Here is a 56757-nt window from a genome sequence, read left to right on the forward strand (position 1 = left end):
ACCCCCCCTCCCCCTCCCCCCACAAAATAAACTCCACCCCCCCCCCCCCCCCCCCCCCCCCCCCCCCCCCCCCCCCCCCCCCCCCCCCCCCCCCCGCTCCGGTGATCTGTCAGCTGATGGTGTCGCGCTTGTCGAGGCCGAGGGGTTCGCGGTTGTCCTGGTCGTCAGGATCGCCGCGCCTTGTCAGCGGCAGAAGCGGATGCCCCGGTAGGCGGTGCACGTGTGACAGTCAGTGGGTGCGGGCGAGCAGCGCTGTGATCAGCTTGCCGGGCTCGGTGGTGGCCGGACGGTCGCTGACCTGCCCGTCGCCGATCTCGATGACCCGCCAGACACCGTCGGCGCGTAGGGCAAGGTCCACCGTGATGAACGGCAGACCCAGTGCGGCGATCATCGGTGCGACCGCGTCGAGGTCCACGTCGCGGGACGGGACGTCGTTCGGGGTGTCCGGATGCGAACTGACCAAGACGCAGCCGCCGTTGACCCACCAGGTACGCGCCTCGGCGGAGGTGAATCGCTCATAGCGGCGGAGGACGAAGCCGCCGGCGAAGTCGTCATCCCGCAGGTGCCGCAGGCGGCTTGCCACCTTCCAGGCCGTCTCACCATCGGCAAGGTCGGGGATGAACGCCGCCTCGTGCCAGTGGTGCTTCATCGACTTGGTGTAGTCGCGCAGGACGGCGGGGCCCGTGCCCAGCTCGACGCGCGCTCGATCGAAGTCCGCTCGCGAGGCGCCTCTGGTCCACACTGACGCGGGGGTGAGCGCCGCCAGGGCGGCATACCAGCCGGGCAGCTCGTGGGCCCGCCGGTACTGCTCGGCGGAGGTCCGCAGCGTCACGCCGCGCCGGGCCAGCGCCTCAGTGAAGGCCGCATACTGCTCACTGCGCAGCATCCAGCCGCGGTAGACAGCCTCACCGTCGGCCGGCACCAACGCCACCGCGTGCTCCGCACGATCCGGTCTGGTCAGTGCGTCGTGGTCGACAACAGCCACATCGAGCCCGGCCTCACGAGCGGCGACCGCCTCCGCCCTGAAGTGCTCGTCGGGACGGCGCGGTCGCAGTGGATCCGCAGGCACCAGCAGCATCACCCCCGTATCGTCCCCGACCCGGGAAGGAACCTCCATGTCATTTCCCCGCCGTATCGCCGTGCACGGGAACCGGCAGAGCGCCATCGCACCGCACCTGCCTGGCGAGCGCACGCCGATCTACGACCCCCGAGGTGGACGTCACCCGGACGTCGATGCGGTAAGGCCCTTCCGGCTACCGGTACGCCACTCTCAGCAGCCGTGACCGAAGGGCGGTAGGGGAAATCCGCGTTTGGATCAGACGTTGCCGGTCCAGGGTTTCCCGACGCCCGCGCGTGACACGCTGCGCCCACCTCGCAGGTCAAGAGCATCGATGAGGCTGGGGTCCTCGTCGACGGCATGGTGCAGGTGCCCGACTTTGCCGTTGCTGCCGCTCGCGTCGGTGGCTCCGACCAACTGCCAGACCCCGTCGTCCGCGTCGTGACTGACGAACAAGACAGGCTCACGACGTTCGAACACCTCAGGGGTCTGGACACAGACCGTGCCAAGCAGCCAGTGCCGCATCCACCAGGCTCGCCGGTCGTGCTCCATGACATGGTCGGTCACCCACCAAACGAACGGCAGGTCCTCATGGGCACGCGACTGCTCCGCGGTCAGGTCCGGGCCGCCCTGTGGGACCCGCTCGAACGGCTCGTCGACCAGGGAGAACGCATGACCATCGTCGTTCGCGAAGACGACGGCGTGGAAGGTGCCACCACCCGGATTGCCGACACCAATCCCAACGGACAGCCGGGCGACGTGCGGGTCCGAGCCGGTGGTCCAGCCGAACGCGTACGAAGCCAACTCCCCATGCGGCCCCACGAACTCGCCGAATGCCCGCCGGTCCATGCCACTGGCATCGGCCGTCGGCACCTCAACGAACGCACCCTCGAGCACCTGGATATCCACGCCGGCAACCTATCCGACCGCGCAGATCAACCCGCAGTCGCACGCCTCGATGCCGCAGATCCGGATCTCCGCCGTACGCGACCGTCATCGCGCTGGCGACCGGCCGCCCCTCAAGATCAGGTTCTGTCGCGGTGACGGCGGGCTTCGATGTCGCGCAACACGTCCGGGTCCCACTGGCTGGCGTTCCAGTCGTCGCTGGTCGGAGTGGGCGACAACGGCCACGCCGGGTCCTGCCCGGCGACGGGTGAGTAGTGTCCGGCGACGATGCGGTCGACGTGGGCGATCAGCCGCAGAACCCGCCTTCGGCTGTGCAGCACGCCACCGATCAACGCGGCGGCTCCGAGGGTACGCAGGGTTGCCTGGCCGAACAGGACGGCCGGGGCGGTTCGGTCGGCGGCCAACCATGCCGTGGCGGCGCTCAAGACGACGCAGGAGGAGAAGACGCGTATGCCCCAGTGGCGGCTGTACGAGCGGCCCGAGGAGCCGTGCGCCTCGGCGATCTGACGAGTGCCACGGCCCCAGATCAGTCCGCTGATTCCCAGGCCGATGACGGCGACGATCAGAGTCAGGTTGGCCAGGACGTAACCGATCGCTGCCCCGGTGCCGGACGGGGACAGAGGGCGGGCACGGTCGCTCACGGCGCTGCCGAGGATCGCTGCGGCGATCGCGGCTAGGGCGAAGAGGATGGCGAAACCGGCTACGAACCAGGTCGCAATGTCCCAACCCGCTGTCCTGGGCGCGGGTGGAGGTGTCGAAGACCGGCACGTATGACCTTGGCCAGGGCTTTCGAGTTCGGTTCCGCATCTCGTGCAGTGCAAAGTGTTCTCCTCAGCGGCACGACCAAGCTCTGTCAGGCCAGATGAGCTGGTGTCGCGCATCTTCCCGCACAGGATGAAGGGCCCGTCGGGTTCGGTGCCTAGAGGATCATGCCCGGTCGGCGCCGGTCCGGCGACCCCGAATCCCGCTGCTCGTCCTCGCCCCGGTTCCGCGCGAGTTGCCCGAGGCAGAGCCCACGGCCAGACACGCATCGGGCATGCTTCGGCACTGTTAACGGGAGAACAGGCCTCGGGCACAATCCCCCGGTGACGTTCGACTTCGGTATCGCTGGTTACCACCCGAGTTGGCTCAGCGGGGTCGACGAGATCGCCAACCGCCACCGTCAACGGCTGCAGAGCCTCGTCGGCCGCCGGCTCACCGCTACCTGGCTGGTGTGGGATGACGACCGCGACGAGTGGTTCGCTGACTGCCCGGTGGTGCTCGACTTCGCAGGAGAGCGCCTGGAAGTCAACCACCAGAAGTTCGACGAACTGTCATAGCGACCGGGCGCCGAGGCGCAGCGCGCACGGTCAGCGGCAGTTCCGGACGCTCTCTCAGCCCGGCGGTCTGTCGAGATCGGTCCGCCCTCCACGCCACATCGACTACCGATGACGCTGTAGCGGCGACTTGTCTCCCACGAGCCAGAGATGACCCCAGGGGTCGAAGAAGCCGCCCTGGCGGTGCGTGCCCCATGGCGCCGAGTGGTCGCGTACCGGATCGTGGTAGTCGGCTCCTGCCTCAGCAGCACCACCGACGACAGCGTCTGGATCGTCGACGAACACCTCGATCCGCGCCGAGGTGCTGCCGAGCGCCGTCGGGCTCTCCCAGCCGTTGTTCGCGGGCTCCGCGACGAAGAACGGCGCCCCGTCGATCTGGAGTCCAATAACCGATCCCAGGTTCCACAGCTCAGTGGCACCAAGGGCTTGCTGGTACCAAGCAGAGGCTGCCGCGGCATCGGGCACCGCGAGCATGACGGAGATAAGGGTCATAGGGAAAAGGGTAGGCAATCCGGAGCGCAACGCGAAGCGAACAGCCGCTCATCGACAGAGCCGGACGTCCGAGAGTCTGGTCGAGTGCGCGCGTCGCGGCAGATGCGGACGCTCGTCGGCCAGATGCTATCGCCAGGCCGCAGCACATACCTCTATCCAGGCAGCGAGGTTGGGCACATGATCGATCGTAAGAAACGAATACGACGGGGAGCCGGCCAACGGCGTGACATTCACGAAGGCGTGGTCTGGTGCAAAGAGAAGGAGCCGGCCGTCGTCGCGATGCGCCAACGTCAGATTCCCGTTGGCCTCCACAGCCACGGCGTAGTACTCATCGGGGTTGACGGAGAGTTCGAGTCCATGGTCCTCCCATAGCCATGCGTAGTCGGCGAGCACCTCGGCGACACTTATGTGCGCCGCGTCAACCGTGAGCACCTCGCTCTGGTTGTTCCACCAGGTGTCGGGCTCGCGGAACCGTTCGACGATCCCGCCGCAGAGCCTCCAGACGCTCTTGTGGGGCCACGGGACGGGGCCGCTGTCCACGTCGTGCGGCGGGCGGCAGAGCCATCCCCGTCGACTTTTCGATGATCCCCATGCCAGCAACTCGTAGGCGTCGCCTCCGACGGAGACGGGTGTGAGGGTCGTCGAGGCAAGCAGCGCAGAGAGTTCAGGCAAACCGTCGATTGATCCGCGGGTCCACGCCTGCGCCTCTCCCACAACGGCACTCTCTCCGGGACGGAGGAACCACGGCACCTCTTGAAGGAAGTCCTCCCAGTCGCTCATTGCCCCGATGATGCCAGGGTCACCTTCGCCCACCAGTCACCGAGCCGACCGTCCTCACATCGGCAGATCTCGATGCCGACGGCACGCAGACCGCCGGCGCCGACGGTGACGTCGCCCTGCGCCGGTCGTTGCTCGTTGACTCCGGGCTGGCCGCGTCGCGCAATCGTTGTCGGACCGGCCCGCTAGCATCGCCGCGATCGCCAACGGGAGGGAGGGCGCCGTGGCCCAGGACGACGTCACAACGTTCGTCGATAGGGACCTGCGGGGCGCGCGGTTCAACAGGTCGACGCTGGCCGGTGCGGTGATGCGCGGCGTCGATGTGCGCGGGCTCGATATCGATGCGCCGTGGCTGGCGGACGGCGCACTGTTCATCAACGGTGTCGACGTCGTGCCGCTCGTCGAGGCCGAACTCAACCGGCGGTTTCCCGGGCGCGAACTGAAGCATGCCAAGGATCCCGATGGCTTGCGCACGGCGTGGGCGGCGCTCGAACGGGCCTGGGCGGCCGCGGTCGACCGGGTTGAGTCCATGCCCGAGGGCACCGCCGACGTCTCGATCGATGGCGAGTGGTCGTTCGCGCAGACCCTGCGCCACCTCGCGTTCGCCATCGACGCATGGCTCGGCAAGGCGATCCTGCGCCTGCCGCAGCCCTTCCATCCGCTCGGGCAGCCGCACGCCGAGTACGAGACGGATGGATATGACATGTCGATCTTTGCCACGGGGCAGCCGAGTCTCGCCGAGGTGCTCGAACTGCGTGCCGAGCGGCAGGCCATGGTGCGGGACTTTCTCGCGAGCGTCACGCCGGAGCTGCTCGACGAGCCTCGGCCGACCGCGTGGTCACCCGAACACGAGGAGCGGGTCCTGCACTGCCTCCACGTGATCTTCGACGAAGAGTGGGAGCACCTCCGCTTCGCACTGCGCGACCTCGACGCGCAGGAATAAGGTCCGGTGTCCAGCGGACACTTTGGAAAAGATATGGGCCAGCGCGCTCCCCGCAGTCTGGGTACGGATTCTCGGCTTCATAGCTCCTGTGGCCACCAGTGTGGGTCGAGGCTTTTGCCGTGGCCGCGAGGGCACTGCCCGTAGCCGGTGCGGGTGACGTTCCAGTGGTGGTAGCAGTACGGGGCGTCGCACGGGCCGCAGAATCCGGCGTCGTCGTAGAAGCCTGCGGAGGTCACGGCGGCGTACCGGTACGGCTGGGCGAAGGCGTCAGCTATCCGTTGCGCCTCTGCCACGTCCACCGGTTGACCGGACCCGTTGCCCGCCTCGACCCCGGAGTACAGCAGCCACCACTGCTGGCCGCTGTGACGCTGTCGGGCAGCGGTGTAGGCGTCGCGCTGCGGCGGTGACCAGCGCTGCCAATCCACCGGCTCGGAGGTGGGTGCGACGATTTCGACGTGGGCTGCCGGTCGCCCACACACCGCGCACGGTGGTTCCGCGACGAAGGCCTGGAGCATGACCCATCCTCCCCTGCCTATCAGGCAACGACGCGATGCCAGCACGGCCAGCTAAGCACGGCTGCCGCCTCCCCCAGGGACCACACCGAACCCGCTGCGAGCGACGCGGTTTTGCATCAGGTGGCAGCAGCCGACAACCTGGGACCACATCCTCCCAGGGGGGCGGGCCCGCGGAGGCCCGCGGAGCCGCCACCCACAGCGACGCCGGCAAGCACAGCATTGGATAGGGCGGGCGGTCGTCCATCAGAAGAGGGCGGGTGCCGGGAGATGCTCAATGGTCAATGACCAGACCGGCATCCTTTACGGGAGTGATCATCGATTGACATGATCATCAGGGACGGTTGCCGTCCATCCACTGATGAAAGGTCGTCGCCCATGTCGATCGTGCCCTCTGGCATTTCCCTCCCGCTTGTCATGCACCGCGCCGCCGTGCTCGCGGTCGCCGCCCTTGCAGGGACCTGCCTGGCCGCCGTGAGTGCGCAGCCGGCCTCGGCCACGCCTTCCGGAATTCCATCGAAGGCGACGGCCCAGTCGCAGCTCGACGCCTTGACGGTGGCGTCACAGGGCTCGACCAGCGGCTACTCCCGTGAACTGTTTCCCCACTGGATCACGATCAGCGGCAGCTGCAACACCCGCGAGCAGGTCCTCAAGCGCGACGGCACCTCCGTCGTCGTCGACAGCTCCTGCGCCGCCACCTCCGGCCGCTGGTACAGCCCGTACGACGGCGCGACCTGGACGGCGGCCTCCGACGTCGACATCGACCACGTCGTGCCCCTGGCCGAAGCGTGGCGCTCCGGCGCCAACTCGTGGACGACCAGCCGCCGGCAGAGCTTCGCCAACGACCTCACCCACCCGCAACTGATCGCGGTGACGGACAACGTCAACCAGGCCAAGGGCGACCAGGACCCCTCCACCTGGCAGCCGCCCCTGTCGTCGTACCGGTGCACCTACAGCAAAATGTGGATCACTGTGAAGTACAACTGGAGCCTCAGCCTGCAGTCCTCGGAGAAGTCCGCGCTCCAGAGCATGCTCAACACCTGCTCCTCCTGACGGGAGCGCCGCCCGGCCGGCCACGCCAACGATGCAGGCAGGCTGGCCGGGTCGCGCTCAGTAGGACCCGACGCGCCACACGGGTCGGGGCGCTGTCAAAGACGTTTGAAGACCTGAGGGCCCTGCCTCGAACCACACCGTCGCCGCGCCAGCGTGATCACCATCTGTGATCCAATACCACGAAATCCGTTACTTGCTCAACGACAATCGTCCTCAATGGAGGATGCTGCGCAAACGACACCGACGGGGCAGACCATCCAACGATCTCGATGGGAGCCTTCCCATGCTTTGCCATGACAACGGGGAGGTTCGGCAGTGCGTGTCCTCAGAATGCTCACGGTCGCGGCGGTTTCCGCCGCGACCGTTCTCATGCCGGTGACCGGGTCGGCGCTTGCCGCTCCGGAGAAGGCCCCCAAGGCCGCTCCGGGGCAGCCCGGCTCACCGGGCTCCGGCCGTCTCGCGCTCGCCCCCAGTGGCGCGCAGGGAAAGACCCCCAAGGCCGCCCCGCGGCAGCCCGGCTCGCCCGGCTCCGGCCGTCTCGCGCTCGGCCCCAGCCTGGGAACGCTCGCGATGGTCGCCGGTGCGGTGTCGGTGCCCAAGGGGACGGGTGCCGGGAACAACGCGACGTTCACCACCTTCGACCTGTCCGACCGGGTGGTGCTCCAGGTCCACGCCGGCTCGGGCAACCTGCTGCTGCGCACCACCGACCTGGTGCTGCCGGGCATCAGCACCAACGTGGTGCTGGGTGCGTCGTTCAACAGCCTGCTGGTCGGCAGCGAGATCGAGACCGGCGCGCACGGGCGCGGCTGGCGGGCCCGCACGGGCCCGGACGTCAAGCTCATCAAGAACGACGACAACTCGATGACGTACGTGGCGGCGGACGGGTTGGTCGGCACGTTCACGCCGATCAGCGGCGGCTACGACACGCCCAAGGAGTTCAAGGGCACGCTGAAGCAGGACGGCTCGGGCTGGAAGTTCACCGAGAGCAACAACGGGCGCGACCTGTACTTCACCTCGTCCGGGCAGCTCGACAAGGTCGAGGACCGCAACGACAACGTCATCGACTACCAGTACAACAGCGCGGGTGAGCTCACCAAGGTGGTCACCGACCGGGGTACCACCGGGGCGCGTACCGCCGTGGTGACGTACAAGAACGGCCGGATCCAGCGCCTCCAGCAGGCGATCGACGCGTCGAACGCACGCCAGGTCATCTACTCGTACAACAACGCGGGCAACCTGACGCAGATCATGCCCACCTCCGGGCACGCGGTGAAGTTCACCTACGACTCGTCGCAGCGGATCAAGCAGATCACCACCGGGTTGGCCTCCGAGCCGGGCACCGAGACCCGGGTCGAGTACGACAGCCTGCATCGCGTCGCCGCGGTGGTCCGGGTGCTGGAGAACGAGTCGGTGGACAACCCGGACGGCCGGCTCGCGATCACGCGGTGGGCGTACACGTCGTCCAGCGAGGTCCAGGTGGCCGACCCGAACACCGACATCACCAAGCGGGTGTCGGACGTCGCGCACACCACCTACACCACGGACGGCGACAAGCGGATCACCAAGGCGGTCGACCCGGACGGCAACGAGCGCAGCCGCTCCTACACCCCGTACCACGACGTGGCGACCTCGACCGACGCGATGGGGCAGAGCGTCGGCAACAAGTACGACGCCAACAACGGCCAGTCGCTGACCTCGACCACCACGCCGACCGGGGCGTCGAGTACGGCGGCGTACAACAACGCGCCCACCACGTCCAACCCGACCGCCGGATTCCAGCCCTCGGGTGGCGGGGACGCGCAGAAGAACCAGAGCAGTTACACGTACAACGGCGCCGGCAACAAGTTGTCGGCGAAGAACGCCGAGGCGGCCGAGGCCAAGGTCGACTACAACAGTGACGGCACGGTGAAGACCGCCACCGACCCGGCGAACACCGGCAACCCGACGAACTACACGTACAACAGCAACAAGCAGCTGATCACGATCACCCCGCCGACCGGCAACAGCCTGGCCAAGCGGGAGTTCACCTACGACGCGTTCGGCCGGGTGCGCACCGCCACCGACGGCGGCGGGCGGACCACCACCAACGAGTACGACACCGACGACCGGCTGGTGCGCACGTCCTACTCCGACGACACCGAGTCGGTGGAGTACGACTACGACGGCTCCGGCAACCTGATCGAGCGCACCCACGGCAAGGGCGAGAAGTTCGTCTTCGACCGGCTCAACCGGCTCATCCAGCGCGGGCCGGACTACTACCTCACCCAGTACACGTACGACGCGGCCGGCAACCTCACGAAGCTGCACGGCGACTACCGGGGCGACACGGTCTACTCGTACGACAAGCGCAACCTGCTCACGAAGATGGAGGTCGACGACGCGACCTACACCTTCGAGTACGACAAGGAGGGCCGGCGCACCGACACGAAACTCAGCGTCGAGGACGCCGGGCCGACCACCACGGCGCACACCAAGCTGACCTACGACAAGTCAGGCCGCATCACCCGGACCACGAGCAAGCGCTGGGAGCGGGTGAACAACGCCGACCAGGAGTTCATCACGTACGACGTCTCCTACTGCTACAGCGTGCGGGTCGGCACCGCCGCGTGCGACACCACCGACACGTCGAAGGACACGTCGCTGCGTCAGTGGCAGACCGAGCACCACCGCGGCGGCGTCGTGCAGGTCTACACGTACGACAAGGCGAACCGGCTCACCAGGGCCACCAACCTGGCGCCCGGCTCGTTCGACTACACCTACGACGCCAACGGCAACCGCACCACCGTCAAGGTCAACGGCACCGAGACGCAGCGGCTGACGTTCAACTCCGGCAACCAGATCACCACCAGCGGCTACACGTACGACGGCGCGGGCAACCAGCTCACCGGCTCGGCCACCCGCGGCGCCAACTACAACGCCGCCGGGCAGACGACCGGCAACAAGAGCAGCGGCAACATGGACGCCTACTTCGACTACCTGACCGGTGACCAGTCCGAGCTGGACTCCGCCTGGGTGGCCGAGGACGACCAGATGTACTTCGCCTGGGGCCGCGGTTCGCAGGGCGGCACCTCGCTGGAGGACTACCAGGCCGTCGACGGTGACACGCACTTCCTGGAGCGCGACGGCACCGGCGCGCTGGTCGGCGTCCGGGTCCACGAGAAGAAGACCGGCAAGTGGGTGCACTACTTCCCGACGCTGGACGGCAACGGCTCGGTGGTCGGCCTGACCAACCAGAACGGCACCTACGCCGGCCACTGGACCTACGACCCGTACGGCCGCACCACCAACACCACGGCGAACCAGCCGGTGGTCAACTCGTTCGCGATCGGCTACGCCGGCGGGCTCAGGCACGCCAGCACCGGCCTGATCAAGTTCGGCAAGCGGTGGTACGACCCGGAGATCGGCCGGTTCACCCAGCAGGACAGCGTCAACACGATCGGCGACCCGACCGTGGGCAACCGGTACGCGTACGCCGGCGCCGACCCGATCAACAACTCCGACCCGACGGGCCTGGTGGTGGCCAGCATCGGCTTCGAGGTCTGCTACGTCATCTGCGCCGGTCTCAACTACGAGATCGACGACCAGGGCAACCAGGGCATCACCGGCACCATCGGGGTCGGTGCCGGCGGCGGTTTCAACAGCGAGATCGGTGGCGGCACCGTCGAGGAGGGCGTCAGCGGGTACGGGCAGTGCAGCGCGGGGCCGTTCAACGCCAACGTCGAGGAGTCCGCGGAGACCGGCGAGGACGAGTACAGCGCCTCGGTCAGCCCGGGCAGCACAGGAGCGGGTTGTTCATTGGGACTTTCGGGAACACAGAAGTTCTGACCCGCACCCTCCTGATTGGACGGAGATGGACATGTTGGAAAACCTCGCCGTGGTCGGCGGACCGAAGTCACCAGTGGCCACACCTGTGCTGATCGGCTTCTTCGTCCTCGTCGCGGTCGCCATCGTCGTGATCCTGTTCCTGCGTTCGCGCAACAAGTAGCACCGCACCACCCGGGCCGGCCGGCCGCCACCGGCCGGCCCGGCACACCCATGGGGGGCCGGCACATGCAGAAGAGAACAGCCGCGACCGTCGTCGCCGCGGTGGTCGGGATGTGGGCACTGGGCTGGACGCTCGGCTCGTCGGCCGGCGCGGAGGATCCCGGGCCCGTCGTGCCGCGGATAACCGACCCGCCCGAGGCTCCGGTGCCGGCCACCGGCAGCGGGCGGGACCCACTCACCCCGACCGAGACCACCCGGGCCCGCGAGCTGGCACTGGCCGGGCTGACGGCCGCCGGTCCCGGCGGGCCCACCGACGTCACCGGAGCGGCCGGGCCCGAGCTGCTGACCGTCCGCCGCGCGGAGGGCGACGGAACCGCACGCCGCGCCGAGGTGCTCGGCTACGACTACCGCGGCGACAAGCTGATCAAGGTCGCCGTCGACCTCACCGCCGGCCGGGTCACCGGCACCTTCGCCGCCACCGGCATGCAGCCGCCGGCCACGCCCCGCGAGGTGGCGACGGCCGTGGACCTGCTCTGGCGGCACGACCTCGGCGACCTGATGCGCGAGCGGTTCCGGCAGGCCACCGGCGCCGCGCCGGCCACGGTGGCGGAGCTCCAGCCGGGCGCGCAGACCTACACCGGTGAGCCGTGCGCCGTTCATCGCTGCGTGCTGCTGCTTCTGCACCGGCCGGGCGAGCCCTACGTGGATCTCACCGATCTGATCGTCGACCTGTCCGCCGGCACCGTCGTCCGCCTGCCCTGAGGAGCCCGCGATGACCAAGCGCAGCCTGGCCCTCGCCCTGTCCGCCGCAGTGTCCCTGGTCCTGGCCTCCGGGTTGGCCGGTGCCAACGCCGGCCACGCCGAGGAACGCGCCGCGTCGGCCTGCGGCCCGGCGGCCACCGTCCGTGAAACGCTGCCCGGCGGCACCCGCTGGGAGATGTGCTGGCACGTGGACCCACAGTCCGGCCTGGTGCTGGAGGATGTCCGGCTGAGCTTCCGGGGCAGCCCGATCGCCACCGTGCTGGAGTCAGTGACGCTCGGCCAGCTCAACGTGCCGTACGACACCGGAACCACCGAGTGGAACGACATCACCTCGTTCGGCTTCGGCGGCGACGCGATGCAGCGGCTGCCCGAGCGCGAGTGCCCCGGCGGGTCGCGGCGCGCGCCATACGACGGCGGCAAGGTCCTCTGCGTCGTCGCCGAGCCCACCGGGCCGGCGCAGCGTATCGCCGACGACGGTTACCTCTACTCCCGCCAAGGCGTCGACCTGGTGCTGCGGACCGTGTCGAAGGTCGGCTGGTACGAGTACGTCACCGAGTACCGTTTCGGCGACGACGGCAGGTTCACCGCCCGGCTCGGCGCGACCGGCGACCTGTCCCCGGCCGACTACACCTCCGAGCGGTACGGCCAGCCGATCGGCCCGGGTGCCACCGACCACGCCGCCGCGCACCACCACAACGCGGTCTGGCGGGTCGATCCCGGCCTCGGCAGCGAACGGATCGAGCAGTTCGACACCGCCCCCACCGGGCAGCAGGGCCGCCGTTCGGCGATCCTCGCCACCACCCGTACCCCCATCCCCACCGAACGGGCGCTGACCGGCGCGAACCGCCGGTGGTGGCGGGTGGTCAGCGACGCCGCGCCGAACGCCGACGGGCACCCGCGCTCCTACCAACTCGTGACCGGCGCGAACGACGACTACGAGAGCCGGCCCGAGATGGCGCCCGACCTGACCGTCACCGAGGCCCGCGCATGCGAGAAGTTCGCCTCGTTCAACCTGGACCCGGAGTGCGCGGCCCGGTCCGTGGTGGACTACGTGAACGGCGAACCGCTCACCGACCCGGTGCTCTGGGTTCGGATCGGCTTCCACCACCTTCCCCGCGACGAGGACCAGAGCCCGATGCGCGTGCACTGGCAGGGGTTCGACCTGCTGCCCCGCGACCTGACCGCGACCAACCCGCTGGCCCCGAGCGCGCGCGCGAGCATCAACGGCCGTCCCTGAGTCACCCGGTGAGGAGCTGACGACGCCCAGCCAGTGGACCAACCTGCACACTCCGGGTCAGTCGTTCCACTCCTTGGCGAGCAGTTCGTAGGAGCTGACCCGATCGGCATGTCGGTGAGTGATCGTGGTGACGAGCAGTTCGTCGGCGGCGGTGACGTTGCGGAGCGTGTGCAGCCGCTCAGCGACCGTTCCGGGTGATCCGACGAACTGTGTGTCCACCCGGTCGGCGACGAACTCACGATCATCGTCTGTCCAGGGCAGCTGCGCGGCCTGCTCCGGGGTTGGGAAGGGGATCGCGCCGTCGCCACTGCGGATGCTGCGCACCCACGGTCCGTAGGGGGTGGCGAGCCGGCGTGCCTCGTCGTCGGTGTCGGCGACGACGACGTCGGCGGAGACCACAACGTACGGCTTGGCGAGCGCCGCGGACGGTCGGAACGCGGCCCGGTAGGCGGCGACCGCGTCGAGGACGGACCAGGGGCTGACGTGGTAGTTGGCGGCGAACGGCAGACCCAGCGCGCCGGCGAGGTGGGCGCTCTCCCCGCCGCTGCTGCCCAGCAGCCACACCTGGAGATCGCTGCCCTCCCCCGGCACGGCATGCGCGTCCAGTCCGTCGGCGTCGGTGTAGTCGCCGCGCAGCAGGGCCAGCACGTCGGCCACCTGTTCGGCGAAGGGCGGTGGCTGGGCGCCCGGTTGGTGCAGCAGGGCGCTGCTCAGGGCGAAACGCGGTGAGGCGAGCACCTGGGCGTAGGAGAACGGCGGCGGAATGAGCAGCCCGTCGACCACCCGGGCCTGGACCGGTGGCGGGGCGGGCGCGGCCAGCTCCCGGGCGGCTTCGACGCGCCGCTGACCAGATCGGCCGAGCCCGAGGTCGATGCGACCGGGGTGCAGCGCGGCGAGGGTGCCGAATTCCTCGACGACCGACAGGGCGGTGCGGTGACCGACCTGGACGGCCCCGGAGCCGACGCGGATCGCGCTGGTGGCCGCGGCGACCTGCCCGATGAGCACGGCCGGCGCGGAGCTGGCGACACCGGCGGCGAGATGGTGCTCGGCCAGCCAGTAGCGGTGGTAGCCGGACTGTTCCGCCCGACGGGCCAGGTCGACGGTGTTGCGCAGGGCGTCGGTGACGGTGCCGCCGGCGGGCACCGGCGAGAGGTCGAGGATGGACAGGGGCGTGGAGGGCATGGTGGTCTCCGTTGCTGGTCAGGCCGTGGCGGCGGTGGTCACCGGAGGAGCGAAGGGACGGCTGGGGATCTCCCGGCGCAGCACCGGCGCCACCTCGGCCTGGAACAACTCCAGGCTCTCCCGGTGCTGCTTGTCGGTCAGCCCGTCGTGGTCGGCCTGCAGGTGGATGACCTCGTGGCCGAACTGCTCGTGATAGCGCAGCACCTTGTCGACGAGCTGCTGCGGGCTGCCGACCAGGATCGAGCTGCGGTCGATGGCGTCCTCCAGGGTGTCGAAGACCGGTGGCACGCCGAGCCGCCGGAACGCGGCCAACCGGGCGTCGAAGATCGGCCGGTACCGCTCGATCGCCTCCTGCGAGGTGCGGGCCACGTAGAAGCCGGCCGTGCCGGCGCCAACCAGGGCGTCGGCCGGGTCGTGCCCGTAGTGCACCCACCGTTCCCGGTAGTGGCGGATCAGTTCGGCGTACGGCTCGATGGGGTTGGTGACGTTCGCTGAGAAGATCGGATCGCCGTACCGGGCCGCGAGGTCGACCGATTCTCTGCTGGTGGCGCTGCCGTGCCAGACCCGGATGGGCTGCTGGAGCGGGCGCGGCCAGGTCTCCGCCTCGGTCAGCGACGGCCGGTACGTCCCGGACCAGGTGACCTTCTCCTCCCGCCAGAGCCGGCGGAACAGCTCGTAGCCCTCCCGGTTGCGGTCCCACTGGTCGTCGGCGGTGACGTGGAACAGCTGCGCCTGCGCGGCGCCGTTGCCCTTGCCGATGATCAGTTCGAGTCGGCCGCCGGAGAGGTGGTCGAGGGTGGCGTAGTCCTCATAGGCGCGGACGGGGTCGAGCAGGCTGAGCGTGGTGACCGCGGTGAACAGCCGGATGGTGGAGGTACGGGCCGCGATGTGACTCAGCACCACCGGCGGCGACGACGAGATGAACGGGCGCTCGTGCCGTTCACCGACGCCGTACCCGTCGAACCCCAGCTCCTCGGCCAGGACGGCTGTGTCGACCACCTCCCGGAACCGTTCGGTGGTGCTCCTCTGCTGGCCGGTGACCGGGTCGGGCAGGTGGGTGATGAGGGTGATCAGCAGGAACTTCACACGGACACCGTCACTTTCGCGGGCAGGGTGAGGGTGGGTCGCACCACCAGGGCGAAGCACCGCGAGTACGGCAGCACGTCGTACGGGGCGAACACCGGGATCGGCCGGTAGCCGGCCAGTTCGTAGCGGCGGACCGCGTCGGGTTGCCGGTCACCGGTCTGCAGCACGATCCGCGCCGCACCGAGCCGGCCGGCGGTCTCCCGGATCGCGTCGAGCAGCGCCTGGGCGACGCCGCGCCCCCGCTGGGCGGGCTGCACGTACATCCGTTTGAGTTCCAGGTCGGGGCCGTGCCAGCGCAGCGCGGCGTGCGCGACCGGTGTGGCGTCGGCGGTGTACGCCACACCGGTCCAGGCGACCGAGGTCGGCGTGACAGCCTGCCCGTCCGGCAGGTGGATCGGGTCTGCGGGGCGGTCCGCGTACCGCTGGCGCATCTCCCCGGTCATCGCCGCGCGCAGGGCGACGGCGTCCGGGTCGGCCCAGCGTCGCTGGCAGACGGTGACCGGCGGGATCATGCCGCACCGGCCCGGGTGACCGGGCGGGCAGGGCCGAGGCCCAGGTGGTCGCGCAGGGTGGTGCCGGCGTACTCGGTGCGGAAGACACCACGCTCCTGAAGCAGAGGAACCACCTGGTCGACGAAATCGTCGAGCCCGCCCGGGGTCAGGTGCGGCACCAGGATGAACCCGTCGGCGGCGTCCGACTGCACGAAGTGGTTCATTCGCTCGGCGACCTGCTGCGGGGTGCCGACGAAGGACTGCCGGCCGGTGACCTCGATAATCAGGTCGCGGATGCCGAGGCCCTTCTCCTCGGCCAGGGCCCGCCACTGCCGGGCGGTGCCGACCGGGTCGGGATACATGCCGGCCCGGCCTCGGCTGATCGCGTCGGCGGAGACGTCCGGATCCTCGGCGGGCAGCGGACCGTCCGGGTCGTACCCGGACAGGTCCCGGTTCCAGAGCTGTTCCAGCAGCAGGATCGCGGTCTGCGGGCTGACCTGCTGCCGGCGGATGTGGTGCGCGCGTTCCTGCGCCTCGGCGTCGGTGTCGCCGAGCACGAACGTGACACCGGGGATCACCAACAGGTCGTCGGGTTGGCGGCCGTAGAAGGCGAGGCGGGACTTCACGTCCCGGTAGAACTCCCTGCCGTCCTCCAGGGTGCCGTGTCGGGAGAAGATCGCGTCGGCGCTGGACGCGGCGAACTCGCGACCGTCGGGAGAGTCGCCGGCCTGGAGGATCACCGGGTGTACCTGCGGGCTGCGGGGCACCGTGAAGTGCCCGGCGATGTCGAACTGGTCGCCCTGGTGCGCGAAGGCGCCGGGCGCGGCCTCGGTGACGTACCGGCCGCCGTCCCGGTCACCCACGATCGCCTCCGCGGGCCACGACTCCCACAACTCCCGGGCGGTACGCACGAACTCGGCGGCCCGTTCGTAGCGCAGCGACCGGTCGAGGTAGCCGCCCCGGCGGAAGTTCTCGCCGGTGAACGCGTCGGAGGTGGTGACGACGTTCCAGGCGGCCCGCCCGCCGGAGAGGTGGTCGAGGCTGGCCAACTGCCGGGCCAGTTCGTACGGCTCCCGAAAGGTGGTGTTGAGGGTGCCGGCCAGACCCAGGTGGGTGGTGACCGCCGCGAGGGCGGCGAGCACGGTCAGCGTGTCCGGGCGTCCGACGACGTCCAGGTCGTGGATGCGGCCCCGCTGCTCGCGTAGGCGCAGCCCCTCGGCGAGGAAGAGAAAGTCGAACTTGCCACGCTCGGCGGTACGGGCCAGGTGGACGAAGGAGGAGAAGTCGATCTGGCTGCCGGAGGCGGGGTCGCTCCACACGGTGGTGTTGTTCACGCCGGGAAAGTGCGCGGCCAGGATGATCTGCTTGGGCATGATGGTCTCCAGTGCTCAGGCGGTCGTGACGGCGTAGCGGCTGGCCGGTCGGGGCAAGCCGAGCAGGTCACGCAGCGTCCCGCCGGGATAGCCCGCTCGGAACAGGCCCCGGTCCCGCAGTGCGGGCACCAGTTTCCGGGTGATCGCGGTCAGGTCGTCGGGGAGAACGGCGGGTCGCAACCGGAAACCGTCCACTCCGGCCCGGTGCCACTCGGCAAGCAGGTCAGCCAACTGCCCGGGGGTGCCGGTGAAGCTGGTCGCGTCCGATGTGAACTCCTCCCCGTGCAGTTCGTCGAGGCGGTTCCTGCGGTGCCGGGCCAGCGTCGGTGTCTCGTCGAGCAGCACGACCAGGTCAGCGAGGACGCGTAGCGGCGGCTCGGTCCGGCCGACGGTCGCCTCGGCCGCCCGCACCTCGGCCACGATCGCGGCGGCGTGTTCGGGGTCGGTCGGAGTGACGAACACGATGTCCGCGTGCCGGACGGCGAAGGCGTACGGCACCGAGGAGTGGGCCAGCGCAGCGACGACCGGCTGCCCCTGCGGGGAGCGAGGCACGATGGTGGGCCCCTTCACCGAGAACCACCGGCCGGTGAAGTCGATGTAGTGCAGCCGCTCCCGGTCGACGAAACGTCCGGTCGGCACGTCCCGGATCACGGCGTCGTCCTCCCAGCTGTCCCAGAGCCGACGGACCACCTCCACGGCGTCGCCGGCCTCGGCGAACAGGTCGCCGACGAGCTGCACGGTTTCCGGTTCGTCGAGCCGGGCCAGGTCCAGCGGTGGGATGTCGCGCCGACCGAAGTGCCCGGCCTCTGCCTGTGTGGCGGAGACCCGGGGCCGCCAACCGGCGCGGCCGCCGCTGATGTGGTCGAGCGTGGCCACCGCCGTCGAGAGGTGGAAAGGCTCGGTGTGGGTGGTGCTGGTGGTCGGAATCAGCCCGATGTGCCGGGTCAGCGGGGCGAGCCGGGCCGCGATCTGCACCGCGTCGAGGCGTCCCCGGAGCTGATCGACGCGACCGTCGGGGCCGTCGAGCCGCGACGTCTGGAGGCCGAGGCTGTCCTCGATGGTGAGCAGGTCCAGTGCGGCGTGTTCCGCCTCTCCGGCGAGGGCGTTCCAGTAGCGGGCGGTCAGCGGGGCGGTCACGTCGGCGTGCGAGAGCCGCCAGGCGGCGGGATGCCAGCCGAGACCGTCGAAAGCGACGGCCAGGTGCAGGGTCTTCTCGGTCATCGTTGTTTCTCCTCCGGTCGGCCGGCGGTGATGAGCGTGGGCAACGCGTCGAGCAGGGACCGGGTGTAGTCGTGGCGTGGGTAGGTGAAGACATCGCCGACCGGGCCCTGCTCCACCACCTCCCCGTTGTGCATGACCAGCACCCGGTCGCTGAGGTGGTGCACCACACCCAGATCGTGGGAGATGAAGAGCAGGGCGGTGCCGTCGGCGGCACGCAGGTCAGCCAGCAGATCGAGGACCTGGGCCTGCACGGAGACATCGAGGGCGGAGACCGGCTCGTCGCAGATGATCAGGGCCGGTCGGGGAGCGATCGCGCGGGCGATCGCGACCCGCTGCCGCTGTCCGCCAGAGAGCTCACGAGGATGCCGGTCACGCAGGTCGGCACCGAGGCCGACGCGGCGCAGCAGGTCGACGACGTGATCGCGGCGCTCCGATCGCCCGACGTCGGGGTCGAGGTTCTCCGCGATGACCCGACCGACCGTGTAGCGGGGGTCGAAGGAGCTCAGCGGGTCCTGTGAGATCAGCTGCAACCTGCGCCGCAACGGGCGGCGGGCCCGCTCGGGCACCGCGGCCCAGAGCGTCCCCTCGAAGGTGAGGATGCCCGCATCGGCGTCGAGCAGACCGGCGACGATCCGGGCGACAGTGCTCTTGCCGGAGCCGGACTCTCCCACCAGGCCGAGCGTCTCACCCCGGGCGATGGAGAAGGACACGTTCCGGACAACGGTCTGGTCGCCGTACCTCTTGGTCAGCCCGCCAGCGTCGAGCACCGTGTCGTCGGGGCGGATCTCGGGTCGGGTGGGCAGCGCGGGCCGCGCCGGCGGGGCCGCGCCCCGCGACACCTCGGTCACAGCGCTGAGCCGGCGGCCCCGCGACGTCGCCGATGGCACCGCTGCCAGCAACTGCCGGGTGTACGGATGCGTCGGGGCCCGCAGCAGCCGGTCGGTGGGGCCGTGCTCGACGATCCGCCCGTCGCGCATGACCAGGACACGGTCGGCGACCTGGGCGACGACGGCCAGGTCGTGGCTGATCAGCAGCAGACTCACCCCGGCGGCGCGGCGCTCGGCGAGCAGCCGCAGGATCTGCGCCTGCACGGTGACGTCGAGCGCGGTGGTCGGCTCGTCGGCGATGAGCAGCGCCGGCTCACCGGCGATCGCGGAGGCGATCAGTGCCCGTTGCCGCAGCCCGCCGGAGAGCTGATGCGGATACTGCCGGGCCCGACGCTCCGGATCCGGTAGGTGCACCTGGTCGAGCAGGTGGGCGACCCGACCGGCCCGTTCACGGCGGTTGACGATGCCGTGGGCGGTGAGCACCTCACCGATCTCGGCACCCACCGTCCGTAGCGGGTCGAGCGAGACCAGTGCGTCCTGCAGGACCAGCCCGGCGAGCCGGCCACGGACCCGCCGCCAGTCCCGTGGCTGGTAACTCCGCACGTCCTGGTCTGCCAGTTCGAGACGAGTGGCGCGGACCTGCGCACCCGAGCCGGCGAGACCGACCAGGGTACGAGCGGTGACGCTCTTGCCGGAGCCGGACTCTCCGACGATGGCCACGCACTCGCCGCGCTCCACCGCGAAGCTGATTCCGCGAACGGCGGCCACCCGACCGGTCGGGGTGTCGAAGTCGACGTGCAGGTCCTCGACCGCTACCAGGGTGGCCATCAGCGCCGCCGCCCGTCGAAGCGTGCCTGCCAGTGCCGGCCGACGACGGTCAGCGACACCACGGTGGCGGTGACCGCCAGGCCGGGCAGGATGCTGATCCACCAGGCCACCTGGAGGTAGTTGCGCCCTTCGGAGAGCATCGTGCCCCACTCCGGCGACGGTGGCTGTGGACCCATGCCAAGGAAGCTGAGCCCGGCGGCGACCAGAATCGCCTCACCGAGCCCGATCACCGCGAGCACCGGCACCGGGCCGACCACGTTGGGCAGCACATGCCGCAGCACCAGCCGAGGCCGGGACAAGCCGAAGGTGACGGCCTGTTCGACGTAGGTGGCGCGGCGGACGAGCAACGTCTGCCCGCGGACCACCCGGGCGTGGTGCGGCAGGGTGGCGATGCCGATGGCGACGATCAGGCTGACGGTGCCGGGCCCGGCGACGGCGATGAACAGCAGCGCCAACAGCAGAAGGGGAAACGCCGACACCGCGTCGAAGGTGCGGCTGAGCGCCTCGTCGGCGACCCGGTGCGCGAGGCCGGCGAGCAGGCCGAGCAGCACGCCGCCGGTGACCGCGATCGCGGTGGCGGCCAGGCCGATGGTGAGCGAGTGGCCGGCGCCGTGCACCACCCGGGTCCAGACGTCGCGGCCGAGATGGTCGGTGCCGAACCAGTGCGCCGCGCTCGGCCGCGAGAGCACGCCGAGCGGGTCGGCGGCGAGCGGGTCACCGGGGGCCAACGCGGCCGGCCAGGCCGCCGCCAGCACCAGCAGAATGAGGTACGCCCCGGCGGCGAGCACACCGGGCCGCATCCGACGTCGCGTCCGGACGACGGGGGCGGGCGGGGCGTCGACGGTGAGCGCGGGCGCGTCGGTGGACAGCGGGCCCAGGGTGACGGTCATCGGGTCAGCTCCTTCTCAGGCGCGGATCGACCAGCAGGTACGCGAGGTCGGCGGCGGTGTTGACCACGACGTAGCCGGCGGCCGACAGGGTGACCACGGCCAGCACCACAGGCATGTCCTGGTTGGTGACGGCGGAGAGGATGACCTGGCCAAGGCCGGGCCGACCGAAGACCTGTTCGACGATGACCGTGCCACCGATCACGATGCCGAAGATCCAGCCGGCAAGGCTGACGGCCGGCAGCAGGGCGTGCCGCAGCGCGTGCCGCAGCAGGACACCCCGTTCCCGGACGCCTCGGGCCCGGGCGGTGAGCACGAACGGCTGGTCGATGGCCCGGTCGAGCCCCTCGCGGAGCACCTGGGCGAGCAGCCCGGCGATGGGCAGCGCCAGGGTCACGGCGGGCAGCACCAGCGCGGCGACCCCCTGGTCGCCGGAGACCGGGAAGAACCCGAACCGGAACGACAGCACGCTGAGCAGGACGATCCCGATCAGGAACGACGGGGTGGACACCAGCAGCAGCTCCGCGCCGGAGCTGGCCCTGCGCAGCCACGGCCGCCGGTCCCCGGCGGTGGCCACCGCGACGAGCAGAGCGAGCAGCACCCCGATCCCGGTTGCGGCGACCGCGAGCGCGAGAGTGGGGAGGAGCTTCTCGCCGATCACGTCGGAGACCGGACGTTGCAGCAGGTAGGAGCGGCCCAGGTCGCCGTTGACGAGCCGCACCAGATAGTCGAGGTACTGCACCACGGCGGGCCGGTCCAGACCCCACTCGCCGATGATTTCAGCGCGGATCTGTGGGGTGTCGGCGCCGTCTCCGACGATGGTGTCCACGGTGTCGCCGGGAGCGGCCAGCAGTGCCAGGTAGGCGGCCGTGGCGGCGACCCATAAGACGACCAGGCCGGCACCGATCCGGCGGGCCACCGCCCGTAGGACTGTCACTTCCCGATCCACAGGTCGTACGCGCTGGCGGGTACGCCGGCGGTGGGCTCGAAGCGGACCCCGCCGACGCTGGTGCTGGCGGCGATCTGGTCGGCCGGTGCGTAGAGCGGCAGCGCCAGTGCCTGCTCGGCGACGACGCGCTGCTGCAGGTCGGCGTAGAGGCCGGCCCGCCTGGTGGGGTCGGCGGTGGCCTGACCGGATTCCAGGAGCTGGTCGATGCGGGGGTCGTTGACCCGGGTGCGGTTGATGCCGCCCTTCGAGTGCAGCAGCAGGTTGAGGGCGGCACCGGCGTCGGTGTCGGCGCGGGAGTTGTCGAAGACCTCGTACTCGTTGCGCTCGAACGCCTGGTTGGCCGTGCCCTGGTCGACGAGGGAGACCTTCAGGTCGATGCCGGCACTCTGCTTCACCGCGGCCTGTACGGCCTGGGCGAGGATGTCGCGGCGGTCGCGGACGAAGGGAGCGGACTGCACGAGCCGTACGGTGAGCCGTTTGCCGTCCTTCACGCGGAAGCCGTCGGCGTCCCGCGTCGCCCAGCCGGCCTGGTCGAGCAGGGTGTTCGCCTTCGCGGTGTCGCCGCTGTAGCCGCCTTCGAGGCGCTTGTCGTAGAGCGGGCTGGACGGGCTGATCACGCTCCAGGCGCGGGTCGCGGTGTCGCGGTAGACGGACGTCAACACGGTGTCGACGTCCACGGCCTCCCGGAACGCCTGCCGGACCCGCAGGTCGTCGAAGGGCGCGTGGGAGGTGTTGAAGTAGTAGGAGTAGGCGGAGCCGGAGTTGAGTTCCCGGCTCAGGCGCAGTGTCCGGTTGCCGGTGATCAGTGGCTGGTCGGTGGCGGGCACCCCCTCGATGAGCTGCACCTGATTCGACGTGAGGGCGCCGACGCGAACGGACGACTCCTTGAGGAACCGGTAGGTGATCCCGTCGAGGTGGGCCTGCCCGGTGTGGGTCGCGGTGGGCGGGGCCCAGTCGTAGCCGGCATTGCGCCGATAGTGCAGTTCCTGCCCGGGGACGTAGCGGTCCAGCACGAACGGTCCGGTGCCGACCACGTCGACACCGCCGGCCTTGAGGTTCTTCGCCTCGCGCAGCGACTTCGGCGAGACCTGGGCGCCCTGCGGGGAGGCGAGGAAATCGAGGATGAGCACGTCCGGCGCGCTGAGGACGAGGCGTACGGTGCGCGGGTCGACGGCCTCGACGGCCTTGAGGTTGCGCAGCTGCACGGCGGCGACGGCCGGGGCGTATCCGGGTTCCCGGAGCTTGTCGAAGTTGGCCTTGACGGCCGCCGAGTCGAACGGCGTGCCGTCGGTGAAGGTGACCCGGTCACGCAGCGTCAGGGTGTAGGACAGCCCGTCCGGCGCGACCGTCCAGCCGGTCGCCAGCCAGGGCACCAGCTTGCCCTGCTTGTCGTAGGTGAGCAGGGACTCGAAGGTGTTCCAGACCAGCAGGCGGGCCTTGGCCTGGGCGTACTGGTGCGGGTTGAGCGTGATCGGTTCGGTCTCCACGGCCCAGGTGAGGGTGCCGCCGGAGCGGGGCTGGCCGGCCGCCTCGGCGGCCGGGGTGGCACCGGTGGAGCAGCCGGCCATGACTGCCAGCAGTGGCGCCAACGCGGCGGCGACCAGGGGTCGCAATCGATTCGAGGGCATGGTGAAGTCTCCTGTCCAGGCAGGCGGAAGCGGGTATGCCGACACCCGGCCCCGCGGCTGGGCGTGGGCCGTGACGGTGCGGATGCTGTGGTGGCGCGGCGATGCGCCCCACCTCGGCGGGCCGTTGCGGCGGGCCGGGTTACGGGCGAGGGTGCCGGGTCAGGCCAGACAGGAACTCGACCACACTCGACCGAAGTCGATGTGGCCGCGGATCGTCAACCGCAGCTCGCTGGACATGAGTCGAGTCCACCTCCACGGCGGTGGTGGTGTCAACGAATCCTTCGGCGGATGTCGGCTATCGCACGTGGGGACGTTGATTCATTGACGTATACCCTACTTGGCCTATAGGATTTACCAGGATTCCGCACCCGGCCGGTGCACCCCTTCATGCCCGTCAAGCTCAATCGAGGTCGAGCAGGACCTTTCCTGCCACCCGACGCTCCCGCAGCGCATCAGCCGCCGCCCCAAGGCGCTGCCACGAGCCGCGCCAACCGATCGGTGCCCGCAGCGCTCCACGCGCCACGAGATCCGCCAGGATAGCGAGATCCGGGCCCGCGGCGGTGGCGTCGCCGAAGGACCGCAGCGCCCGTGCCGCACCCGGAGCGAAGGTGGAGTTCACCGGAAAGACGGCCGGCTCACCGGACGCCCAGCCAATGCTGTGCAGCACCCCGCCCGGGGCCAGCAAGCCCCAGGCGGCCACGAGATGAGCGCCACCAACCGTTTCCAGCACCACGTCGACCGGGTCGACGATCGCGTCCAGACCAACCGCCACCTCATCAGCGCCGAGATCCGTCAGGCCCGCACCACGAGTCACGGACCCGACCACCGCGACCACGTACGCGCCTTCGTGGCGGGCGAGCTGGACGGCGACCCGGCCCACTCCCCCGGACGCTCCCGTAATCAGCACCCGGCGGCCGAGAAGCGGCCCTGACGTCCGCAAGGTGCGCAGGGCGGTGAGGCCAACCATGGGCAGCGCGGCCATCTCGGCCAGGTCGACGGCGGCGGGCACCACGGCCACACTGTCCACGTCGAATGCCGCCAGGCGGGCCCAGGCACCCGCCCCGAAGGCGACCACCCGGTCACCCGCACGGGGGCCGGACCCGTCGGCGGCACCGCGCACCACGTGACCCGCGGCGTCAAATCCGAGCACCCGCCCGGCCGGCCAGACGTCGAGGTGACGGATCTCGCCGGCGTTGACGGCGGCATGCCGAACATCGACAAGCACCTGCCCGGGGCCCGGAGTCGGGTCGGGCAGGTCCGCCAACCGGAACCCCTCGACGGTGTCCGGAGCGGCGACGATCGCACGCATGACATCCTCCTCATCGCGGACTGGGCGTACGACCGGACTGCTCAGGCGGCAGGGCGACGGGCCGCGACGTCGTGGTCGCCGGCCAGCCCGGCGTACCGGCCCCGGTGGTACAGCAGGGGCGAGCCGACGTCGGCGTGCCGGAGCACCTCCGGCTCGGCCAGCACCACGGCGTGATCACCAACGGTCACCCGGTCGACAACCCGGCAGAGCAGCCAGGCCAGGGTGTCGTCGAGGATCGGCACACCCTCCGGGCCTGGCCGCCACCGGGTGGGGCCAGCAAACCGGTCGATGCCGCTGGTCGCGAAGGTTCGGGCCAACTCCTGCTGATGGTGGGCGAGCAGGTGCACCGCCACGTGTCGGGCACGGGCGACCGCAGGCCAGCTCGAGGAACCGAGGTTCAGGCAGAACGAGACGATCGGCGGTGCCAACGACACCGAGGTGAACGACGTGGCGGTGAAGCCGACCGCCGGCGAGCCGGGAGCGGTGACGACTGTGACGGTGCTGGCCTGGTGGCGCAGCAACGTCCGCAGAGCGTCGCTGTCGGCGTCGACCGGGGCGTCGGTGGACGGGGTCATGACGATCCTCCCGAGGGGCTGGTCCGGAGGGGGCTACGAACGGTCGGCGGGATTGCCAGCCAGCCGCTCGTACGGGGTCTTCTCGCCGGCTTCGACGGCGACCGACAGGCGGTTCTCGGCCGGGGGCAACGGGCAGGTCGCGAAGTCGGTGTACGCGCACGGCAGATTGGTAGCCCGGTTGAAGTCGAGCGTCACCCGGCCCTGCTCGTCGGGCGCACCCACTGCCAGGGATCGGTTCGCCGAATAGGTGGTGACGCCGGAGGTGGCGTCGGTGAACAGCACGGACAGACTCCCCGGCTGCACGCCGTTGAACGCGGTCAGGCTCAGTGGCACCCCGTCGACGGTGAACTCGATCCGGCCGGGTGCGTCGTAGACATGCGTGAGCCCTTCCACCGCCGCCCCCACGGTGGTTGGCCGAGGGCTGTCGAACGGCACAAAGCGTCCCCGCAGGACCCATCGTGGGTGGGGCGGGTAGGTGGGGGTGCCCCGATAACCCACGCGCAGGGGGTGGTCTGGTCGTCGAGGGCGGAGGATGTCGTGCCCACCCCGGCGGGCCACCTCCAGCACTGCACCCTCGATGTCCACGGTGACGCCGGCGCGCTCGGCGATCGGCCCGAACTCATGCCGGCCTCGGATCTGCTGGCCGGCGATGATGAGCTCCTCACCATCGCCGAGCACCACCACCGGCCCATAATCGCCCGTGTGCCACTCCCCGGGCACGTCGGGGAAGCGCTGCGGCCCTGGGGTGAGCCAGTGCAGAGCACTGACGGCGAGGAAGCCGTGCCGGTCGGCCCGAGCCTCCTCGTGGAGTCGGTGCCACTCCTGCCAATCCTCGTTGAATTCACCACGGGAAGCCGTGCCAGTGGACGAGACGGCGACGTTACTCATGACGGGTCCCTCTCGATGAAGGGGCATCTCCGTGCTGGCGGGATGCGGGGGCCGAGCGTGGCTACGCGCCGGCTGCGAGATTGGCGACGGGGAAACTGAGCGGACGGCGGCGGTGCCGGGCCACTTCAGGCCGTGCTGGGCCCGCCGGGACAGAGCTGCGCGGCGACCCGCATCAGGTCGACGACCCGGCGGGAGGTGAGCCGAACAGGCAGCATGCGATCGATTTTCCTACCAACAAGGTAGGATTTCAAGTCCTTGGGTGAGCATCCTTGGAGGCGGACGGTGAGTGAAACACCTGTGTCGAAACAGTCGGCGCCACTGCGAAAGCTCGGCTTTCTGACCATCGGCCTGTTCGACGAGGCCGACCCTCGCACCGGCCACGAGGCGACACTCCAGCTCATCGAGTTGGGCGAGCAACTCGGCTTCGACAGCACCTGGGTACGCCACCGCCACCTCCAGTACGGCATCTCCTCACCGATCGCCGTCCTGGCGGCGGCCTCACAGCGGACCCGGCACATCGAGCTCGGCACCGCGGTCATCCCGCTCGGCTGGGAGAACCCACTGCGGCTGGCCGAGGACCTGGCCACGGTCGACATCCTCTCCGGCGGACGCCTCAACCCCGGGGTGAGCGTCGGCCCACCGATGCACTACGACCGGGTCCGCCGATCGCTCTACCCGGACACCGCCGACGCGGAAGATTTCAGCTACACCCGGGTACGACGGCTGCTCGACCTCGTTCGCGGCGAGCCGGCCAGCGACGTCGAGGGCTTCGAGGGTTTCGAGCAGTTCTCCCGCCGGGTGCAACCGCACTCCCCCGGCCTGGCTGCCCGGATGTGGTACGGCGCCGGCAGCCTCAGCTCCGCTCGCTGGGCCGGCGAGCAGGGCATGAACCTGCTCACCAGCAGCGTGGTCAAGGCCGAGGAGTCCACCGACTTCGCCGAGATCCAGCTCTCGCACATCCGGACGTTTCGCGCCCACCACCCGGACGGCGAACGAGCTCGCGTCTCGCAAGGGCTCGTCGTCATCCCCACCGACACAGCCACCCCGACCCAACGTGCCCGCTACGAGGAGTACGCCCGACAACGCAACCCTCGAACGGCGTCACCTCAGGGTCCGGCCCGGATGATGTTCGCCCCCGACCTCGTCGGCCCGTCGGAGCTGATCGCCGAACGACTGCTCGACAATGTCGCGTTCCGCGAGGTCGACGAGGTTGCGTTCGCCCTGCCCTTCACCTTCACGCCGGCCGACTACGCGCAGATCCTCACCGACATGGCGACCCGGCTCGGCCCCGTACTCGGGTGGCACCCCAGCCGCTAGCGACAGTGGGCTGATGACCGAGCCAGTCGACCTGCCCCCTCTTGCCGACGGCGGGAGAGCGAGTTCGCGCGCGCCGACGAGTCGGAGACGCCCGAGCCCGCGTACGCCGATCTCGGCATCGCCACCACCGGCAGCGGCGGTCTCCTATCCGTTGGCCGGCACGCGGCTCCAGATGTCGTTGCATTCGGCGCAGACGGCCTCGGGGATCCACCCGATTCGCATGAGCCCCGCGAAGACCGCGCAGCCCACGCAGAACGCGAACACGGATTCGAGTGTCGCCGCCACGATCACCACGCCGAGAACGAGGTATGCCGCGAGGTGCTGCCCGAACCCGAGCGCCAGCACAGCGGCGGTCAGGGCCAGCACAGCGCCGATCCCCTGGGCGAACCGCTTGGGCGGCCCGGCGACGAGCTTGGCCCGCACCGGTAGCCGCGGCGTGATCACCCGCGTGACGAGCAGGCCGAGCGGGCTGAGTGTGGGGCCGGTGAGCACCCGCGCGACGAACCCGTACGCGATCAGCGCGCTGATCCAGGGCTGGTCCAGCACGATCGTCACCGCGGACAGGAGGACCACTCCACCGGCGACGAGTCGGGCGGATACCTCGTTCACGGGGTTGGGAAAACCGAACAGCGCGCTGGCCATGGCGGAATGATACCGACTATTCCCATAGATTGAGTAGCCTACAACCGCTCGTGCCGGCCGGACCGGCTGCGGTGGCAGACCGGCGGGCGTAGTGGTGCTGGTTGGTGCGCGCTTTGTCAGCGAGCAGGACTTCGTCGGCACCCAGGCCATCCGCTCTCACCGGAGCGCCCACTCGACCTCGCGATGCTCCCACGGCAGTAGCCGGCCCTCCGCGGCCGTTCGTGCCGTAAGCGTCGTTAGGGCTAAGACAGCGCCGGGTTGATTGCCCGCCGTCGGCCAGTGCGCAAGACTGCGGGCGGACAACCGGGAGGGAAGGTCGTGGGTTCGGGTCGGTTTAGCTGGCTGCTCGGCGCCGGTCCGCTGTTCTTCGCGGCACTCTTCGCCTGGGCGTTCGCCGCCGCCTACTCGACCCCGGCCGCAGTCTCTCTCGGTGTGCTGCTGAGCGCCGCGGCCGTCCTGGTGGCGGGGACGATCGCCGCGAGAGCGACGGCCGACGACGTGGAGCGGTTCCTCGAGCGCATTCGGTCCCGGCTGGAGCGCAACGTCTCCGGTTTTCTCCGCTCGCGCTACTTGTATACGGCGGAACTCGAAGGCGGCATGCCCGATTTCCAGCGGCTACGGGCGTCGTACCCCGACTTCTGGCCACAGGCCCTGCGTACCGCGACCGAGCCGCCAATCGACCTCTTCAACGCGCTCAGCGATCGCCGCCGCGATGGAGTTTTGGGCCTAATCCGGTTCGCCCTGGCGGCGGGCGTCCTGCTGGCCCTGCTCTGCGGCGTCGTCATCTCGCTGGCGGAGCCTGCGGCCCGGCTCGGCCGAGCCCTATACCGGGGCGCCGTGGTGCCCTCCGACGTGACGCGGCGTTGGACAGCCGCGGTGCGCGCGACGGAGCTGCCGCAACTCGACTTCTACCTACTACTGGGGTGCCTGGTGATCGCGGTCGTCGCGCTCGCGCGGGCGACACCGCGGCGACTCGAGTCCTGGATCGTGCCCGCTGAGCAGTGGAGCACCGCCGGCGACGCAATGATCCAGCACCGGCTGCGCGCCGCCTTCGAGGAGCATGCCGACAACCCAGGGCAGGCACCCGTGCTGCCACGCATGCCGATCTCGCCGACGCTGGCCGATGTCAGCGCCGACCGCTTGGTCGACCGCTCCGAGATCGAACAGATCCGAGCTCTGGTGTTTTTCCTGGGTGCCCAGGCCGTTGCAATCAGCGGTTCCCGCGGCGTCGGCAAAACCACAATGCTGCGCTCGCTGACCGAGGAGTCGCCGCACCCAGACACGTTCGGTCTGATGATCTCGGCACCGGTGCGCTACGAGCCGCGAGACTTCATGCTGCACCTCTACGCCCAGCTATGTGAGGCGGTGGTGCGTCGACTCGGCCGGCAGCGGCCGCCAACACTGTGGCGGCGCGGATCGCGCACGCTCCGCCGGCTCGCCATCACCCTGCTCAGCCTCGTAACCGTGACCTGTGTGCTGGCACTGGCCTTTCCGGGGACGCGGCGGCTGGTGGCCGACGGGCGCCCGCTGCCCCAGTTGGCCGGGACCTACTTAGTGTTCGGTGTCGCATGTTTCCTGATAGCCCGCCGCCTTCGGGCGGGCGGCCAGACCAGCGAGGCACACCTGTCCGCCGAGGCCACTCGGCGGCTGCGGCAGATTCGGTTCCTGCAGACGCTCTCGGTCGAGCACTCCGGCCAGGCGGCGCCGCTGTCGATACAGTTCGGCTGGAAGTGGGGCCGGCAGTGGGCAGAGCAGCCGCTGAGCCTGCCCGACGTGGTGGCCGCTTATCGCGAGTTCACCACGCAGGTCGCAGCGTGGTGGCGTGACGAGACCGATGACCGCGGGAAGCTGGTCATCGCGATCGATGAGCTGGACCGGATCGCCGAACCGGAGCTAGCGGAGCGGTTCCTCAACGAGATCAAGGCCATCTTCGGTGTAAAGCACTGCGCCTATCTGGTGTCAGTCTCGGAGGAGGCGCTGGTCAACTTCGAGCGGCGGGTGGTGCGCACCCGGACGGTCTTCGACAGCGCCTTCGATCAGGTCGTTCACCTGCGCCCGATGCTGATGTCCGACTCGGTCGCACTGCTGCGGCACCGGCTGTCCGGTGTGCCGTCGTGTTTCTGGATGCTCTGCCACTGCCTGGCCGGCGGCATGCCACGAGATGTGCTACGGGTGGCTCGGATGATGTTCGAGCTGCACCGCAGGTCGACGGTCGGCAACGAGCTCGACGCGGTGGCCGCCCAACTGGTGGCCCTCGAGGTGCAGGCGGTGAAGCGGGGCTTCCAGCAGCGGCTGGCGCGCGACGTCGCCGAGGGCGGGGACCCGAAGCTGGCGAAGGTGATGTACGACCCGCATTGGCCAGACATCACCATCTGCGGCCTGCGGACGGCGGCGGACGAATGGCTCGCCGGCCCGGAGCCGACGGATGCAGGGACGGCACTGGCCGCCGCCCTGCTCTACTACTCGGTCGTGCTGGAGGTCTTCCGCCGCGACTCGCAGATCGTGGCCGATTGGCGGCATTCAGACCTTGGCGTGGTTCGCCGCACGCCGCTCGACGAAGATCCCCTCGCCGTCGACCTGGCCCGCGCCCACCAGCAGCTCGCGGTCGACCCACCGACGGCGCTGCAGCAGCTACGCCACGTTCAAGGGCATCTGAAGGCGGGGTGAGGCACGGACCGCCCCGACGCTCGCGGCGCTAAGGTGTTGGCGCAGGTGGACGACCAGCGGCCGCCGCCCACAGCCAGCCCACCGCCGCACCGTCTGGGTGGTCGAGCCACTGACGTCACGGATTCGTCAGGTCCGCTCTAGCGCCGATCAGCCCTTCGCAAGGCTTTCAGCCTGACTGCGGTCGCCACTCGGAATCGCGTGATTCGCGACATCGGAGGACGCACGTAGGGCTTGTATCGCTCGACTCTGAGCTCACTCTTGACGGCGTTAAGCAATTCGCCTCGCGCGGCGTTGAGGGCACGGTATTCGACCTTACCGGCGTCCTGCAGGTCGTGCCAGTGCGCGACGATCTGGGAACTGGCGTACTCAAGCTGCTCCACCCGTTCGACCAGCGCTCTTGTCCCGATGATCCGAAGCAGGTCGCCCTGGCTGCGGATTCTCTCGCCAGCCTTGGACCCGGCCTGGTACCTGGCACCGCGTTCGCCTTCTGGGAGGACCAGGCCGCGATATTCGCTTATTTTGTTGACCTCGGCCGCGATGTCCACGTAGGCATCGCGGATTTCCTTGTCCCATTGGCGCCGGTCCTCGCGGGCTAATTTGCGGCGATCGCTAGCGGCCGTGGACAAGAAAGCGATCAAGGCGCCGATGAGGAGGAAGGCACCGGCGATCACCGGGACGCCCCACCACGGGGCCGCTTCGGGTGGCTGCTGCGCGAGGGGCATCCCTCGCAGGGTATGGGACCGGCCTTGATCCCACTAGAGCGCTTCTGCGTGAACGCGGGCGGCGTCCTGGTTCGGCAAAGCAGCTTGGAGAACCTCCTCCTTGATCTCAGCGGCGCCCCCTATCGACTGACGCGCGGGACGCGACCCGTTTGTCCGGCACGGCAATGGGTACCCGCCGGTCCAGCCGACAGGACGATGGGCAGAGGTAGGGCGTGACCATGGCGGGAGACGAGCAGTACGAGCGGGGTCTTGAGGCGCTGCAACAGGCCGACGGCGGCGCCGCGCAGAAACTCCTGGAAGCCCTCGCCGACGTCTCGCCCGAGCTGAGCCGTCGCTCCGTCGCCTGGTCCTACGGGGATCTCTACGTCCGGCCCCAGCTCGCGCGCCGGGACCGGGAGCTGCTCACCCTCGGCATTCTGACCGGCCTCGGTGATGCCGGGGCCCAGCTGGAGGTGCACGTCAACGGGGCACTCAACGCGGGCCTGACGCCGTCGGAGATAGTCGAGGCGCTGCTGCAGGCGGTGGTCTACTGCGGCGTGCCGCGGGCCGTCAACGCCACGCTCGTCGCCAAGAAGGTCTTCGCAGAGCGCAACCTGCTACCTGTCCCGGCAAACCCCACCCCGGCCGGCTGACCTCGCCGTCGTCGCTTACGCGTCGCCGACACAGCTGATAGCGCCCGCTCACGCCGCCCGGTCTGCTGCCGGCCACAGGCGACGGTGCCGCGCCCGAACGGCGGCACCAGTGGCTGCCATGATTTCGCTTAACACCATCGTGAACTGCTTCGGCTTTTCGAGGACCTGACCGGGGCACGACGAAGGCAGCGGCGTCGCCGCCCGAGCGGTAGGAGCGGAGCGTCAGCCGCTCACGCCGATCGGTAGGCGGTCAGCGAGCAAACAGCGGGCTGGGACAGCCTTTACCACAACTGTGGCTGCTGACGCCTGAACCACCCGCGGTCGCCGCCGGCGTCCGACGTGGCGGACAGGGTCACGGCGTGGCCGTCGTCCGCCTGAGCCAGCCGAGTTCGGTGAGCCGGGTCTGCCGCATCCGCTCCGCGAGCCGCCGGGTCTCCGGATCGACCCCGTTGGTCTGTTCGGCGTCCGCGAGACGCGCGCCCTGCTCCACGTGCTCACGCAGGGTCTCCCGCACGGCGCGGTCGAACGCCGCGTCGCGCAGTGAGCGCAACACGACGAGGTCGGCCGGGATCACCATGCCGGGCAGCTCGTGTCCCTCGTGCTGGTTGACCGCCGGGAGCCCCGCGCTGCCCCGCAGCCGCCTCAGGTCGTCGAGTTCCGCGCGCCGGCCCGCCGCGATCCGCGCGGCCAGGTCTCGGATCCGCTCGTCGGTGGTCTGCCCGGGTACGAGGACAAGCGCCTTGAGTACCTGTTCGTTCATCGGGATCATCAACTGGATCCAGGCCGCGTCGGTGCCGCCGAGCGTCGCCGTGGCCGGGGGCGACACGACGGGGGCCGGCGCGGCCCTTTCCGTGGCCGGCCCGGTGGCGCAGCCGGCCGCCGGCACGAGGGCGAGCAGCAGCCCGGCAAGCAGGGCGGAAAGCCTCGCCGGCCCGGTGCCGGGCCGGCGAGGAGGTACGACCGTCACGGCGTCCCGCTGACGCCGCACTTGATGATCGGGCGGATGCAGTCCCGTACCCGGCGCTCCATCTCCACCACCGGCCAGGCGTTGAAGAAGTCGCCGTGCATCGTGTAACCGGCACCGGACGCGAGCCGGAAGCGGGCGGGGTCACCGTTCGCCGGGTACCGGATCACCTGGCGCAGCTTCGGCACGGGCACCGGGTGGCTGGCCGGGCAGTCGTTGTTCACCGGGTACGCCATGTGGCTCTGGTGGTTGGCCGAGTCCAGGTTCACCCCGTCCCAGCACTGCGGGAAGTCCAGGTACGACTCGATCATGCTGCCGGCCGGACAGCTGACGAAGTTCTTCGACGGGGGCACCTCGCCATGGTGCAGGCAGGACCACCGGGCGATGCTCTGCTCCGGCGCGGTCGCCTTGGCGTTCCCGGCGACGATGCGCAGACCCAGCGGCAGCGGCTGGATCCGCGCGGTCACGTCCGGGCGGACGCCCTCGCCGAGATAGTAGAACGTGGCGATCGAGGGCTCGACCGGCTGGTTGTCGACATAGAAGGTCGGGATCCAGTAGGACGAGGTGTCCACCGAGGGATTGCAGTTGCTGTTGGCGTTGAGCAGGTCGTTCACGGTGGTGTACGCGTTCGTCACCCTGCTGCCGAAGAAGCTGTGCATGTGTGAGGCGCCGGGCAGGCCCGGAAAGACGATCGGGTCGTCCGGCAGCCGGTGGCTGAACGGACAGTCGGCGAGGAACTCGGCGACCCGGACGACGTCGCCGGGCGGCCTGGTCGGCGGCGGAGCGCCACCCCCGCCGTAGACCTGAAACTCCCACAGCGAGACGCCGTACTGGGTGGCCCGCTGGGTCGCGTTGACCCGGACGTACCGGCCACTGCCGGAGACGGCGAGATCCTGTACGCCGCCGGGGCCGGTCGTAGTGCTGTAGACGGTGGTCCAGACGGTGCCGTCGGCCGAGGTCTGCACCGTGAAGGCCCGCGCGAAGGCGGCCTCCCAGCGCAGCACCACCCGGCTGACGGTCGCGGTGGCGCCGAGGTCGACCCGCAGCCACTGCGGATCGCTGAACGCGCTGCCCCAGCGGGTGCCGTTGTCGCCGTCGACGGCGGTGGCGGCCGGCGTGCCGCCGTTCTCGGTGGAGGACGCCGTCGCCGGTCTGCCCTGGGACAGCAGGGGGTCGGCGGCGTCGGCCCGAATGCCGGTGGCGACCAGATAGCCGCCGAGCATGGCGGCGAGCGCCACGGCGAGCATGGTGGTACGCAGCCGCCCGCGAGCCGGTGTCGGAGCTGTTGGCAGGGACATAAGGACTCCTTCCGGGCCGGGCTACTGGTAGACGCGGACGTAGTCGACGAGCATCCGCGACGGGAACGGCGTGGTGCCGTCCACCGGTCCCGGGAAGTCACCGCCGACGGCGAGGTTGAGGATGAGGTAGAACGGGTGGTCGAAGACCCACGGCCCACGGGTCGACTCGACGGTGGCCTTGCTGGCGACGAAGACCGCCTGCCCGTCGATCTTGAAGGTGATGCCGCGACTGTCCCACTCGGCGGACCAGACGTGGAAGCCGCCGGAGAGGTCCACCCCGCCCGGTGACGGGTACTTCTGGCCGTACCCGTTGCCGCCGTTGTAGGCCGGCGCGTGCAGGGTCGAGTAGGCCTCCAGCGTGTTGCGGCCGAGGACCTCCATGATGTCGACCTCCCCGTTGTACGGCCACGGCCGCCCGGTGAGGAAGTCGGCACCCATCATCCAGAACGCCGGCCAGAGCCCGTTGCCCTTTGGCACCCGGATGCGGGCCTCGATCCGGCCGTACTGCACGTGGAACTTGTTGCCGGTGTTCATCCGGTGCGAGGTGTACGAGCGGCCGTTGACGGTTTCCCGCCGGGCCTCGATGACGAGTGAGCCGGCGCCGTCCAGGCTGGCGTTGTTGTTGTTCGTGTAGTACTGGAGTTCGTTGTTCTGGCCGGTGCCCGGATCGATCGTCCACTTGATCGGGTCGGGCTTGCCGCCGGCGGCGCCGTTGAACTCGTCGGCGAACACGAGCCGGGTGGCCGGGAACGTCGGGTCGGGAGGCATCGTCGGCGGCGGGGTGGGGTTGCCGCCGGTGCCGTACACCTTGAACTCCCACAGCGAATACCCGTACTGGCTGCTGCGGGCGGTGCCGTACATCCGCACGTACCGACCGGTGCCGGTCACGTCGATGGTCTCCTTGAAGCCCTTCCCGGTAGTGGTCGAGTAGACGGTGGTCCAGGTGGACGCGTTCGGCGAGACCTGAATCTGGTACGACCTGGCATACGCGGGATCCCACTGCAGCACGACCTGGGTCACGGTGGCGGTGGCGCCGAGGTCGACGTAGATCCACCCCGGGTCGACCCAGCCGTTGGTGGGACTCGTCGCCCAGCGGCTCGCCGGGTCGTGGTCGAACGCCTTGTCCGGCGTGCAGCCGAAGCACGCGCCGTCGTTCTGGCTGGTCGACGCGACCGCCGGCTTGGCGTACGACAGCAGCGTCGCGCCGCCGGGCGGCGGGGTCGTGGGCGGCGGGGTCGTGGGCGGCGGGGTCGTGGGCGGCGGGCCGGTGCTGCCGTAGACCTCGAACTCCCACAGCGACACGCCGTACTGGGTGGCGCGCTGGGTGGTGTTGACCCGGACGAAACGGCCGGTGCCGGTGACCGCGAGGTCCTGGACGCCGCCCGTGCCGGCCGTGGTGGTGTGGATCGTCGTCCAGCTGTCGGTGCCGGTGGGCGACGTCTCGATGGTGAACGCGCGGGCGTAGGCGGCCTCCCAGCGCAGCACCACCCGGCTGACGGTGGCGGAGACACCCAGGTCGACCCGTAGCCACTGCGGGTCGCTGAACGCGCTGGACCAGCGGGTGCCGGCGTTGCCGTCGACGGCAGCCGAGGCGGGGAACGCCGCGGACTCGGTCGACGAGGCGATGACCGGGCGCCCCTGGGACAGCAGCGCGTCGGCGGCGTCGGCGGGCGGCGCCAGGACCGCCAGGTACGCGCCGAGCAGCAGGAGCAGTGCGCTGCCGAGGGCCGCGAGGCGGCTGCCCCGCCCGGCTCGGGACAACGGGGTGCGGGACGGGGGGAGAGTCCGATTCATCGGTACTCCTTCGGGGTGGCGGCGGCGGGACCGACAGCTCACTGCTTCCGGCCCAAATCGCGAGAGAGCGCTCTCCGACGTACCTCACTCTTAACCCTGCCGACCACGGATGTCAATGACATTTAATTGATCAGCATGAATATCTTTACGCGCGGCGGATGGTCGGGGCGCTGGGGCCGGCCGCTACCGGACGCGGCCGATCGTGGCCGGACGACTCCCGCTCGACAGCGAGCACCGGCCACGATCGACGCCACCTGACCGCTACGGCTTCTTGGGGTCCTCACCGTAACCGTTGCACTGCCGACCCCCGTTGATGCAGTAGGCCACGACATAGGCCTGGCGGGCCGCATTCCACCCGTTCATGAAGTCGTAGTGGAATGAGTAACTGGCCCCCGAGGAATACGCCAGGCCGGCGGTGCTGGTGCCCGCCAGCTTGTACGGGAGCTTGATCTCCAGCATCGGCAGCGGGACAGGGTGGTCGGCCGGGCAGACCCCGTTCACCGGCCAGGCCATGTGCGACTTGTGGTCGGTCACGTCCAGGTGCACCCCGTCCCAGCAACTGGGCGCCTTGAGGCGCACGACCAGGGACGACCCGGAGGGGCAGGAGGCCGGCCAGTCGTCGCCCTTGTAGCCGGTGCACGACCAGTTGCCCCCGAAGTGCGCCGCGTCCGGCGTCTTCACGTCCCCCACGAGCAGCTTGAACCCGGCCGGGAACGGCTTGACCGTGCGGTAGTCCTTCACCCCGGACTTGTAGTACACAGTGACGATGCTGTTCGGTACCGGCGTGCCGTTCTGCGACAGCGTGGGGAACCAGTAACCGGACGCGTCGAGGGTGTCCTGACAGGACGTGGCACCACCGACCAGGGACTGCGGCGTGGAGTTGGCGTTGGTGGTGGGGTTGCCGATGAACGTGTGGTTGTGCGACGCACCGGGCAGACCGGGGAAGACGATCGGGTCGTCGCTGAGCCGGTGGTTGACGTCGCAGTTGGCGTGCGCCTCCTGATACTGCGCGAAGGGCGGGTCGTCCGCCGCGAACGCCGTGCCGTTTCCACCGACCGCGGCGATTACCACGACACTCAGGAAAACCGCGGCAAGTGGCCTGGCGACAACTCTCCGACGCCCTCCCGAAACGGCTCTGGACAAGAGTGACCTGATGCTCATCGGATCTCCTTTGGACGTAGGAACGAGCATCTATTTCCAGAAAACTAACAATGGCCTGAGATTGAAACAATTGGTTGCCATCAGTTTGCCAAAGGGGCTGGCCGACGGTGCCGCGTAATAACCCGCACAGGGGTGTCCGGCCGACCCTGGTCGGCCGGACACCCGATGATTCACGGGTAGCTGATCACGTTGTGCGGGGTCACGGAGGACGGCAGGGCCGCGTCACCGGTGTCGTTGATGACGTGGGTGATCGAACCCTTGCCCAGGGACACCGTCAGCACGTCGTGGAACCTGACGTTGGGATTGACCGGAACCTCGAAGGAGTGATAGGCGGCGATGGACGGGTCGGCGGTGAACACGCAGTAGCTACCGAGCCCCCAGGCCTCGTGGCTGGTCACCGAGTTGGCCACCTTGTAGGCGGCGTAGCCGGTGATGCCGTCGTGCGACCAGGCTGCCGCGCTCGGAGGGTCGTAGGGCAGTTCGTTCTGGAAGAAGATGGTCCGGCCGCCGTTGCCGTTCCAGATCACGTTGTACTTCTGGAAGTGCTCGACGAACAGGCCGAGCGCGGTGACGTCGCCGCCGTTGACGACCAGGCCGGTGTCGGACGGGTTCGTGGTCCACCCGGCCCCGGCGCCGTGGTCGGCACGCCAGGCCCAGATGTGGTCGATGATCGTGTTGTTGCTGTTTACCACCAGGGCGTTGGTGACGGCGGCCGGGCCGGCGCCGCCGACGCGCAGGAACACGTCCTGGAGCGAGATCGGATTGGCGGCGTGGTTCGCGTTCGCGCCGCTCTGGCCGACCTGGAGCAGCGACGGCGACCGGGTGGTGCCGGCGTCGAAGAGCAGCCCGGCCACCTTGACCCCGTTGACGTCCGCCACGTTCATCGCGGTGACCCCGTTGTCGGCGATGAGGGTGGCGAAGCCCAGGCCGAGCACGACGGTGTCCGGCCGGGTCACGTTGATGGTCTGGCCGACGTGGTAGACCCCCGGGGTGAAGAGCAGGTTCAGGCCCTGCGCGAGCGCGCTGTTGATGGTGGCCGCCGAGTCACCCGGGTGCGCGACGTAGAACTGGGTCAGCGGCAGCGACGTGCCGGCGGTGTTGCCGGCCGCCCAGGTGACGCCGGAGCTGTTGGTACGCAGGGACGGGACGAACACCCGGTAGGCGCCCGACGAGTCCGTGTACAGGTAGGGCTTCTCGCGGCTGACCGGGGTCTTCGGCACGACGGTGTAGGGCGGCGTCGGGAACGTGTTGGCAGGCGCGCCGGCCACCCCGGAGAAGACCACGTTCCAGACGCCGCCGTTCCAGCCGCCGACCTGACTGTCCCGGGTGTACCACTGCTGCTGCGAGCACGGGCTGACCGTGCCGCTGATCCGACTGTCGGCGATGTACCCGCCGCTGGCCCACCCGCAGTTGGGCGAGGCGAGCGTCATGCCGCCGTGCACGTCCATCCGCCGGAAGGGCGCCGCCTGGGCCACCGCCCACCGGTCACGGCCCGACACCGGAGTGATCGACATGTTCTCCGCCGATCGCCAGAAGTTCTGCGTCGCGTTGCCGGCCATCCAGCCCGCGTCGACGGTGACGTCACCGTTGATCTGCACGTTGGCCGGGTTCTGCCCGAGGCCGGCGATCGAGGTGTAGAAGCCCAACTGGGCGTTGAGGCCGGTGTACGAGCCGGGCTTGAACAGCAGCGCGTAACGCTGCGTGCCGAACTGGTTCGTCTCCTGCGCAGCGAACACCTGGTCCAGCTTCGACTGAATGCTGGACGACGACATCGACGGGTCGAACACGATGACGTTGGAGCCGAGAGCGCCCCCACCGGGAATGGGCGGGCCGGTCGTGGGCGGCGCCGTGGTGGGCGGTGGGGTCGTGGGCGTTGACCCGCTGTGCACCACCAGCTCGAAGATCGAGTATCCGTATCCGGTGGCCCGGGTGGTGCCGTACACCCGCAGGAAGCGGCCGGTGCCGCTGACCGGGATGGTCTGCGTACCGCCGCTGCCGGTGGCGGTGGAGTAGAGCGACGACCAGTTGCCGACCCCGTCCGGTGAGACCTGGATCTGGAACGCCTTCGCGTACGACGTCTGCCAGGTGAGGACGACCTCGCAGACATCGGTGCTGGCACCGAGGTCCACCTGGAGCCACTGCGGGTCGCTGAACGCGCTGGACCAGCGCGTCGTGGCACTGCCGTCCACGGCGTTGGCCGCCGACAGCCGGCTGTTCTCCACCGACGACGCGGTGGCCGGTCGGTTCAGTGCGACGTTGGCGGTGCCGCAGCCGGCTGCGGCGGCGGTGGCGGACGGGGTGGTCACGGCGAGGGCGTAGGTGACGAACACGGCCAGCCCGGACACGGCCGCAGCGAGCGCGAACCGGCGTCTGCCGGTCCGGCTCGCCCTGCTGACGGAGCGTTGCATGACATCTCCCTGATGGGGTCAGGATGGAAGCCACCGCCGACGGCCAGGCGGCGGTGGCTCCGTGGGGACGGGTATCGAGGGGCCCTGGACGATGGCCCACGAATCGCGCACCAGTGGCGGTTGTCTGGACACTATGGGCGCCACCAGGGCCCGACAATCGGTTGCCAACATTTGCCACACTCGATCGATACCGGAACCACAGAGCATGCATTTCCGTCAATTCACGGAATCAGCGTCCCGCCTTCTCCGCGCGTACCCGAAGGTCCAACTCCCGAAGGTAGGCCAGGTTGTCCCGGGTCCGCTGAGCCAGCGGCACGGCGGTGGAGAAGTCCTCGACGGTCACCCACCCGTCGTAGCCGACCTGGCGCAGCGCGCCGAGATAGGCCGCCAGGTCAGCCTGCCCCTCCCGCAACGGCGCCCACTCGGCCGACCAGCGCGGTCCCCCGTCGTCCCGGGCGCCGGTCACCCGCCACGCGACGTTCTTCACGTGTACGTGCGCCAGGTACGGGCCGAGCAGCTGGAAACCGGCCAGCGGATCCTCGAACCCCTCGATGGTCAGGTTGCCGATGTCGTGGATGACCCCGGCATGCTCCGGCGGCAGGCCGTCGAGCAGCCGCATCGCCGCCGACGCCGAGGCGACGATGGTGCCGTGGTGCAGCTCGACCAGCGCGGTCACCCCGTGCTTCGCCGCCCGTCCGGCGATCCACGCCAGGTCCCGGCGGGTGCCGGCCATCAGCTCCCGATAATCACCGCTGCCCAGTTGCGGCATGGTCACCCGGACCCGTTCCGCGCCCAGCGCGGCGGCCGCGGCCAACACCCGCTCGACGTTGCCGTGGTCGGCCGCCGGCACGTACGCCCCGAGCCCGGACAGCGCCAGCCCGGCTTCGCGGGTGATCGTGGCGATCCGGTTCAGCTCACCCTCCAGCCCGGTCAACGGGACGGTCGCCCGGTTGCCGGCCCAGAACCCGGGCGGTCGGGCCGGTTCCTGGTCGGTGACCCGCCACTCGACACCGTCCCAGCCCTGCGCGGCCAACTGCCCGACCGTCTCCTCCGGCGTCCAGTCCGGCGTGGACGCCGTGAATACCGACCACCTCATCGCGCCACCCCCGCCCGCAGGCCGGACGACACGGTGGCCGCGGAGCCCTCGACGGCGGCGAGCACGTCGTCGAAGTCGCCGGCCAGCACCGCTGGCACCGACACCGGCCGACGCAGGTGCGCCGAGAGGTAGACCGCCTTGACCACGGCGACGTCGAGCAGCGCCTCGACCGCCGTGACCCCCGGTCGCCGGCCGCCGAGGATCGCCTCGACCGTGTCGTGGTACTGCCGCAGGTGCCCGGTCACGAAGGCGTCGTCGGGCTTGGTCGCCCCCCGCAGCTGCGACGGTGGCACGGCATCGCCGGATCGGTCGGGCCCGTCGGCGTACGCGGACGGGTCCGGGCCGTCGGCCGTGTGCAGGTATTCGAGCTGGTCGTCGTGGATCACCGCGGACCCCTGCGAGCCGTGCACCTGCAACCGCACGCCGAGGCCCGGGTACGCCGCGGTGGTGGCGTGCAGCACGGCGAGCGCCCCGTCGGCGAACCGGATCGCCGCCACGGCGACGTCCTCCACCTCGACCCGCTCGTGGGCGAGGACGCCGGTGTAGGCGAACACCTCCTCGGGCCGGCCGAACATCCACAGCAGCAGGTCGACGGTGTGCACGCCCTGGTTTATGGTGGCGCCGCCGCCGTCCTGCTCCCAGGTGCCGCGCCAGCCCGCCGAGTCGTAGTACCGCTGGCCCCGCCACCACGGCACGCTGGCCACCGCCGAGGTGAGCCGCCCCAGGTCGCCGGCGCGCACCCGGGCGGCGACCGCGACGCTCGCCGGGTCGAACCGGTGCTGGCAGACCACCGCGCAGACCTGACCGGCCGCCTCCGCGTCCGTGGCGGCCCGGGCGATGCGGCGGGCCGCCGGCAGGGAGGCATCGAGGGGCTTCTCGACGAGCACGTGCACGCCGGCCGCGAGGGCCTCCTCGGCGAGGTCGGCGTGCGTACCGCTGGGCGTGCAGACCACCACCAGGTCCGCCGCCTCGGCCGCGAGGGCCTCGCCCAGCGAGGCGTACCGGGCCGGCGGCGGGCCGCCCTGCTCGCCGATCCACCCGGCGAGCCGGTCGTTGGCCTGCGGGTCCGGGTCGGCGAGCGCGGTGAGGCGCAGCCCGGGGTGGCGCAGGATCGCCCCGGCGTGGGTGCGGGCGATGACGCCGCTGCCCGTGATCACGACATTGAGGACGGTCATCGCAGATGCACTCCTATCGAAGCGGTGAGGTTCACGAACGCGCGCGCCGCCCGGCCGAACTCGGCGGGGCCGGAGAATCCGCCGAGGTCGTGCTGGCTGGCGAGGTGCGGTTCGAGGGAGGCGAAGCCGGCATAGCCGTCGTCGCGCAGCGCGGTGAGCGTCCGCAGCAGCTGGCCGTCGCCGTGGCCGGCGGGCACGACCTCGGCGGTGGCCGCGATCGCGTCCTTGACCTGCAGGTACTCCAGGTGCGGGCGCAGCAGCACGTACCCGTCGTCGTAGGGCCGCACCCCGACCTGCACGAAGTTCGCGTTGTCCCAGGCGACGCGCAGCGCGGGCGAGTCGACCGACTCGACGAGGTCGGCGACCCGACGCGGCACATCGCCGTAGATGTCCTTCTCGTTCTCGTGCAGCAGCACGACGCCGGAGTCCTCGGCGAGGGCCGCGAAGGCCCGCATCCGCGCCAGCACCGCCGCGCGGATCTCGGCCGGGGCGACGCCGGCCGGGCGGTAGAACGAGAAGATCCGGACGTACCGGCTGCCCAGCCGGTGCGCGGCCGCCACCGCGGCGCGCAGCCGGTCGAGTTCACCGCCGTCCTCGGTGGTCACGTCGACCTTCCCGACGGGCGACGCGACCGCCGAAACCGCCATGCCGCGCGCGTCGACCGCCTCCGCCAGGGCGTCCAGTTGGGCGTCGCGGAGCTCCACCACGTTGGTGCCCCACGCGCTGCGCACCTCGATGTGCCGGGCGCCGAGGGCACTGAGCACCGCGAGCTGCACCGCCGGGTCGGGATCGATCTCGTCGCCGAAGCCGGACAACGTCCACGCCGTCACTTCACACCTCCCGCGGTCAGCCCACTGACGATGTACCGCTGGAAGGCGAGGTAGAGGGCGACCACCGGGGCCGCGCAGACGAGGGCGGCGGCCATCATCTGCCCGTACGGCGGGATCGCCCCGCCCTCCTGCGCCGCGCCGAAGACCTGCAGCACGACCGCCGCGGTGCGGGTGTCCACGTCGGTCATGACCGAGGCGAACAGCACGTCGTTCCAGCCGAGCAGGAACGCGAAGATCGCCGCGACGACCAGGCCCGGCCAGCTCAGCGGGATGACGACACGCAGCAGGATCTGCCAGTGCCCGGCACCGTCCACGCGGGCGGCCTCGATCAGCTCGCCGGGCAGCTCACGCAGGTAGGTCACCATGATCCAGGTGGAGAACGGCAGCCCGAACGTGAGGTAGGTGACGACCAGCGACCACCGGGTGCCGATCGTCGGCACGCCGAGGCTGCTGCCGATCGTCGCGAAGAGCACGAAGACCGGCAGGAGCAGCAGCGTGCCGGGGATCGACTGCATGCCCAGCAGCGCGCGCAGCACGGTGCGCCGGCCCCGGAACCGGTGCCGGACCAGGACGTACGCCGAGAAGACCGCGACCGCCGCGCAGGTCACGGCCACCGTGCCGGCGACGAGCAGGCTGTTCGCGAGCCCCCGGCCGAGCGGAACGGTGGACCAGATCCGGACGTAGTTGCCGAAGCTGACCCGCTCCGGCCAGAACTCACCGGCGGCCACAGCCAGGTCGGTGTTGACCGAGGCGAGAAAGACGTAGCCGACCGGCGCGCCGACGATGGTCAGCAGGATCACCGTCAGGCCGATCTGCAGTGGTCGCGGCAGCAGGCGATGCACGGAGTTCATGCGGCGGCCTCCGGCGCGTCGAGTCTGACGGTGCGCAGGTAGACCAGCAGCGGGACCAGGATCAGCACCAGCGAGATCACGGCCATCGCCGCGCTCAGCCCGAACCGCAGGTTCTGGAAGCTCTCCATGTACGTCAGCACCGGCAGCACCTCCACGTCGTGCGGGCTCGGGACGCCGAACAGCACGAACGGCAGGGTGAAGCTGTTCACCATGTGCAGCAGCGAGATGATCGCGGCGAGCGCGACCGGAGGGCGCAGCAGCGGGAGGATGACGTGGCGCAGCTTCGCCCACCACTGCGCGCCGTCGAGCGCGGCGGCCTCGTGCAGGCTGTCGTCGATGCCCTGCAGGCCGGCCAGGGCGAGCAGGTAGACCAGCGGCCAGCCCGACCAGGCCTGCACGACGATCAGGGCAAGGTAGCTCCTCGGCCCGTTCAACCACAGGCCGCCGGCGATCCCCAGGGTCGCTAGGCCCTGGTTGGCGACCCCGTCGGGTTGCAGCATGATCCGCCAGATGGTGCCGACGACGAAGGCGGGCAGCACGTACGGGATGAGGTAGAGGGACCGGATCAGCGACCGCCCGCGGAACGGCAGGTGGGTGGTCAACGCGGCGGCGACCCCCAGCGGCAACGCGAGCAGCGTCGCGATCACCGCCGCGGACCCGCTGACCCAGATGGCGTGCGGCAGGCTGGTGCGGCCCACCGCCTCGACGTAGTTGCCGGCGCCGACGAACGGCGCCGACAGCCACTGCCGGAAGGTGTACTGGTCGAGGTCGAGCAGCGACATCACCAGCGCGACGACGAACGGCACGACGATGACGGCCAGGGTGAGCAGGCCGCCGGGCGCGAGCAGCCACACCGCGACACCGCCGGCGGTCGCGCCGCGACGGCGGCGCGGCGGGGACGGGCGGGCCACCCCGGCCCGGCGCGCATCGCCGTCGCCCGGAGCGTCCGTGGTCGCTGGGTCGTTGACCGTCATCTACTTCGCCTTGTCCAGCGCGGCCTGCGCCTCGGACTGGGCCTGGGTGAGCAGGGCGTTGAGGGACGTGTCGTCGACCTTGCCGGCGGCGAGGTTCGGCACCGACTGGACGACCACGTTGACCAGCGCGAGCTGCACCTTGCTCCACCCGCCGTGGAACGGGGTGCCGTGCGCCTTCGACGCGGAGTCCACGATGGCCGCGAGCGCCGGGTCGGCGACCAGCCGGTTCGCCAGCTCCGCGTTCGTCGGCAACTCGCCGAAGGTCCGGTAGTAGGCCTCCTGCGACTCGGCGGTGGTAAGCATGTTCACCAGGCGCAGCGCCAGGTCCTGGTTCTTGCTGTACTTGGCGATCACCAGGTTGTCACCGGAGAGGATGCTGGTGGCGCCGACGCCACCCGACGGCAGGCTGGTGGCGCCCGGCGGGACGGTCGGCATGAGGGCGTAGCCGTACTTGCCGGCGACCGCGGACTTGTCCAGCGTGACCTTCGAGGTCGCCGAGACCATCGGCAGGAAGGCGGCCTTGCCGGCGCCGAACGCGGCGATGGCCTGGGCGTTCTTCCAGCCGGTCGCCGCCGGGTCGACGACCTTGTCGGTGGCGAGCCAGCCGAGGTACGTCTGATAGGCCCGGAGCGTGACCGGATCGGTCAGCCGCGCCTTGCCGTCGGAGACCAGGGGGTTGCCGGCCTGGATGCTCATCGCCCAGATGAACTTCCACGGGTCGAAGCCGTCGCCGTAGGCCACGGCCAGGCCGTACCTGCCGGCCCCGGTCAGCTGTCTGGCCTGCTGCCGCAGGCCGTCCCAGGTGCTGGCCGGCTTGTCGATGCCCGCCGCGGCCAGCAGTTCCTTGTTGTACGCCATGACGAACGGGCGGCTGCTGAAGGGGATGCCGACCTCGTGCGTGGCGTCCGGGCCGGAGATGCCGAGGGTGGCCGGCAGGAACCGGTCCCGGCCGCCTATCTTCGTCCACTGGTCGGCGGTGAGGTCGACGAAGGCGCCGGTGGAGTATGCCGTCGGGGTGAAGGTGGTGCCGAGGGCGTAGATGTCCGGCCCCTGCCCGGAGAGCATCGATGTCTGGATCTTGGTGAGTTCGTCGGTGGGGCTGGCGAAGGTCTCGAACGTGACCTTCGCCCCGGCCTGCTGCTGGAACTTTGCCGAGACGTCGGCGAACCACCGCTTCTGCTCGGTGGGATAGATCGTGTTTGCCGCGATGAGCACGTTGAGCGTCCTGCCGTCCTCGGCGGAGCTACCGGTGTCGCAGGCGGTGACGGGTATGGCGACCGTGAGGGCCAGGGCCGCCGCGAGAAGTGCGCGGGTGGCGTTCATCGCTGCTCCTTGGGTGGTGGCTGTCCGGAGAGGAATGGTGTGGAAACACATAGCCAGACGCCCGGGAATTCCCCCGGTTCGATGAACCGTGCGAGGGAACGTAACAACCACGGAAACCGGGTGGCAATCGGTTGCCATTAATTGCCATCGATGCTCTGCTGATGTGCATGAACCCCGAAGGCGCGTCCTCGCCCCGTGCGGCGGCACGCCGGGAGGGCCGCGTGACCATCAACGACATCGCTGCCCTCACCGGCGTCGCCGCCTCCACCGTGTCCCGGGCGCTGAGCCGGCCCGACCGGGTCAACCGGGTCACCCGGGAACGCATCCAGGCCGCCGCCCGCGAGCTGAACTACGTACCCAACACCCAGGCGCGGGCGCTGTCGTCGGGGCGTACCGAAACGGTCGCCCTGCTCGTCTCGGACGCGACGAACCCGTTCTACTTCGGACTGATCCGCGGCGCGCAGCAACAACTGCGCGCCGCCGGCCACGCCCTGCTGCTGATCGACACCGAGGACTCGGCGGAGCTGGAGAACCATATGCTGCACAAGGTGCGCCGGTCGGTCGACGGGGTGATCCTCGCCGCCTCCCGCCTTCCCGAGCAGACCCTCTCCGTCATCGCCGCCGAACTGCCGGTCGTCACCGTCAACCGCAACGTCCCCCGGGTGCGCAGCGTCGTCATCGACAGCCCGGACGGGGTGATGCAGGCCGTCGAGCACCTGGTCTCGCTGGACCACCGGGCGATCGCGTACGTCGCCGGACCGCCGGCCTCTTGGGCCAACGAGGCCCGGTGGCGGGCGATGCGGACCGCGATGGCCCGACACGGCCTCACCGCGGCCCGCGTCGGACCGTTCGGCGTGTCCCGCAGCTCCGGGTCGGTCGCCGCGGACGCGCTGCTGAATACCGGTGCCACCGCCGGCGTCACCTTCAACGACCTGCTGGCGATCGGCATCCTGCGGCGGCTGGCCGAACGCGGCGTCGACGTCCCCGGCGAGATCAGCGTGGTGGGCTGCGACGACATCTTCGGCGCCGACTTTTGCAGCCCTCCGCTGACCACCCTCACCGCGCCGATCGAACAGGCCGGCCGGGTGGCGGTGTCCATGCTGCTGGACCACCTTGAGCACCTGGGGGAAACGGCGTCCCGTCAGACCGTGCTGCTGCCCACGCACCTGACCATCCGGCAGTCCAGCGGGCCGGCCCCGCGCCGGTGACCACCCGCCGGGCCGCCTCTCCCGGACGACCGGCCCGCGTTCACACCCCTGTCGAGAAAGGCACCTGCGTGAAGATCGTCGCAGCGGACGTCGTCGTCACCAGCCCCGACCGCAACTTCGTCACCCTGAGGATCACCACCGACGAGGGACTCACCGGGCTCGGCGACGGCACCCTCAACGGCCGGGAACTCTCGGTCGCGTCCTACCTGGCCGACCACGTCGTCCCGCTGCTGATCGGGCGGGACCCACACCGGATCGAGGACACCTGGCAGTTTCTCTACCGGTCGGCGTACTGGCGGCGGGGACCGGTCACCATGGCCGCCATCGCGGCGGTGGACGTCGCGCTGTGGGACATCAAGGCCAAGGCCGCCGGCATGCCGCTCTACCAACTGCTCGGCGGCGCGTCCCGGGCCGGGATCATGGCGTACGGGCACGCCTCCGGGCGGGACCTGCCGGAGCTGTTCGACTCGATCCGCCACCATCTCGACCTCGGTTACCGGTCCATCCGGGTGCAGACCTCGGTGCCCGGCATCAACGTCGTCTACGGAGTGGCCGCGCAGCCCAGCTCCGACGGCAAGCGCTACGACTACGAGCCGGCCCAGCGCGCGCCGCTGCCCGTCGAAGAGGACTGGGACACCCGCGCGTACCTGCGCCACCTGCCCGGCGTCTTCGAGGCGGTCCGCAACGAGTTCGGCCCCGAGCTGCCGCTGCTGCACGACGGGCACCACCGGATGACCCCCATCCAGGCCGCCAAGCTCGGCAAGGCCCTCGAACCGTACGACCTGTTCTGGCTGGAGGACTGCACCCCGGCGGAGAACCAGGAGGCGTTGCGGCTGGTCCGCCAGCACACCACCACGCCGCTGGCCATCGGCGAGATCTTCAACACCGTGTGGGACTACCAGACCCTGATCCGGGAGCAGCTCATCGACTACGTGCGGTCCGCCGTCACCCACACCGGCGGCATCACGGCCATGCGCAAGCTGCTCGACTTCGCCGCCCAGTACCAGATCAAGTCCGGCATCCACGGCCCGACCGACATCTCCCCGGTCGGCATGGCCGCCGCGCTCCACCTCGACCTGGCCATCCACAACTTCGGCATCCAGGAGTACATGCAGCACGGGCCGCTCACCAACGAGGTGTTCCGGCAGTCGTTCACCTTCACCGACGGTTACCTGCACCCGGGCGAGCAGCCCGGCCTCGGCGTGGAACTCGACGAGAAGTCCGCCGCCCGGTTCCCGTACCAGCCGGCGTACCTGCCGTTCAACCGGCTCTCCGACGGCACCGTCCATGACTGGTGACCGCGCGGTGGCGACCCGCCACAGGGGGTGGCCCGTCCGGACCGATGCCCGGGCAACCTGCGCGGCCACGACCACCGCGTCCGGCCCCAGGACGGCCAGTCAGATGGCGGCTGCGGCTCGAACGGGTCACCGAGCTGGGTGCCCGGCATCGCCAGGTGCGCCTCGGTCATCTCCCGGATCGACTCGTAGCCGGACGCGGTGGTCGGCGGCAGGCCAAGGGAGTGCGTACGCAGAAAATGGGTCTGCGTGTAGCCGGGCTCCACGAGGGTGACCTGCACGCCAAAATCGCCGACTTCCGCAGCCAGTAACTCGGTCAGTCCTTCCAGGGCGTACTTTCCGGCGCAGTAGAGACCCCAGCCCGGGAAGGAGGTCAGACCGAGGATCGAGGAGATGTTCGCCGAGCGCGACGCGAAACCTGAGCTCTTCCGAGCAGCCCGAGGCCGGAGCCGTACGGAGAAATAGCCCAGCACCAGCAGGGCCACCACCAGCAGGAGGGGCCACAGCCACATCCACCGGCCGTCCCGCCGTAACCCATCATCACCGTCACCCTGCCGGACGAATCCCAACGCGGTCGCTCCTGCTCCGGACGCTACGGCCGCAGGCCCCATCCACGGCAGGGCAGCGGGACCGGTCGGGACGGGTCGAAGGTCCCGATCGCCGACTCGTGGTCAAACGGGAGCAACGGCCGGGTCGGGTATCTCGAGGGTCCCGTCCCGCCTGGTCGGCGAGGGTCGGGAGAGGGCCACCGCCAGCAGCACTCCAGCGAGAATCTGGCAGGCGCCCAGGAGGATTACCCGCAGGGGCAGCGAGTGGATGTAGAGGGCGCCGGCGAGGGCGCCGCCGGCCAGTGCGGCCACTCCCTGTACGGCGGCGAACACCCCGTATGCGGTGGCGCGGCGTGGAGCGGCCACCAGGTCGGCGACCAGCGCCTTGACCGTGGAGTCCTGCACGCCGACCGCGGCGCCCCATAGGAGTGTGCCGGCGACGAGGCCAACGCCGCTGCGGGACAGCGCGAGCGCGGGTACGGCGGTGGCGAGGGTCGGCAGTGCGTACAGCATCAGCTCCGAGCGGTGGAGTCGGCGCCAGCAAATGATGGCGCAGGCGAGGGTGAGGAAGGCTTCGTGGATGTCGGGCGAGGCGGAGGTCCAATTCGCTGTGACGAGCCCGGCAAGTCGCCGGGCGCCGAGACCGGCCACGGCGTCGGCACGCTCGTCGACAAGGCACGCCCCACCCGTACCACGCCGACGGCCAGAACATCGAGGCCGGAGCACGGCACCCGAAGCCCTCATCGGCCGTCCGGTGGAGCGGGCGGGGAAGCCGGACGGAGGGCTCTTCGAACGTTCAGCCCGCCGCCAACTAGAAGTAGGTCGAGTACAGGTTGTTCGTCGGCCAAGCGGTGATCTTGCCGGCGGCCGTCCAGAGCAGCGGATCGATGTCGCCGTAGGCCAGGCCGGAGGCGTCGTCACGCTGGTTGAACAGTGCGGCCCAACTCATCCCGTTGTAGGTGCGGACCAGCAGGCTGTACGTTCCGGGCAGGCTGCCGGTGTGCCAGGTGTTGCGGCCTGTTCCGCCCGTGCTCACCGGGCGAACCTGCCAGCCGAGGCCGTAGTACCAGCCGTCGGAGTTGACGCCGATGCTCGGCACCGCGAAGACCTGGCCCAGCGCGGTGCTGCCGAGCACCGTTCCGGCCTTGTCGAACACCGAAGCCCACCGCACCATGTCGACGGCCGAGGCGATCCAGCCTCCGTGCGCGTCCATCAGCCGCATACTGAACGTGCCGTAGGGCGCCGGCACGATCGCGCCGGAATCGTCCAGCACGGTCGGGCCGGTCTGCCGCGACACGTACGGCACCTCACCAGTGTGCTTGGCGATGCTCCACCCCTGCGCCATCCGGGTGATGCCGAGCGGGGCCAGGAGCTTCTGCTGAACGTACGTGGCGTACGGAAGCCCGCTGACCTTCTCGATCACCCGGGCTGCGACGTTGTAGCCGAAGTTGCTGTAGACGGCCTTGGTGCCCGGCGTGAAGTCGAGCGGCTGCCCGGACATATATTTGATGACGTCGCCCGGGTACAGCTCCATCGGCACACCCAGCGCCTTAGCGATCACCCGATCGTTGAACTGCGGGTCCGGCGAGACCGTCCGATCCCAGCCGCCGGTGTGTTGCAGCAGCTGCCACAGCGTGACGTTGGCGATGCGCGGGTCGCGGGTCTGCCCGGGCGGTGGAGTCAGGTCGGTGATCGTGGCCACCTTGGTGCCCAGCGTCAGCTTGCCGTCCTGCACCAGCTTGACGATGGCGGCCGCGGTGAGCGACTTGGAAAGGCTGGCTACCCGGAAGAGCGACGTGGGCTGAACGGTGAGCGTGGTGTCCGCACTCCAGCTGTACCCACGGGCGAGGACGAGACGCCCGTTGTAGGTCACGGCCAGCTGGCCGGCTGCGATGTTCCGCGCCTGCATGTACGACTTCATGGCGGTGTCGAACGACGCCAGCGCCGGGACGGCAGTTCCGGTCGCCTTCCATGTGGCCGCCGAAGCGGCCGCCGAAGCGGCCCCGAAGCCACCGTAGGTGGCGGCGCCGAATCCGGCCGCCAGGCCAACTTTGCCCAGGGAACGCCGGCTGATTCGAGTATCCCGTTCACTCACGATCGACGATTATGCCGGGCGCGCGCCGCCCGAGGCCATCTCAATTCGATCTTAAGTCCTCCGATGTTCCGATGACCCGGCGCGCACGACGGGTCGGGTTCGGCCGGTTCGCAGCAGGGTCGTCGGTGCGCCCCTGCTCGGGCAGCCTGATGGGCGGCCAGCCCCGAGGGGCATGTGAGTGAGGGCGTGGCGGTGTAACTGATCTGGCAGCGGCCTACTGCACGGTATCGCCGCTTGACGCCGGCCATCATCGGCGACCCGGCTGGTGTGTTGATCGTTGATGACACCGGGTTCCTGAAGAAGGACCCCTGGTCGGCCGGGGTGCAGCGCCAGTACTCCAGCACCGCCGGTCGGACGGAGAACTGCCAGGTCGGGACGTTCCTGGCCTACCGCTCAGCGAAAGGCCACGCGCTGATCGACCGGCCAACGGCCACCCGAGCCTTGGCCAGCCGAGGGCTACGCCCCCCTGTTTACGCCGTCCTAGGAGGCTGGTATCCGGGGGTACCCGGGGAATGAACGCGAATCTCCCTCGTGTTGCCCCGAACGCGACTACGGTCAGACCAGTGGTGAACGGCCCCAGAGCGGTGGAGGCACTCAAGGCGGACCCGACCCTGTCCGGGTTGCGCCGCTCCTTGGAGGCGTACTACGGCGACCCGGCCCGCGAGGCGGCGATGGACGCGTTCTACGCGCCCCTGATTCGCCCAGGGGACCTGGTCTTCGACGTCGGCGCGCACGTGGGCGACCGGCTCGGCAGCTTCCGGCGGCTGGGCGCTCGCGTGGTGGCCGTCGAGCCGCAACCGCTCTGCACCCAGGCCCTGCGCGCCCTCTACGCCGACGACGACCGGGTCACCGTGGTGGAGGCGGCGTGTGGGGCGCGTACCGGGCCGGTGCGGCTGTACGTCAACTCGGCGAACCCGACGATCTCCACTGCGTCGGCGGATTTCCTGCAGGCCGCCGAGGGAGCCGGCGGCTGGGAGGACGAGAGCTGGGACGTCGAGATCGAGGTGGCCGGAACCACACTCGACACCCTGATCGCGGCGCACGGCGTGCCGGGCTTCGTAAAGATCGACGTGGAGGGATTCGAGGACGCCGTGCTGGCCGGGTTGAGCCGCCCCCTGCCGGCGCTGTCCTTCGAGTTCACCACCATCGAACGGGACCTGGCCGCGCACTGCTTGGACCAGCTCACCCGCCTGGGCTTCACCAGGTTCACCGTGGCGCTCGGCGACGAAATGGCGTTCGCACTCAATGGCTGGCGGCCGGCGGACGAGGTGGCGGCGTACCTGCGGGCGCTGCCCCACGAGGCCAACTCGGGCGACGTCTACGCCCGCGCCCGGCCCGCCTGACCCAGGCAGAAACCTCGTCCGCCCAGGTCACGCAGCCTATTCGTACTCGTGAGGATGCCACCAAGGGGTTTATGCCTACGTATGTCGAGGCAGGTGGTCTGGCCTAGATCGGTGATCGCCCGAGGCAAGGGGTGCGGTCGGGCGTTCGCGATGCCCTGATGCGGCCGATGAGAGATGTAGAACCGCCACCACAAAGGACTCGCCAGTAACCGCGCTGCCGGTGGGAGCGGCGTCTCAGCTGGCGCGAGCCGCACCACGACCACCCGCCCGCCTTCTCAGAAGGACCGGTCCGCCGGCCAGCCCTTCCGCCCACCTTGATGGAGAATCGAAGAATGTTTGTCATCAGGGAGCGGTTCTTTTCGATCGGCGACGACTTCGACGTACTCGACGAGCACGGCACCAAGGTCTTCCACGTCGACGGCAAGGTGCTCAGCGTCCGCAACAAAGTCGTCATCGAGGACGCCGCCGGGCATGAGGTCGCCACGCTGCACCGGCACCTGGTGGCACTGCGTCCCACGTACGAGATCCGGATCGGCGGCGAGAAGGCCGCAGAGGTCCGCAAGAAGCTCCTCACGCCGTTCCGCGACAAGTTCACCATCGACGTGCCGGGGCCCAACGACCTGGAGATGAAGGGCGACCTGCTCGACCACGAGTACGTGATCGAACGCGACGGCACCGAGGTGGCCGTGGTCTCCAAGCGGTGGCTGACGATCCGCGACACCTATGCCGTGCAGGTCACTGCCGGTGTCGACCCACTGCTCATCATCGGCAGCGTCCTCGCGCTCGACCTGGCCCTGGACCGCGACAAGAAGAAGGGCGACGAGGACTGACCCGTTAGGCGGCAGCAGCGCTGCTCCGGGCCTGCTCGTCGCCGCGACGGTCACCCGGATCGTCGGCGGCGGATCGCCGATCAACGAGGTCACCATTGCCGGCGACCGTCCGCAATGGACAAGAGCCCGGGTTCCGAGACGTCTCCCTGACGGCTTCAGGGTGGCGTGCTGAGGCCAGCTTCGTGGGCCAGCAGGGCGGCTTCAGTACGGGTGCTGCAGCCCAGCTTGACCAACAACCGCGAGACATAGCCATCACCAGCGCCGGCCTGTACCAGTTACGGGTGACCCCAGGTATCACCCACCGTCCTCCGCCACCAACCTGAGGGCGGACGAACCGCCGTTTCACCCCGACGGGGGCGGGTACCCGCCGCAATCCGGTTCGAGAGGGGATCCGAGAGGTGAACTACAGCGAGTTCATTCAGTCTGTGGCAGCACGACCCAAGGTTCCGCCGGGGCAGGCGGAATCGATCACCCGCGCCACGCTGGAGACTGTGGCAAAACGGATCAGCGGTGGCCAGGCAAGAGACCTCGCCTCTCAACTTCCCGAGGAGCTACGAGGCTTGGTGTCCAGGCCCAACGAAGATCCGGAGCGGTTCGGCCTTACCGAATTCTTGGAACGGGTGCAGTCCCAGGCAGGGGTGGATCGCCAGGTGGCCACCGACGGAGCGCGGGCCGTGTTGGATACTCTGCGTGAGTCTGCCAGCGCAAAGGAGTACGGGGACTTTGTCGACCAGTTGCCGCAGGAGTTCTGGCAGTTGACCGGGCCAGGGTCGGGACAGCTCCAGCCCCGCCGGATCGGCACCTAGGCCACGCCCTCGCTGCGGATGGCGCTCAGGCTGATCACCAGGATCAGCCAGACGCGGTTGGCAGGGTGACCTCCCGGCCGGCGGTGGAATCGCCTAGTCCCTACTGGCTGATCCGCCGTCTCCTCGGTTGCATCCCTGAGCCGTTTTATGCGTCGGCCTGCGGGTAGACGGCGACCGGGTCCGAGGGACGGGCCGAGGATCGGAGCCCCAAACCGATGGTGCGCTCCATCCGGTCCGCATGCTAGGCGAGGCCCGAGGAGTGCGGGATGGCCGAACCGGAGAGCCGGGGCACGGGCGCACGAGAGTCGCGCGCGCAACCGCGTGAGCAGTTTGATGGGCAGCGCGACACCGAGAAAGGCGCGGAATTCGCCGGTCGGGACCAGAACCTCGACGCCGTCGGCGGGCCGAAAGGCGCCAAGCCCGTCGAACGCCCTGTCGTCGCGAAGAGTAGTGAGCACGGCCTTCCTCAGCCGGCTGGCGGGCACAGCAGCAAAACGATGTCAGACCCGGACGTCGTCCTCCAGATTCCGCAGGTCACAGTCGAACAGATCTACGTCGAGGTCGACAATCTGGACGCCTCTGTTTCTCTGCGAGCCCGGCTGGGCAGCCTACTTCAGCTGGACGTGGGGGTTCAGGCGCACCTCGGTACAGTGAAGATCGACATCAAGGGCGTCGAGGCTGAGGCGATGCTCGAGGTTCGGCTCGATGAGCTCCGGGGCATTCTCGACAGCGCCCTTTGCACCATCGAGCGCAACCCTCAGATCATCGAGTCGGTGGTGAAGACGGTGGACACCGCCGTGAACCAGGTCGGGCAGACGGCGCAGGAGGCGCTGGGGCCCAATGGGCCGCTGTCGCAGACGCTGCAGCAGGCGACCCAGCAGGTCGGTCAACAACTCGGACAGGCCATCCAGCAACTGGCTCCGAGCAGCGGGACGGTGGCTGGCGGCGGTATGGAGGGGCTCCCCGGCATGCTGGGGGGATCTCCGGCCCATGCCGCGTGGCAACGGATGAAGCGGATCGTCAACAGCAGCCAGCCACTGAGGCAGGTCACGACGTGGCTGGCAGGACCGCAGGGGCAACAGCCGCAGAGCTGATCGACGTCCGCCGCGGTGGTGGCACAGCAGCTGGCCAGGTCACGCCACTGCTGCAGGCTGCGCGGGAACCGATTGGTCCAGATTGGTGACCAGCTTGAGGGCGACGGCCAGGATCCCCGTTCCGTAGGTGTAGGAGAGCAGCGCATGCCCGAGCGCGATCCGGCGCAGGCGGTTGCTTGTCGGTCCGTTCTCGCCCGGGGCGTAGGACATGCCGACCGTAAAGGCGACGTACGCGAAGTCGGCGTACGCCGGTGGGCTGACGGGTTAGCCGGTCAGTCGCCGTGGTGGCGGCTGGTGGAGCGGAGTGACCCCTGAGTGCCCTCCCGAGCCGGCTCGCTGTCCACCACCGACCTGCCCAGCCGGCTCACCCAGTCGACGAACTCCGCGTCCTGCCTCGGCAGCGGCTCGCCGTCCAACCGGGTGCCCGCGCCGTCGGCGTCGGCCCGGGATTTGTTGCGCCGGAACAGGCCCAGTCGGCCGCCAGCCCGCTCGCTGGTCCGTTCCGCCTTGACAACGGATGCCGGGGCCGCCGGCGCGGGGATTGCGGCGACCGGAACGGCCCCGGCGGGGCCGGCCTGCGCGGCGTCGGCCGTGGGCAGGGTACCGGCGCGCCGGGCGTTCGCGAGGGCATCCCAATTCGCGGCCTGGTCCAGGTTGGGCAGGGGCGGCCGGTGCCGAGGTGGGAGAGCCGGTTCGGCGCCCTCTTGCGTGCCGGCCGAGTGGGTTGCCTCGGCGCCCGGAGCGGGCTCGGTCGAGGACGGCACCCGCCGGGCCGGAACGACTGGCCGAACTGCCTGAACTCGAGCCCGGTCGATCTTCGGCGGCTGGTACATCCGGCCGGTCCCCGGGGCGGCGGGTGCCCCGACGGGTTCGGTGTTGTCGGCCCCCGCCGTTCCAGAGCCGTCCCCGCCGGGTCCTGCGGGAAGGTGGGCCGCCGTCGCGGGCGCCGGTTGCGATGTCTCCGGTGTGGCGAGGTCGGCCGGCGCGGCGAAGTCGGCCGGTGTGGCGAGGTCGCCAGATGCGGCCGATGCGGCGGTAACGGTCGGTGCGGCGGTCCGCGTCGCGGAGTCGGCCGGCGCACCGTAGCCCAGCGGTTCGGCCGCGGTCGCGTGCGTCGCTGCCATCACGCCGACGAACCTCCCCGTGCCGGCCAGGTCGACGGGCTCCGGCTCGTCGGCCGCGCCCGTGCCTGGCGTCATGGCCCGCGGCACGGCGGGGTCGGACAACGGGCGGAGGATGTCGGTCGGCTCGACGACCCGCTCTTCGGAGGTGCGCGACCGGAACGGCCAGCGGACCAACGCGGCGGCGGCCGAACCGAGCACGCCGGCGGCGACGGCGAGCAGCGCGCCGTAGTACGGCGTGATCTGGTACCGGTCGACGGCGCCGCCGGGACCGGCGGTC

General features: G+C 70.0%; 50 protein-coding genes and 3 pseudogenes (1 of these 53 only partly in view). 17 read left to right on the top strand and 36 right to left on the bottom strand.

What is annotated here, in order from left to right; genetic code table 11:
- Window positions 1-229: 229 nt before the first annotated feature.
- The 3 genes from ACGGAQ_RS28500 to ACGGAQ_RS28510 all read right to left on the bottom strand — a co-directional run bounded on the left by ACGGAQ_RS28500 (window position 230) and on the right by ACGGAQ_RS28510 (window position 2844).
- Window positions 230-1117, bottom strand: coding sequence for an ATP-grasp domain-containing protein (locus ACGGAQ_RS28500; protein ID WP_393054462.1), 888 nt, complete (start codon window positions 1115-1117; stop codon window positions 230-232).
- A gap of 198 nt (window positions 1118-1315) precedes the next feature.
- A complete protein-coding gene (locus ACGGAQ_RS28505; RefSeq protein WP_393054464.1) occupies window positions 1316-1966 on the bottom strand; it encodes a hypothetical protein in 651 nt (216 codons plus the stop codon).
- A gap of 116 nt (window positions 1967-2082) precedes the next feature.
- On the bottom strand, window positions 2083-2844 hold the full coding sequence (locus ACGGAQ_RS28510) for a hypothetical protein (protein ID WP_393054466.1): 762 nt from the start codon (window positions 2842-2844) through the stop codon (window positions 2083-2085).
- 204 nt (window positions 2845-3048) lie between these two features.
- Between ACGGAQ_RS28510 and ACGGAQ_RS28515 the strand changes: the two genes are divergently transcribed.
- A complete protein-coding gene (locus ACGGAQ_RS28515; RefSeq protein WP_393054468.1) occupies window positions 3049-3282 on the top strand; it encodes a hypothetical protein in 234 nt (77 codons plus the stop codon).
- Between the two features lie 102 nt (window positions 3283-3384).
- On the opposite strand, the gene ACGGAQ_RS28520 is transcribed toward ACGGAQ_RS28515, so the two are convergent.
- Both ACGGAQ_RS28520 and ACGGAQ_RS28525 read right to left on the bottom strand, forming a co-directional pair.
- Complete coding sequence (locus tag ACGGAQ_RS28520) at window positions 3385-3771, bottom strand: VOC family protein (RefSeq protein ID WP_393054470.1); 387 nt, start codon at window positions 3769-3771, stop codon at window positions 3385-3387.
- Window positions 3772-3897: 126 nt separating this feature from the next.
- The gene (locus ACGGAQ_RS28525) at window positions 3898-4551 is read right to left on the bottom strand and encodes a hypothetical protein (protein WP_393054472.1); all 654 of its coding nucleotides are present in this window, start codon (window positions 4549-4551) and stop codon (window positions 3898-3900) included.
- A 220-nt stretch (window positions 4552-4771) separates the two neighbouring features.
- On the opposite strand from ACGGAQ_RS28525, the gene ACGGAQ_RS28530 reads away from it, so the two are divergent.
- Window positions 4772-5491 carry a DinB family protein gene (locus ACGGAQ_RS28530; protein ID WP_393054474.1) on the top strand — a complete coding sequence of 240 codons (720 nt, stop codon included), beginning with the start codon at window positions 4772-4774 and terminating at the stop codon, window positions 5489-5491.
- A 77-nt stretch (window positions 5492-5568) separates the two neighbouring features.
- On the opposite strand, the gene ACGGAQ_RS28535 is transcribed toward ACGGAQ_RS28530, so the two are convergent.
- The gene (locus ACGGAQ_RS28535) at window positions 5569-6006 is read right to left on the bottom strand and encodes a hypothetical protein (protein ID WP_393054476.1); all 438 of its coding nucleotides are present in this window, start codon (window positions 6004-6006) and stop codon (window positions 5569-5571) included.
- A gap of 414 nt (window positions 6007-6420) precedes the next feature.
- Here ACGGAQ_RS28535 and ACGGAQ_RS28540 point away from each other — a divergent pair, with 414 nt between their 5' ends.
- The 5 genes from ACGGAQ_RS28540 (at window position 6421) to ACGGAQ_RS28560 (ending at window position 13039) form a co-directional block, all read left to right on the top strand.
- Window positions 6421-7056 (top strand): HNH endonuclease family protein, encoded by a 636-nt coding sequence (locus ACGGAQ_RS28540; protein ID WP_393054679.1) that lies wholly within the window; start codon window positions 6421-6423, stop codon window positions 7054-7056.
- Window positions 7057-7371: 315 nt separating this feature from the next.
- Window positions 7372-10881 carry an RHS repeat-associated core domain-containing protein gene (locus tag ACGGAQ_RS28545; protein WP_393054478.1) on the top strand — a complete coding sequence of 1170 codons (3510 nt, stop codon included), beginning with the start codon at window positions 7372-7374 and terminating at the stop codon, window positions 10879-10881.
- 31 nt (window positions 10882-10912) lie between these two features.
- A complete protein-coding gene (locus ACGGAQ_RS28550; RefSeq protein ID WP_357352364.1) occupies window positions 10913-11041 on the top strand; it encodes a hypothetical protein in 129 nt (42 codons plus the stop codon).
- Window positions 11042-11106: 65 nt separating this feature from the next.
- Window positions 11107-11802 (top strand): hypothetical protein, encoded by a 696-nt coding sequence (locus ACGGAQ_RS28555; RefSeq protein WP_393054480.1) that lies wholly within the window; start codon window positions 11107-11109, stop codon window positions 11800-11802.
- Between the two features lie 10 nt (window positions 11803-11812).
- Window positions 11813-13039: a primary-amine oxidase gene (locus ACGGAQ_RS28560; RefSeq protein ID WP_393054482.1), complete on the top strand. Its 1227-nt coding sequence runs from the start codon at window positions 11813-11815 to the stop codon at window positions 13037-13039.
- A gap of 57 nt (window positions 13040-13096) precedes the next feature.
- Here the strand turns inward: ACGGAQ_RS28560 and ACGGAQ_RS28565 are convergent, their stop codons facing one another.
- From ACGGAQ_RS28565 to ACGGAQ_RS28620, 12 genes are all read right to left on the bottom strand, one after another.
- The gene (locus ACGGAQ_RS28565; RefSeq protein WP_393054484.1) at window positions 13097-14221 is read right to left on the bottom strand and encodes an LLM class flavin-dependent oxidoreductase; all 1125 of its coding nucleotides are present in this window, start codon (window positions 14219-14221) and stop codon (window positions 13097-13099) included.
- 18 nt (window positions 14222-14239) lie between these two features.
- Complete coding sequence (locus tag ACGGAQ_RS28570; RefSeq protein WP_393054486.1) at window positions 14240-15307, bottom strand: LLM class flavin-dependent oxidoreductase; 1068 nt, start codon at window positions 15305-15307, stop codon at window positions 14240-14242.
- A complete protein-coding gene (locus ACGGAQ_RS28575) occupies window positions 15304-15819 on the bottom strand; it encodes a GNAT family N-acetyltransferase (protein ID WP_393054488.1) in 516 nt (171 codons plus the stop codon). Before ACGGAQ_RS28575 ends, ACGGAQ_RS28570 begins: the two co-directional genes overlap by 4 nt.
- On the bottom strand, window positions 15816-17171 hold the full coding sequence (locus ACGGAQ_RS28580; protein WP_393054490.1) for an NtaA/DmoA family FMN-dependent monooxygenase: 1356 nt from the start codon (window positions 17169-17171) through the stop codon (window positions 15816-15818). The genes ACGGAQ_RS28575 and ACGGAQ_RS28580 overlap by 4 nt, the downstream gene beginning before the upstream one ends.
- A gap of 15 nt (window positions 17172-17186) precedes the next feature.
- The gene (locus ACGGAQ_RS28585) at window positions 17187-18392 is read right to left on the bottom strand and encodes an LLM class flavin-dependent oxidoreductase (protein WP_393054492.1); all 1206 of its coding nucleotides are present in this window, start codon (window positions 18390-18392) and stop codon (window positions 17187-17189) included.
- Window positions 18389-20047, bottom strand: a complete 1659-nt coding sequence (locus tag ACGGAQ_RS28590; protein ID WP_393054494.1) for a dipeptide ABC transporter ATP-binding protein — start codon at window positions 20045-20047, stop codon at window positions 18389-18391. Before ACGGAQ_RS28590 ends, ACGGAQ_RS28585 begins: the two co-directional genes overlap by 4 nt.
- Window positions 20047-20937 (bottom strand): ABC transporter permease, encoded by an 891-nt coding sequence (locus tag ACGGAQ_RS28595; protein WP_393054496.1) that lies wholly within the window; start codon window positions 20935-20937, stop codon window positions 20047-20049. The genes ACGGAQ_RS28590 and ACGGAQ_RS28595 overlap by 1 nt, the downstream gene beginning before the upstream one ends.
- 4 nt (window positions 20938-20941) lie before the next feature.
- Entirely contained in the window at window positions 20942-21871 is a 930-nt protein-coding gene (locus ACGGAQ_RS28600; RefSeq protein ID WP_393054498.1) for an ABC transporter permease, read from the bottom strand.
- Window positions 21868-23511, bottom strand: a complete 1644-nt coding sequence (locus ACGGAQ_RS28605; RefSeq protein WP_393054500.1) for an ABC transporter substrate-binding protein — start codon at window positions 23509-23511, stop codon at window positions 21868-21870. Before ACGGAQ_RS28605 ends, ACGGAQ_RS28600 begins: the two co-directional genes overlap by 4 nt.
- Window positions 23512-23911: 400 nt before the next feature.
- Complete coding sequence (locus ACGGAQ_RS28610) at window positions 23912-24820, bottom strand: zinc-binding dehydrogenase (RefSeq protein ID WP_393054502.1); 909 nt, start codon at window positions 24818-24820, stop codon at window positions 23912-23914.
- A 41-nt stretch (window positions 24821-24861) separates the two neighbouring features.
- Entirely contained in the window at window positions 24862-25395 is a 534-nt protein-coding gene (locus ACGGAQ_RS28615; RefSeq protein ID WP_393054504.1) for a flavin reductase family protein, read from the bottom strand.
- 33 nt (window positions 25396-25428) lie between these two features.
- The gene (locus ACGGAQ_RS28620; protein WP_393054506.1) at window positions 25429-26283 is read right to left on the bottom strand and encodes a DUF1684 domain-containing protein; all 855 of its coding nucleotides are present in this window, start codon (window positions 26281-26283) and stop codon (window positions 25429-25431) included.
- Between the two features lie 282 nt (window positions 26284-26565).
- Here ACGGAQ_RS28620 and ACGGAQ_RS28625 point away from each other — a divergent pair, with 282 nt between their 5' ends.
- Entirely contained in the window at window positions 26566-27600 is a 1035-nt protein-coding gene (locus ACGGAQ_RS28625; protein WP_393054508.1) for an LLM class flavin-dependent oxidoreductase, read from the top strand.
- Between the two features lie 144 nt (window positions 27601-27744).
- Here ACGGAQ_RS28625 and ACGGAQ_RS28630 read toward each other — a convergent pair whose 3' ends face one another.
- Window positions 27745-28242 (bottom strand): DUF4395 domain-containing protein, encoded by a 498-nt coding sequence (locus ACGGAQ_RS28630; RefSeq protein ID WP_393054510.1) that lies wholly within the window; start codon window positions 28240-28242, stop codon window positions 27745-27747.
- 318 nt (window positions 28243-28560) lie between these two features.
- Here ACGGAQ_RS28630 and ACGGAQ_RS28635 point away from each other — a divergent pair, with 318 nt between their 5' ends.
- Entirely contained in the window at window positions 28561-30909 is a 2349-nt protein-coding gene (locus ACGGAQ_RS28635) for a P-loop NTPase fold protein (RefSeq protein ID WP_393054512.1), read from the top strand.
- Between the two features lie 137 nt (window positions 30910-31046).
- Here the strand turns inward: ACGGAQ_RS28635 and ACGGAQ_RS28640 are convergent, their stop codons facing one another.
- A complete protein-coding gene (locus ACGGAQ_RS28640; RefSeq protein ID WP_393054514.1) occupies window positions 31047-31631 on the bottom strand; it encodes a hypothetical protein in 585 nt (194 codons plus the stop codon).
- Window positions 31632-31849: 218 nt separating this feature from the next.
- Between ACGGAQ_RS28640 and ACGGAQ_RS28645 the strand changes: the two genes are divergently transcribed.
- Window positions 31850-32263 carry a carboxymuconolactone decarboxylase family protein gene (locus ACGGAQ_RS28645; protein ID WP_393054681.1) on the top strand — a complete coding sequence of 138 codons (414 nt, stop codon included), beginning with the start codon at window positions 31850-31852 and terminating at the stop codon, window positions 32261-32263.
- Between the two features lie 352 nt (window positions 32264-32615).
- Here ACGGAQ_RS28645 and ACGGAQ_RS28650 read toward each other — a convergent pair whose 3' ends face one another.
- The 11 genes from ACGGAQ_RS28650 to ACGGAQ_RS28700 all read right to left on the bottom strand — a co-directional run bounded on the left by ACGGAQ_RS28650 (window position 32616) and on the right by ACGGAQ_RS28700 (window position 46137).
- Complete coding sequence (locus ACGGAQ_RS28650; protein ID WP_393054516.1) at window positions 32616-33230, bottom strand: DUF305 domain-containing protein; 615 nt, start codon at window positions 33228-33230, stop codon at window positions 32616-32618.
- A complete protein-coding gene (locus ACGGAQ_RS28655; RefSeq protein WP_393054518.1) occupies window positions 33227-34525 on the bottom strand; it encodes a DUF1996 domain-containing protein in 1299 nt (432 codons plus the stop codon). Before ACGGAQ_RS28655 ends, ACGGAQ_RS28650 begins: the two co-directional genes overlap by 4 nt.
- Before the next feature lie 21 nt (window positions 34526-34546).
- Window positions 34547-36319: a discoidin domain-containing protein gene (locus ACGGAQ_RS28660; protein ID WP_393054520.1), complete on the bottom strand. Its 1773-nt coding sequence runs from the start codon at window positions 36317-36319 to the stop codon at window positions 34547-34549.
- 261 nt (window positions 36320-36580) lie between these two features.
- On the bottom strand, window positions 36581-37390 hold the full coding sequence (locus ACGGAQ_RS28665) for a DUF1996 domain-containing protein (protein ID WP_393054522.1): 810 nt from the start codon (window positions 37388-37390) through the stop codon (window positions 36581-36583).
- A gap of 260 nt (window positions 37391-37650) precedes the next feature.
- Window positions 37651-39888: a discoidin domain-containing protein gene (locus tag ACGGAQ_RS28670; protein WP_393054524.1), complete on the bottom strand. Its 2238-nt coding sequence runs from the start codon at window positions 39886-39888 to the stop codon at window positions 37651-37653.
- 229 nt (window positions 39889-40117) lie between these two features.
- On the bottom strand, window positions 40118-40984 hold the full coding sequence (locus tag ACGGAQ_RS28675) for a sugar phosphate isomerase/epimerase family protein (RefSeq protein WP_393054526.1): 867 nt from the start codon (window positions 40982-40984) through the stop codon (window positions 40118-40120).
- Window positions 40981-42159, bottom strand: a complete 1179-nt coding sequence (locus ACGGAQ_RS28680; RefSeq protein ID WP_393054528.1) for a Gfo/Idh/MocA family protein — start codon at window positions 42157-42159, stop codon at window positions 40981-40983. The genes ACGGAQ_RS28675 and ACGGAQ_RS28680 overlap by 4 nt, the downstream gene beginning before the upstream one ends.
- Window positions 42156-42989 (bottom strand): sugar phosphate isomerase/epimerase family protein, encoded by an 834-nt coding sequence (locus ACGGAQ_RS28685; protein WP_393054530.1) that lies wholly within the window; start codon window positions 42987-42989, stop codon window positions 42156-42158. The genes ACGGAQ_RS28680 and ACGGAQ_RS28685 overlap by 4 nt, the downstream gene beginning before the upstream one ends.
- On the bottom strand, window positions 42986-43840 hold the full coding sequence (locus tag ACGGAQ_RS28690; RefSeq protein WP_393054532.1) for a carbohydrate ABC transporter permease: 855 nt from the start codon (window positions 43838-43840) through the stop codon (window positions 42986-42988). The genes ACGGAQ_RS28685 and ACGGAQ_RS28690 overlap by 4 nt, the downstream gene beginning before the upstream one ends.
- Window positions 43837-44814 (bottom strand): carbohydrate ABC transporter permease, encoded by a 978-nt coding sequence (locus tag ACGGAQ_RS28695; protein WP_393054534.1) that lies wholly within the window; start codon window positions 44812-44814, stop codon window positions 43837-43839. Before ACGGAQ_RS28695 ends, ACGGAQ_RS28690 begins: the two co-directional genes overlap by 4 nt.
- Window positions 44815-46137, bottom strand: coding sequence for an ABC transporter substrate-binding protein (locus ACGGAQ_RS28700; protein WP_393054536.1), 1323 nt, complete (start codon window positions 46135-46137; stop codon window positions 44815-44817). It abuts the gene before it with no gap.
- Window positions 46138-46358: 221 nt separating this feature from the next.
- On the opposite strand from ACGGAQ_RS28700, the gene ACGGAQ_RS28705 reads away from it, so the two are divergent.
- Together ACGGAQ_RS28705 and manD are read left to right on the top strand one after the other, a co-directional pair.
- Window positions 46359-47345 carry a LacI family DNA-binding transcriptional regulator gene (locus ACGGAQ_RS28705; RefSeq protein WP_393054538.1) on the top strand — a complete coding sequence of 329 codons (987 nt, stop codon included), beginning with the start codon at window positions 46359-46361 and terminating at the stop codon, window positions 47343-47345.
- A gap of 68 nt (window positions 47346-47413) precedes the next feature.
- Window positions 47414-48643 (top strand): D-mannonate dehydratase ManD, encoded by a 1230-nt coding sequence (gene manD, locus ACGGAQ_RS28710; RefSeq protein WP_393054540.1) that lies wholly within the window; start codon window positions 47414-47416, stop codon window positions 48641-48643.
- Window positions 48644-48882: 239 nt separating this feature from the next.
- Here the strand turns inward: manD and ACGGAQ_RS28715 are convergent.
- The 3 genes and pseudogenes from ACGGAQ_RS28715 to ACGGAQ_RS28725 form a co-directional block, all read right to left on the bottom strand.
- Window positions 48883-49251, bottom strand: a pseudogene (locus ACGGAQ_RS28715) (SDR family NAD(P)-dependent oxidoreductase); the annotation flags it as partial.
- Window positions 49252-49311: 60 nt separating this feature from the next.
- Window positions 49312-49701 carry an MFS transporter gene (locus ACGGAQ_RS28720; RefSeq protein WP_393054542.1) on the bottom strand — a complete coding sequence of 130 codons (390 nt, stop codon included), beginning with the start codon at window positions 49699-49701 and terminating at the stop codon, window positions 49312-49314.
- Between the two features lie 298 nt (window positions 49702-49999).
- Window positions 50000-51283 carry a serine hydrolase domain-containing protein gene (locus ACGGAQ_RS28725; RefSeq protein ID WP_393054544.1) on the bottom strand — a complete coding sequence of 428 codons (1284 nt, stop codon included), beginning with the start codon at window positions 51281-51283 and terminating at the stop codon, window positions 50000-50002.
- A 249-nt stretch (window positions 51284-51532) separates the two neighbouring features.
- On the opposite strand from ACGGAQ_RS28725, the pseudogene ACGGAQ_RS28730 reads away from it, so the two are divergent.
- The 5 genes and pseudogenes from ACGGAQ_RS28730 to ACGGAQ_RS28750 form a co-directional block, all read left to right on the top strand.
- Window positions 51533-51706: pseudogene (locus ACGGAQ_RS28730) on the top strand (transposase); the annotation flags it as partial.
- A gap of 140 nt (window positions 51707-51846) precedes the next feature.
- Complete coding sequence (locus tag ACGGAQ_RS28735; protein WP_393054546.1) at window positions 51847-52626, top strand: FkbM family methyltransferase; 780 nt, start codon at window positions 51847-51849, stop codon at window positions 52624-52626.
- A 332-nt stretch (window positions 52627-52958) separates the two neighbouring features.
- Window positions 52959-53456, top strand: a complete 498-nt coding sequence (locus ACGGAQ_RS28740) for an LURP-one-related/scramblase family protein (RefSeq protein WP_393054548.1) — start codon at window positions 52959-52961, stop codon at window positions 53454-53456.
- A gap of 398 nt (window positions 53457-53854) precedes the next feature.
- Window positions 53855-54262: a DUF2267 domain-containing protein gene (locus ACGGAQ_RS28745; RefSeq protein ID WP_393054550.1), complete on the top strand. Its 408-nt coding sequence runs from the start codon at window positions 53855-53857 to the stop codon at window positions 54260-54262.
- 266 nt (window positions 54263-54528) lie between these two features.
- Window positions 54529-55356, top strand: a complete 828-nt coding sequence (locus ACGGAQ_RS28750) for a hypothetical protein (protein ID WP_393054552.1) — start codon at window positions 54529-54531, stop codon at window positions 55354-55356.
- A 39-nt stretch (window positions 55357-55395) separates the two neighbouring features.
- On the opposite strand, the pseudogene ACGGAQ_RS28755 reads toward ACGGAQ_RS28750, so the two are convergent.
- Both ACGGAQ_RS28755 and ACGGAQ_RS28760 read right to left on the bottom strand, forming a co-directional pair.
- Window positions 55396-55599, bottom strand: a pseudogene (locus tag ACGGAQ_RS28755) (DUF1345 domain-containing protein); the annotation flags it as partial.
- Between the two features lie 29 nt (window positions 55600-55628).
- Window positions 55629-56757: the 3' portion of a hypothetical protein gene (locus ACGGAQ_RS28760; RefSeq protein ID WP_393054554.1), read on the bottom strand. It continues 725 nt past the right edge of the window; only the last 1129 of its 1854 coding nucleotides appear in the window; its start codon lies off the right edge, out of view; it ends in the stop codon at window positions 55629-55631.

The sequence above is a fragment of the Micromonospora sp. NPDC047557 genome, from assembly GCF_043205095.1.
Taxonomy (GTDB): Bacteria; Actinomycetota; Actinomycetes; order Mycobacteriales; family Micromonosporaceae; genus Micromonospora.

Excerpts from the sequence above, each read along its gene's own strand:
- ACGGAQ_RS28500 (WP_393054462.1), bottom strand. The coding sequence starts at position 1,117 with ATGGAGGTTCCTTCCCGGGTCGGGGACGATACGGGGGTGATGCTGCTG.
- ACGGAQ_RS28510 (WP_393054466.1), bottom strand. The coding sequence starts at position 2,844 with ATGCGCGACACCAGCTCATCTGGCCTGACAGAGCTTGGTCGTGCCGCT.
- ACGGAQ_RS28520 (WP_393054470.1), bottom strand. The coding sequence starts at position 3,771 with ATGACCCTTATCTCCGTCATGCTCGCGGTGCCCGATGCCGCGGCAGCC.
- ACGGAQ_RS28525 (WP_393054472.1), bottom strand. The coding sequence starts at position 4,551 with ATGAGCGACTGGGAGGACTTCCTTCAAGAGGTGCCGTGGTTCCTCCGT.
- ACGGAQ_RS28535 (WP_393054476.1), bottom strand. The coding sequence starts at position 6,006 with ATGCTCCAGGCCTTCGTCGCGGAACCACCGTGCGCGGTGTGTGGGCGA.
- ACGGAQ_RS28540 (WP_393054679.1), top strand. The coding sequence starts at position 6,421 with ATGCACCGCGCCGCCGTGCTCGCGGTCGCCGCCCTTGCAGGGACCTGC.
- ACGGAQ_RS28550 (WP_357352364.1), top strand. The coding sequence starts at position 10,913 with ATGTTGGAAAACCTCGCCGTGGTCGGCGGACCGAAGTCACCAGTGGCC.
- ACGGAQ_RS28555 (WP_393054480.1), top strand. The coding sequence starts at position 11,107 with ATGCAGAAGAGAACAGCCGCGACCGTCGTCGCCGCGGTGGTCGGGATG.
- ACGGAQ_RS28560 (WP_393054482.1), top strand. The coding sequence starts at position 11,813 with ATGACCAAGCGCAGCCTGGCCCTCGCCCTGTCCGCCGCAGTGTCCCTG.
- ACGGAQ_RS28565 (WP_393054484.1), bottom strand. The coding sequence starts at position 14,221 with ATGCCCTCCACGCCCCTGTCCATCCTCGACCTCTCGCCGGTGCCCGCC.
- ACGGAQ_RS28575 (WP_393054488.1), bottom strand. The coding sequence starts at position 15,819 with ATGATCCCGCCGGTCACCGTCTGCCAGCGACGCTGGGCCGACCCGGAC.
- ACGGAQ_RS28580 (WP_393054490.1), bottom strand. The coding sequence starts at position 17,171 with ATGCCCAAGCAGATCATCCTGGCCGCGCACTTTCCCGGCGTGAACAAC.
- ACGGAQ_RS28585 (WP_393054492.1), bottom strand. The coding sequence starts at position 18,392 with ATGACCGAGAAGACCCTGCACCTGGCCGTCGCTTTCGACGGTCTCGGC.
- ACGGAQ_RS28590 (WP_393054494.1), bottom strand. The coding sequence starts at position 20,047 with ATGGCCACCCTGGTAGCGGTCGAGGACCTGCACGTCGACTTCGACACC.
- ACGGAQ_RS28595 (WP_393054496.1), bottom strand. The coding sequence starts at position 20,937 with ATGACCGTCACCCTGGGCCCGCTGTCCACCGACGCGCCCGCGCTCACC.
- ACGGAQ_RS28605 (WP_393054500.1), bottom strand. The coding sequence starts at position 23,511 with ATGCCCTCGAATCGATTGCGACCCCTGGTCGCCGCCGCGTTGGCGCCA.
- ACGGAQ_RS28610 (WP_393054502.1), bottom strand. The coding sequence starts at position 24,820 with ATGCGTGCGATCGTCGCCGCTCCGGACACCGTCGAGGGGTTCCGGTTG.
- ACGGAQ_RS28615 (WP_393054504.1), bottom strand. The coding sequence starts at position 25,395 with ATGACCCCGTCCACCGACGCCCCGGTCGACGCCGACAGCGACGCTCTG.
- ACGGAQ_RS28620 (WP_393054506.1), bottom strand. The coding sequence starts at position 26,283 with ATGAGTAACGTCGCCGTCTCGTCCACTGGCACGGCTTCCCGTGGTGAA.
- ACGGAQ_RS28630 (WP_393054510.1), bottom strand. The coding sequence starts at position 28,242 with ATGGCCAGCGCGCTGTTCGGTTTTCCCAACCCCGTGAACGAGGTATCC.
- ACGGAQ_RS28640 (WP_393054514.1), bottom strand. The coding sequence starts at position 31,631 with ATGCCCCTCGCGCAGCAGCCACCCGAAGCGGCCCCGTGGTGGGGCGTC.
- ACGGAQ_RS28645 (WP_393054681.1), top strand. The coding sequence starts at position 31,850 with ATGGCGGGAGACGAGCAGTACGAGCGGGGTCTTGAGGCGCTGCAACAG.
- ACGGAQ_RS28655 (WP_393054518.1), bottom strand. The coding sequence starts at position 34,525 with ATGTCCCTGCCAACAGCTCCGACACCGGCTCGCGGGCGGCTGCGTACC.
- ACGGAQ_RS28660 (WP_393054520.1), bottom strand. The coding sequence starts at position 36,319 with ATGAATCGGACTCTCCCCCCGTCCCGCACCCCGTTGTCCCGAGCCGGG.
- ACGGAQ_RS28670 (WP_393054524.1), bottom strand. The coding sequence starts at position 39,888 with ATGCAACGCTCCGTCAGCAGGGCGAGCCGGACCGGCAGACGCCGGTTC.
- ACGGAQ_RS28675 (WP_393054526.1), bottom strand. The coding sequence starts at position 40,984 with ATGAGGTGGTCGGTATTCACGGCGTCCACGCCGGACTGGACGCCGGAG.
- ACGGAQ_RS28680 (WP_393054528.1), bottom strand. The coding sequence starts at position 42,159 with ATGACCGTCCTCAATGTCGTGATCACGGGCAGCGGCGTCATCGCCCGC.
- ACGGAQ_RS28690 (WP_393054532.1), bottom strand. The coding sequence starts at position 43,840 with ATGAACTCCGTGCATCGCCTGCTGCCGCGACCACTGCAGATCGGCCTG.
- ACGGAQ_RS28695 (WP_393054534.1), bottom strand. The coding sequence starts at position 44,814 with ATGACGGTCAACGACCCAGCGACCACGGACGCTCCGGGCGACGGCGAT.
- ACGGAQ_RS28700 (WP_393054536.1), bottom strand. The coding sequence starts at position 46,137 with ATGAACGCCACCCGCGCACTTCTCGCGGCGGCCCTGGCCCTCACGGTC.
- ACGGAQ_RS28720 (WP_393054542.1), bottom strand. The coding sequence starts at position 49,701 with ATGCTGTACGCACTGCCGACCCTCGCCACCGCCGTACCCGCGCTCGCG.
- ACGGAQ_RS28740 (WP_393054548.1), top strand. The coding sequence starts at position 52,959 with ATGTTTGTCATCAGGGAGCGGTTCTTTTCGATCGGCGACGACTTCGAC.
- ACGGAQ_RS28750 (WP_393054552.1), top strand. The coding sequence starts at position 54,529 with ATGGCCGAACCGGAGAGCCGGGGCACGGGCGCACGAGAGTCGCGCGCG.